This window comes from Nocardia sp. KT25-26 (assembly GCF_056627695.1).
On record NZ_CM152813.1, the window covers coordinates 1839173 to 1896107 of the forward strand.

Annotated in this window: 53 protein-coding genes and 2 tRNA genes (1 of these 55 only partly in view); 38 read left to right on the top strand and 17 right to left on the bottom strand. The window is 67.5% G+C overall.

Annotated features, from left to right (window positions below):
* The first annotated feature begins 136 nt into the window (after positions 1-136).
* From AC1HFH_RS08405 to AC1HFH_RS08435, 7 genes are all read left to right on the top strand, one after another.
* Positions 137-2122, top strand: a complete 1986-nt coding sequence (locus tag AC1HFH_RS08405; RefSeq protein WP_480246865.1) for an acetolactate synthase large subunit — start codon at positions 137-139, stop codon at positions 2120-2122.
* On the top strand, positions 2119-2619 hold the full coding sequence (gene ilvN, locus AC1HFH_RS08410) for an acetolactate synthase small subunit (RefSeq protein WP_480246866.1): 501 nt from the start codon (positions 2119-2121) through the stop codon (positions 2617-2619). Before AC1HFH_RS08405 ends, ilvN begins: the two co-directional genes overlap by 4 nt.
* 167 nt (positions 2620-2786) lie before the next feature.
* A complete protein-coding gene (gene ilvC / locus AC1HFH_RS08415) occupies positions 2787-3788 on the top strand; it encodes a ketol-acid reductoisomerase (RefSeq protein ID WP_480247775.1) in 1002 nt (333 codons plus the stop codon).
* A 353-nt stretch (positions 3789-4141) separates the two neighbouring features.
* Entirely contained in the window at positions 4142-4858 is a 717-nt protein-coding gene (locus AC1HFH_RS08420; RefSeq protein WP_480246867.1) for a hypothetical protein, read from the top strand.
* Positions 4855-5262, top strand: coding sequence for a hypothetical protein (locus AC1HFH_RS08425; protein WP_480246868.1), 408 nt, complete (start codon positions 4855-4857; stop codon positions 5260-5262). Before AC1HFH_RS08420 ends, AC1HFH_RS08425 begins: the two co-directional genes overlap by 4 nt.
* Positions 5243-5803 (top strand): hypothetical protein, encoded by a 561-nt coding sequence (locus AC1HFH_RS08430; RefSeq protein WP_480246869.1) that lies wholly within the window; start codon positions 5243-5245, stop codon positions 5801-5803. The genes AC1HFH_RS08425 and AC1HFH_RS08430 overlap by 20 nt, the downstream gene beginning before the upstream one ends.
* Positions 5800-6774, top strand: a complete 975-nt coding sequence (locus AC1HFH_RS08435) for a hypothetical protein (RefSeq protein ID WP_480246870.1) — start codon at positions 5800-5802, stop codon at positions 6772-6774. The genes AC1HFH_RS08430 and AC1HFH_RS08435 overlap by 4 nt, the downstream gene beginning before the upstream one ends.
* On the opposite strand, the gene AC1HFH_RS08440 is transcribed toward AC1HFH_RS08435, so the two are convergent.
* Complete coding sequence (locus tag AC1HFH_RS08440; protein ID WP_480246871.1) at positions 6729-7568, bottom strand: class I SAM-dependent methyltransferase; 840 nt, start codon at positions 7566-7568, stop codon at positions 6729-6731. The genes AC1HFH_RS08435 and AC1HFH_RS08440 overlap by 46 nt on opposite strands.
* A 107-nt stretch (positions 7569-7675) precedes the next feature.
* Here AC1HFH_RS08440 and AC1HFH_RS08445 point away from each other — a divergent pair, with 107 nt between their 5' ends.
* Both AC1HFH_RS08445 and AC1HFH_RS08450 read left to right on the top strand, forming a co-directional pair.
* Positions 7676-8350: an MBL fold metallo-hydrolase gene (locus AC1HFH_RS08445; RefSeq protein WP_480246872.1), complete on the top strand. Its 675-nt coding sequence runs from the start codon at positions 7676-7678 to the stop codon at positions 8348-8350.
* Positions 8351-8408: 58 nt separating this feature from the next.
* A complete protein-coding gene (locus AC1HFH_RS08450) occupies positions 8409-9788 on the top strand; it encodes a DUF2252 domain-containing protein (protein ID WP_480246873.1) in 1380 nt (459 codons plus the stop codon).
* Between the two features lie 73 nt (positions 9789-9861).
* Here the strand turns inward: AC1HFH_RS08450 and AC1HFH_RS08455 are convergent, their stop codons facing one another.
* Positions 9862-10200 carry a hypothetical protein gene (locus AC1HFH_RS08455; RefSeq protein WP_480246874.1) on the bottom strand — a complete coding sequence of 113 codons (339 nt, stop codon included), beginning with the start codon at positions 10198-10200 and terminating at the stop codon, positions 9862-9864.
* 184 nt (positions 10201-10384) lie between these two features.
* Here AC1HFH_RS08455 and AC1HFH_RS08460 point away from each other — a divergent pair, with 184 nt between their 5' ends.
* Together AC1HFH_RS08460 and AC1HFH_RS08465 are read left to right on the top strand one after the other, a co-directional pair.
* Positions 10385-11266: an AAA family ATPase gene (locus AC1HFH_RS08460; protein ID WP_480246875.1), complete on the top strand. Its 882-nt coding sequence runs from the start codon at positions 10385-10387 to the stop codon at positions 11264-11266.
* A gap of 52 nt (positions 11267-11318) precedes the next feature.
* The gene (locus tag AC1HFH_RS08465) at positions 11319-12743 is read left to right on the top strand and encodes a vWA domain-containing protein (protein ID WP_480246876.1); all 1425 of its coding nucleotides are present in this window, start codon (positions 11319-11321) and stop codon (positions 12741-12743) included.
* Between the two features lie 12 nt (positions 12744-12755).
* Here the strand turns inward: AC1HFH_RS08465 and AC1HFH_RS08470 are convergent, their stop codons facing one another.
* On the bottom strand, positions 12756-14411 hold the full coding sequence (locus AC1HFH_RS08470) for a TIGR02391 family protein (RefSeq protein ID WP_480246877.1): 1656 nt from the start codon (positions 14409-14411) through the stop codon (positions 12756-12758).
* Between the two features lie 310 nt (positions 14412-14721).
* Here AC1HFH_RS08470 and AC1HFH_RS08475 point away from each other — a divergent pair, with 310 nt between their 5' ends.
* From AC1HFH_RS08475 to AC1HFH_RS08500, 6 genes are all read left to right on the top strand, one after another.
* Complete coding sequence (locus AC1HFH_RS08475) at positions 14722-15849, top strand: DNA cytosine methyltransferase (protein WP_480246878.1); 1128 nt, start codon at positions 14722-14724, stop codon at positions 15847-15849.
* Positions 15850-16017: 168 nt separating this feature from the next.
* On the top strand, positions 16018-18573 hold the full coding sequence (locus AC1HFH_RS08480) for a Z1 domain-containing protein (protein WP_480246879.1): 2556 nt from the start codon (positions 16018-16020) through the stop codon (positions 18571-18573).
* A gap of 158 nt (positions 18574-18731) precedes the next feature.
* Positions 18732-19580 carry a PD-(D/E)XK motif protein gene (locus AC1HFH_RS08485; protein WP_480246880.1) on the top strand — a complete coding sequence of 283 codons (849 nt, stop codon included), beginning with the start codon at positions 18732-18734 and terminating at the stop codon, positions 19578-19580.
* A 95-nt stretch (positions 19581-19675) separates the two neighbouring features.
* The gene (locus tag AC1HFH_RS08490; protein WP_480246881.1) at positions 19676-21499 is read left to right on the top strand and encodes a hypothetical protein; all 1824 of its coding nucleotides are present in this window, start codon (positions 19676-19678) and stop codon (positions 21497-21499) included.
* Positions 21499-22395, top strand: coding sequence for a hypothetical protein (locus tag AC1HFH_RS08495; protein WP_480246882.1), 897 nt, complete (start codon positions 21499-21501; stop codon positions 22393-22395). The genes AC1HFH_RS08490 and AC1HFH_RS08495 overlap by 1 nt, the downstream gene beginning before the upstream one ends.
* Positions 22392-23237 carry a DUF6339 family protein gene (locus tag AC1HFH_RS08500; protein ID WP_480246883.1) on the top strand — a complete coding sequence of 282 codons (846 nt, stop codon included), beginning with the start codon at positions 22392-22394 and terminating at the stop codon, positions 23235-23237. The genes AC1HFH_RS08495 and AC1HFH_RS08500 overlap by 4 nt, the downstream gene beginning before the upstream one ends.
* A 296-nt stretch (positions 23238-23533) precedes the next feature.
* On the opposite strand, the gene AC1HFH_RS08505 is transcribed toward AC1HFH_RS08500, so the two are convergent.
* On the bottom strand, positions 23534-25054 hold the full coding sequence (locus tag AC1HFH_RS08505; protein WP_480246884.1) for an HNH endonuclease signature motif containing protein: 1521 nt from the start codon (positions 25052-25054) through the stop codon (positions 23534-23536).
* Between the two features lie 229 nt (positions 25055-25283).
* On the opposite strand from AC1HFH_RS08505, the gene AC1HFH_RS08510 reads away from it, so the two are divergent.
* Both AC1HFH_RS08510 and AC1HFH_RS08515 read left to right on the top strand, forming a co-directional pair.
* A complete protein-coding gene (locus tag AC1HFH_RS08510; RefSeq protein ID WP_480246885.1) occupies positions 25284-25850 on the top strand; it encodes a hypothetical protein in 567 nt (188 codons plus the stop codon).
* A gap of 33 nt (positions 25851-25883) precedes the next feature.
* Positions 25884-27029 carry a TfoX/Sxy family DNA transformation protein gene (locus AC1HFH_RS08515; protein ID WP_480246886.1) on the top strand — a complete coding sequence of 382 codons (1146 nt, stop codon included), beginning with the start codon at positions 25884-25886 and terminating at the stop codon, positions 27027-27029.
* A gap of 76 nt (positions 27030-27105) precedes the next feature.
* On the opposite strand, the gene AC1HFH_RS08520 is transcribed toward AC1HFH_RS08515, so the two are convergent.
* On the bottom strand, positions 27106-27732 hold the full coding sequence (locus AC1HFH_RS08520) for an MBL fold metallo-hydrolase (protein ID WP_480246887.1): 627 nt from the start codon (positions 27730-27732) through the stop codon (positions 27106-27108).
* Positions 27729-28814 carry an S-(hydroxymethyl)mycothiol dehydrogenase gene (locus tag AC1HFH_RS08525; RefSeq protein WP_480246888.1) on the bottom strand — a complete coding sequence of 362 codons (1086 nt, stop codon included), beginning with the start codon at positions 28812-28814 and terminating at the stop codon, positions 27729-27731. Before AC1HFH_RS08525 ends, AC1HFH_RS08520 begins: the two co-directional genes overlap by 4 nt.
* 159 nt (positions 28815-28973) lie before the next feature.
* On the opposite strand from AC1HFH_RS08525, the gene AC1HFH_RS08530 reads away from it, so the two are divergent.
* Complete coding sequence (locus tag AC1HFH_RS08530; RefSeq protein WP_480246889.1) at positions 28974-29177, top strand: cold-shock protein; 204 nt, start codon at positions 28974-28976, stop codon at positions 29175-29177.
* Positions 29178-29183: 6 nt separating this feature from the next.
* Here the strand turns inward: AC1HFH_RS08530 and AC1HFH_RS08535 are convergent, their stop codons facing one another.
* Positions 29184-29963, bottom strand: coding sequence for an MHYT domain-containing protein (locus tag AC1HFH_RS08535; protein WP_480246890.1), 780 nt, complete (start codon positions 29961-29963; stop codon positions 29184-29186).
* Positions 29964-30369: 406 nt separating this feature from the next.
* Here AC1HFH_RS08535 and AC1HFH_RS08540 point away from each other — a divergent pair, with 406 nt between their 5' ends.
* From AC1HFH_RS08540 to serA, 3 genes are all read left to right on the top strand, one after another.
* Complete coding sequence (locus AC1HFH_RS08540) at positions 30370-30573, top strand: cold-shock protein (protein ID WP_480246891.1); 204 nt, start codon at positions 30370-30372, stop codon at positions 30571-30573.
* A gap of 751 nt (positions 30574-31324) precedes the next feature.
* On the top strand, positions 31325-31456 hold the full coding sequence (locus AC1HFH_RS08545) for a hypothetical protein (RefSeq protein ID WP_480246892.1): 132 nt from the start codon (positions 31325-31327) through the stop codon (positions 31454-31456).
* A gap of 204 nt (positions 31457-31660) precedes the next feature.
* Positions 31661-33259 (top strand): phosphoglycerate dehydrogenase, encoded by a 1599-nt coding sequence (serA, locus tag AC1HFH_RS08550; protein ID WP_480246893.1) that lies wholly within the window; start codon positions 31661-31663, stop codon positions 33257-33259.
* A 126-nt stretch (positions 33260-33385) separates the two neighbouring features.
* Here the strand turns inward: serA and AC1HFH_RS08555 are convergent, their stop codons facing one another.
* Positions 33386-33520 carry a hypothetical protein gene (locus tag AC1HFH_RS08555; protein WP_480246894.1) on the bottom strand — a complete coding sequence of 45 codons (135 nt, stop codon included), beginning with the start codon at positions 33518-33520 and terminating at the stop codon, positions 33386-33388.
* A 119-nt stretch (positions 33521-33639) separates the two neighbouring features.
* On the opposite strand from AC1HFH_RS08555, the gene AC1HFH_RS08560 reads away from it, so the two are divergent.
* Positions 33640-34647, top strand: a complete 1008-nt coding sequence (locus AC1HFH_RS08560; protein WP_480246895.1) for a 3-isopropylmalate dehydrogenase — start codon at positions 33640-33642, stop codon at positions 34645-34647.
* Positions 34648-34746: 99 nt separating this feature from the next.
* Here AC1HFH_RS08560 and AC1HFH_RS08565 read toward each other — a convergent pair whose 3' ends face one another.
* A complete protein-coding gene (locus AC1HFH_RS08565; RefSeq protein WP_480246896.1) occupies positions 34747-36006 on the bottom strand; it encodes an MFS transporter in 1260 nt (419 codons plus the stop codon).
* A 310-nt stretch (positions 36007-36316) separates the two neighbouring features.
* Here AC1HFH_RS08565 and AC1HFH_RS08570 point away from each other — a divergent pair, with 310 nt between their 5' ends.
* The 4 genes from AC1HFH_RS08570 (at position 36317) to AC1HFH_RS08585 (ending at position 38908) form a co-directional block, all read left to right on the top strand.
* Complete coding sequence (locus AC1HFH_RS08570) at positions 36317-37090, top strand: fumarylacetoacetate hydrolase family protein (protein WP_480246897.1); 774 nt, start codon at positions 36317-36319, stop codon at positions 37088-37090.
* A gap of 13 nt (positions 37091-37103) precedes the next feature.
* On the top strand, positions 37104-38579 hold the full coding sequence (gltX, locus tag AC1HFH_RS08575; protein WP_480246898.1) for a glutamate--tRNA ligase: 1476 nt from the start codon (positions 37104-37106) through the stop codon (positions 38577-38579).
* Between the two features lie 152 nt (positions 38580-38731).
* Positions 38732-38803, top strand: a tRNA-Gln gene (locus tag AC1HFH_RS08580).
* A 29-nt stretch (positions 38804-38832) separates the two neighbouring features.
* Positions 38833-38908 (top strand) — tRNA-Glu (locus AC1HFH_RS08585).
* 52 nt (positions 38909-38960) lie between these two features.
* Here AC1HFH_RS08585 and AC1HFH_RS08590 read toward each other — a convergent pair.
* Positions 38961-39662: an IclR family transcriptional regulator gene (locus AC1HFH_RS08590; protein WP_480246899.1), complete on the bottom strand. Its 702-nt coding sequence runs from the start codon at positions 39660-39662 to the stop codon at positions 38961-38963.
* Between the two features lie 119 nt (positions 39663-39781).
* Between AC1HFH_RS08590 and leuC the strand changes: the two genes are divergently transcribed.
* From leuC to AC1HFH_RS08605, 3 genes are all read left to right on the top strand, one after another.
* On the top strand, positions 39782-41206 hold the full coding sequence (leuC, locus tag AC1HFH_RS08595) for a 3-isopropylmalate dehydratase large subunit (RefSeq protein ID WP_480246900.1): 1425 nt from the start codon (positions 39782-39784) through the stop codon (positions 41204-41206).
* Between the two features lie 45 nt (positions 41207-41251).
* Positions 41252-41860: a 3-isopropylmalate dehydratase small subunit gene (gene leuD / locus AC1HFH_RS08600; RefSeq protein WP_480246901.1), complete on the top strand. Its 609-nt coding sequence runs from the start codon at positions 41252-41254 to the stop codon at positions 41858-41860.
* Between the two features lie 156 nt (positions 41861-42016).
* The gene (locus tag AC1HFH_RS08605) at positions 42017-42712 is read left to right on the top strand and encodes an HU family DNA-binding protein (RefSeq protein WP_480246902.1); all 696 of its coding nucleotides are present in this window, start codon (positions 42017-42019) and stop codon (positions 42710-42712) included.
* A gap of 93 nt (positions 42713-42805) precedes the next feature.
* On the opposite strand, the gene AC1HFH_RS08610 is transcribed toward AC1HFH_RS08605, so the two are convergent.
* From AC1HFH_RS08610 to cofC, 3 genes are all read right to left on the bottom strand, one after another.
* Positions 42806-43780 carry an NUDIX domain-containing protein gene (locus tag AC1HFH_RS08610; protein WP_480247776.1) on the bottom strand — a complete coding sequence of 325 codons (975 nt, stop codon included), beginning with the start codon at positions 43778-43780 and terminating at the stop codon, positions 42806-42808.
* The gene (locus tag AC1HFH_RS08615) at positions 43774-45939 is read right to left on the bottom strand and encodes an RNA degradosome polyphosphate kinase (protein WP_480246903.1); all 2166 of its coding nucleotides are present in this window, start codon (positions 45937-45939) and stop codon (positions 43774-43776) included. Before AC1HFH_RS08615 ends, AC1HFH_RS08610 begins: the two co-directional genes overlap by 7 nt.
* Positions 45940-46011: 72 nt before the next feature.
* Positions 46012-46710 (bottom strand): 2-phospho-L-lactate guanylyltransferase, encoded by a 699-nt coding sequence (gene cofC / locus AC1HFH_RS08620; protein WP_480246904.1) that lies wholly within the window; start codon positions 46708-46710, stop codon positions 46012-46014.
* Positions 46711-46742: 32 nt separating this feature from the next.
* Between cofC and AC1HFH_RS08625 the strand changes: the two genes are divergently transcribed.
* Positions 46743-47738 carry an NAD(P)H-dependent glycerol-3-phosphate dehydrogenase gene (locus AC1HFH_RS08625; protein WP_480246905.1) on the top strand — a complete coding sequence of 332 codons (996 nt, stop codon included), beginning with the start codon at positions 46743-46745 and terminating at the stop codon, positions 47736-47738.
* 53 nt (positions 47739-47791) lie between these two features.
* Positions 47792-48889: a D-alanine--D-alanine ligase family protein gene (locus AC1HFH_RS08630; protein WP_480246906.1), complete on the top strand. Its 1098-nt coding sequence runs from the start codon at positions 47792-47794 to the stop codon at positions 48887-48889.
* A 29-nt stretch (positions 48890-48918) separates the two neighbouring features.
* On the opposite strand, the gene AC1HFH_RS08635 is transcribed toward AC1HFH_RS08630, so the two are convergent.
* Positions 48919-49527, bottom strand: a complete 609-nt coding sequence (locus AC1HFH_RS08635) for a DUF3515 domain-containing protein (RefSeq protein WP_480246907.1) — start codon at positions 49525-49527, stop codon at positions 48919-48921.
* Between the two features lie 143 nt (positions 49528-49670).
* Here AC1HFH_RS08635 and AC1HFH_RS08640 point away from each other — a divergent pair, with 143 nt between their 5' ends.
* From AC1HFH_RS08640 to AC1HFH_RS08650, 3 genes are read left to right on the top strand one after another with little or no spacing between them, the layout of a single operon-like run.
* On the top strand, positions 49671-50636 hold the full coding sequence (locus tag AC1HFH_RS08640) for a thiamine-phosphate kinase (RefSeq protein WP_480246908.1): 966 nt from the start codon (positions 49671-49673) through the stop codon (positions 50634-50636).
* A gap of 11 nt (positions 50637-50647) precedes the next feature.
* A complete protein-coding gene (locus tag AC1HFH_RS08645) occupies positions 50648-51331 on the top strand; it encodes a uracil-DNA glycosylase (RefSeq protein WP_480246909.1) in 684 nt (227 codons plus the stop codon).
* Positions 51332-51366: 35 nt separating this feature from the next.
* On the top strand, positions 51367-51618 hold the full coding sequence (locus AC1HFH_RS08650; protein ID WP_480246910.1) for a hypothetical protein: 252 nt from the start codon (positions 51367-51369) through the stop codon (positions 51616-51618).
* Positions 51619-51646: 28 nt separating this feature from the next.
* On the opposite strand, the gene AC1HFH_RS08655 is transcribed toward AC1HFH_RS08650, so the two are convergent.
* The 3 genes from AC1HFH_RS08655 to rpmB all read right to left on the bottom strand — a co-directional run bounded on the left by AC1HFH_RS08655 (position 51647) and on the right by rpmB (position 53208).
* The gene (locus AC1HFH_RS08655) at positions 51647-52429 is read right to left on the bottom strand and encodes an enoyl-CoA hydratase-related protein (RefSeq protein ID WP_480246911.1); all 783 of its coding nucleotides are present in this window, start codon (positions 52427-52429) and stop codon (positions 51647-51649) included.
* Complete coding sequence (locus AC1HFH_RS08660; protein WP_480246912.1) at positions 52426-52947, bottom strand: N-acetyltransferase family protein; 522 nt, start codon at positions 52945-52947, stop codon at positions 52426-52428. Before AC1HFH_RS08660 ends, AC1HFH_RS08655 begins: the two co-directional genes overlap by 4 nt.
* A gap of 69 nt (positions 52948-53016) precedes the next feature.
* The gene (gene rpmB, locus AC1HFH_RS08665; RefSeq protein WP_011210730.1) at positions 53017-53208 is read right to left on the bottom strand and encodes a 50S ribosomal protein L28; all 192 of its coding nucleotides are present in this window, start codon (positions 53206-53208) and stop codon (positions 53017-53019) included.
* Positions 53209-53523: 315 nt separating this feature from the next.
* Between rpmB and AC1HFH_RS08670 the strand changes: the two genes are divergently transcribed.
* Both AC1HFH_RS08670 and recG read left to right on the top strand, forming a co-directional pair.
* Positions 53524-55437: a DAK2 domain-containing protein gene (locus AC1HFH_RS08670; RefSeq protein WP_480246913.1), complete on the top strand. Its 1914-nt coding sequence runs from the start codon at positions 53524-53526 to the stop codon at positions 55435-55437.
* A gap of 3 nt (positions 55438-55440) precedes the next feature.
* On the top strand, positions 55441-56935 hold the 5' portion of the coding sequence (gene recG / locus AC1HFH_RS08675) for an ATP-dependent DNA helicase RecG (RefSeq protein WP_480246914.1). Its footprint extends 758 nt past the window's final position; 1495 of the gene's 2253 nt are visible here — the first part of the coding sequence; its start codon is at positions 55441-55443; its stop codon lies beyond the right edge, outside the window.

Sequence of the window (56935 nt, forward strand, 5' to 3'; positions counted from 1 at the left end):
AACACCGGAACCGGGTGAGTCGGACGACACCGCGTATCGAGAGAACAAGTGTTGACTGTGCCCGTCGGCCCGCCGGCCGAGGTCCTCGGCCGAGGCATCGGCCGAGGTCGGAACGACAAGAGAAGGAACGAAGACGGTGAGTGCACCAACCGCACGGCCCGGGCCCTCGGCCCGCAGGCCCGCGCCTTCGGCGAATCAGCAGGCCGGTAGCCCGGCCGCCGGCACCCAGCGCCAGGTTGCGCCCGAGCGCATGACCGGCGCCCAGTCGGTCGTCCGCTCCCTCGAGGAGCTCGGCGCCGACACCGTATTCGGCATTCCCGGCGGCGCGATTCTTCCGGTGTACGACCCGCTGTTCGATTCGCCGAAGGTCCGGCACGTGCTGGTGCGGCACGAGCAGGGCGCCGGACACGCCGCCACCGGCTACGCCCAGGCCACCGGCAAGGTCGGCGTGTGCATGGCGACCTCCGGCCCCGGCGCCACCAACCTGGTGACCCCGATCGCCGACGCGCAGATGGACTCGGTCCCGTTGGTGGCGATCACCGGTCAGGTGATGGCCTCGCTGGTCGGCACCGACGCCTTCCAGGAAGCCGACATCTCCGGCATCACCATGCCGATCACCAAGCACAACTTCCTGGTCAGCGACCCGATCGATATCCCGCGCATCCTGGCCGAGGCATTCCACCTGGCGGCCTCCGGCCGGCCCGGCGCCGTGCTCGTCGACATCACCAAGGACGCGCTGCAGGCCGACACCACCTTCAGTTGGCCGCCGGAGATGCGGCTGCCCGGTTACCGGCCGGTGACCAAGCCGCACGGCAAGCAGGTGCGCGAGGCCGCCCGGATGATCATGGAGGCCGAGGCCCCGGTCCTCTACGTCGGCGGCGGCGTGATCAAGGCGGAGGCCTCCGCCGCCCTGCTGGCGCTTGCCGAGCTCACCGGGATCCCGGTCGTCACCACGCTGATGGCCCGGGGTGCCTTCCCGGACAGCCACCCGCTGAACATGGGCATGCCCGGTATGCACGGCACCGTCGGCGCGGTCGCCGCCCTGCAGAAGTCCGATCTGCTGATCACCCTGGGCGCCCGGTTCGACGACCGGGTGACCGGCAAGCTGGATTCGTTCGCCCCGGACGCAAAGGTGATCCACGCCGATATCGACCCCGCCGAGATCGGCAAGAACCGGCATGCCGACGTCCCGATCGTCGGGGACGCCCGCGAGGTCATCGAGGAACTGATCGAGACGCTGCGGGCGGATCCGGCGGCGGCCGGCCGACCGGCGGCCACCCCGCTGCTGTCGCTGGACGAGTGGTGGAGCTACTTGGACGGGATCCGCAAGGCCTACCCGCTGGGCTGGACGCCGCCCAGCGACGGTTCGCTCTCGCCGGAGTTCGTCATCGAGGCGCTCGGCCGGCTCGCCGGACCGGACGCCATCTACTGCGCCGGCGTCGGCCAGCACCAGATGTGGGCCGCGCAGTTCATCCACTACGAGAAGCCGCGCACCTGGCTGAACTCGGGTGGTCTCGGCACCATGGGCTACGCCGTGCCGGCGGCCATGGGCGCCAAGATGGGTGCGCCCGACAAGGAGGTCTGGGCGGTCGACGGCGACGGCTGCTTCCAGATGACCAACCAGGAGCTGGCCACCTGCGCCGTCGAGGGTGTGCCGATCAAGGTCGCCCTGATCAACAACGGCAACCTCGGCATGGTCCGGCAGTGGCAGACGCTGTTCTACGAGGAGCGCTACTCCAACACCGACCTCGGTACGCACACCCTGCGGATCCCCGATTTCGTCCAGCTGGCCGAGGCGCTGGGCTGCGTCGGCATCCGGGTGGAGTCCGAGGAAGAGGTCGAACCGGCCATCCGCCGGGCCCAGGAGATCACCGACCGCCCGGTCGTGATCGACTTCATCGTCGGCAAGGATGCCCAGGTGTGGCCGATGGTCGCAGCCGGCACCGGTAACGACGAGATCATGTTCGCCCGCGGGATCCGGCCGCTGTTCGACGAGGACGAGCAGGTGTCCGAGCCGGCCGTGATCCACGAGGCGATGACGCATGTCGACGCGGCCGCGCCGCAGTCGGACACAGCGGCCGCGCCGCAGGCCGACGAGCAGAACGAGGGAACCGAGGCATGAGCACCCACACACTCAGCGTGCTGGTGGAGGACAAGCCGGGCGTGCTGGCCCGGGTCGCCAGCCTGTTCTCCCGGCGCGGGTTCAATATCGAATCCCTGGCCGTGGGCGGCACCGAGGTGCCGGAGATCTCCCGGATGACGATCGTCGTCACCGTCGACGATCTTCCCCTCGAACAGGTCACCAAGCAGCTCAACAAGCTGGTGAACGTCATCAAGATCGTCGAGCAGGACGCCGAGGCGTCGGTGGCCCGCGAGCTGATCCTGGTGAAGGTGCGCGCCGACGCCAGTGTGCGCACCCAGGTGATCGAGGCGGTGCAGTTGTTCCGCGCCAAGGTGATCGACGTGTCCCCGGATGCGCTGACCGTCGAGGCCACCGGGACCCGTTCCAAGCTCGATGCGCTGCTGCGGATGCTCGAGCCGTACGGGGTCCGCGAGATCGTGCAGTCGGGTGTGGTCGCCGTCGGCCGCGGCCCGAAGTCGATCACCGCGACGCGCTGACATCGCGCCGGTCGCGGTCGGATATCCTGGCCGCGATCGGCGGTCGGCCCGCTCGAGCCCCGTCCGCGCGGGGGAAGACCGAATTTTCTACAGAAACCGCATGCGAGAGCATGCGTCCCCGGGTCCGCCGGGGATGAGCCGAAGGGACCAACCAAGTGGCAGTCGAGATGTTCTACGACGACGACGCCGACCTGTCGATCATCCAGGGTCGCAAGGTCGCCGTGATCGGCTACGGCAGCCAGGGCCACGCGCACTCGCTGAGCCTGCGTGACTCCGGCGTCGACGTGCGCGTCGGCCTCGCCGAGGGCTCCAAGTCGCGGCCGAAGGCCGAGGAGGCCGGGCTGACCGTCGGCACCCCCGCCGAGGTCGCCGAGTGGGCCGACGTGATCATGGTGCTGGCCCCCGACACCGCGCAGGCGTCGATCTTCACCAATGACATCGAGCCGAACCTGAAGGACGGCGATGCGCTGTTCTTCGGCCACGGCCTCAACATCCACTTCGGCCTGATCAAGCCGCCGGCGAATGTCACCGTCGCGATGGTCGCGCCGAAGGGCCCCGGCCACTTGGTGCGCCGGCAGTTCTCCGACGGCAAGGGCGTGCCCGCCCTGATCGCGGTCGAGCAGGATCCGAAGGGTGAGGGCCAGGCGCTGGCGCTGTCCTACGCCAAGGGCATCGGCGGCACCCGTGCCGGCGTCATCAAGACCACCTTCAAGGAAGAGACCGAGACCGACCTGTTCGGTGAGCAGGCCGTGCTCTGCGGTGGCACCGAAGAGCTGGTCAAGACCGGTTTCGAGGTCATGGTCGAGGCCGGCTACGCCCCGGAGATGGCCTACTTCGAGGTGCTGCACGAGCTGAAGCTGATCGTCGACCTCATGTACGAGGGCGGCATCGCCCGGATGAACTACTCCGTCTCCGACACCGCCGAGTTCGGTGGCTACCTGTCCGGTCCGCGCGTCATCGACGCCGGTACCAAGGAGCGGATGAAGGCCATCCTCGCCGACATCCAGGACGGCACCTTCGTGAAGCGCCTGGTCGCCAATGTCGAGGGCGGTAACAAGGAGCTCGAGGGTCTGCGCAAGCAGAACGCCGAGCACCCGATCGAGGTCACCGGCGCCAAGCTGCGCGGCCTGATGAGCTGGGTCGATCGCCCGATCACCGAGACCGCCTGAGTCGTTCGTCTGTTCGAAACCCTGTGGCCCGCCGATGCGCATCAGCGGGCCACAGGTGTGTCCGGGGCACGAGGAGATCGGCAGTGCTGGCCGGGTACGCCGATCCGCCCCCTCACGATCGGATCGGTGCACCGGCGGCACTGTTCGTCCGGTGGGCAGCACCGTGAGTTCCAGGGGGATGCCATCCGGAGATCATGAAACTATCATGAGACTCACATGATATCGAGATGTGATGATGGTGGCGGCATGATCTGCTGGATCGATGTTCATGATTGGTCTGTGAGTTGTCCTCGGCGGCGAAACTTCCGGACGAACGGACCGGATCGGGCGCCCGGTGGAATAGGGTTCCGATCGTGGTGACGTGGGATCAGCAGAAGCGCTTCGGCGCGATCGTCGCCGAACGGCGGGACCGGCTGGGCCTGACCAGGAAACAGGTCCACTCCGCGGGCGGGCCGTCGGTCGCCACCCTGGCCCGCATCGAGAACCCGGCCTCGGATACCGCGCCGCCCAGCCACCGCACCCAGCAGTTGCTGGACGTCGGGTTGCGCTGGACACCGGGCAGTTCGGGTACGGCGCTGCGCGGCGGTGCACCCACGGCCGCTGTCGTCGAGCCGGCCGGCGCCCAGGCGCCGGGGCCGCTGCCCGACCCGCTGGGCTTCCGGCGGATCGAGGTCGATATCGATGTGGTGGACAGTCTGATCGCTGCGGCCGACCGATGTTTCCAGCTGTGTGAACGCACCGACCTTCCCGAACCGGTCGCGGTGGCGGCCCGAGAGGTCCGCGAACAACTCGGTACCGCAGTGGGCCGGCTGGCCGCGGCACAGGCCACCGAGGTGCTCGAGCGGGCGGGCGGCCCCGGGAACCGGTTGCCGGACCGGATCGAACGACTGATCGGCGCACTGCTGGCGGCCGAACCGGCAGCGGACGGCAGCGAGCGGGAGGAGCAGCTGTACCGGCGCTGGCTCGCGGGCCGGGCGGGCGACCTCGAACCCGGCCGGGTGGACCGGTTCAGCCGGCGCCGCCGGGCTAAGGTGGAACGGATCCGCTTGTCCGAGGGAGAAGATCGTTGAGCACCACCGGCCGCATCGTCCCGCTGGAGGATCGGGTGAACCTGCTGTTCGCCACCATGATCGACCCGGACGGTGCCGAAATCACCACTGCCGCCGTGGCCGCAGCGCTCTCCGAGACGCTCGGCAGCCCGGTGACCACCGAGGAGATCTCGGTGTTGCGCAGTAGCGGGGCCGGCCCGGTGCGGGACCCGCTGCTCGCCGCACTCGCCCGGTTCTTCGATATGCCGGCGGGCTTCCTCGCCGACGACCCGGCGGCCTACTACAGCACCTACCTGCAGCTGCGGTTGCTGCTCGTCCAGCGCGACCGCCGGATACCCTTCCTGGCACTGCGCCCGAGTTCGGATTCGCTCGACGACGGCGCGGTGCGGGAATTGACGGAATACCTTGAAGCTCTCGACCGGTGACGACGATCCGGACCGGGCCGTAGCGCAACGGGCCGTCGCCGGTATGCCACTGCGCCGCCCCTGGTCGATGGCGGATTTCGTGGCCGAGCTGAGCCTGCGCCGGGACCGGCCGATCGAAATCGTCGCCGGGCTGGGTGAATACGAGGGCAACGACTTCTCCGGAATCTGGATTCCGTTGCCGGAGAAGGATCTCGTCCGATACCGGGCCGGGGTGCCACCGATTCAGCGCGACGGGATCGTCGCACACGAGATCGGGCATATCGTGCTGGGCCACGAGATCGCACCCGAGGAGCGGCTCGGGTACTACTCGCGCACGGCACCGGACATTCCGGTGGCCGTCGTCGAGCGGCTGCTCCGGCAGCAGGCCTGCCTGCGCAGCAATTTCGACACACCGGTCGAACGGCAGGCCGAATGGTTCGCCACCTTGCTGATGGAGGCGGCGGCCGAACTGGACAAGCCGCTGCTTCCGGACCGGCCGATCGATCCCCGCCGTCGCCGGATGCTGGAACGGGCCGCCGGGGTCTTCGGGTGGTCGGTGTGAGTGTCGCCGTCACCGCCGTGGTGCCCGTGCTGCTGCTGGTCCTGGCCGGGCAGCGGATCCGCACCGCCACGACGCCCCGGGGCCGCTCGACCGGGCTCGACAATCCGCTCACCCAACTGCTGTTGCTGCTGGGGCTCGCGAAACTGTGCCGGATCCGGGTGGTGACCGACGAGATGATCAATCCGGTGCTGGCTCGCTGGACCGGCGTCACCAACATCATGTCGCTGGCCGGGATGACGTTCGGAGCGCTGGCCGCGCTGCCGATTCTGGGTCTGTGCGCCTACATCACCGGCCGCGACATCCGAGTCAGGACACAACTGGCTGCGGGCGCCGTCATCGTCGCAGCGATGCTCGGCACGTTCCTGCGGACACCGATGGCCGAGATCCCGACCTCGTATATGAGCAACCAGTTCGCGGTGACCGGACCGGTGCTCGGTTACTGGGCGACCTATCTGACGCCGCTGGCCGTCGCCACCGGCGTCGGTGCCGGATATGTGCTGCGCGAACTCTGCTGGGTCCGGCGCGGTCCCTTCGCCTGGGCGCTGGGCGGTATCGCCGGCGCCGCCGTCCTCGGCCTGCTGTACTGCGCGTTCAAGGTGACCAATCTGGTCCTGCAGTACCGCGGAATCGACAACTACTGGCACCGCAATGCGGAGGTGATCTCGCTGGCGCTCGGGCTCTGTGCGGTCGCCTCGGCCGGTGTTTCCGCCGCGATCTACGCCTGGCATGTGCTGGGGGACCGGGTCCGCCGATATCGGCTGCTGCGCCGGTACGGGGAGACCTGGAACCGGGCTCGGGCCCAGCATCCGGATGTGGTGCTGGATCGCAGCTTCGAATTCCGTCCGACCCGGCGGGTCTGCTGGGCGGCGTCCCGTTCCTCGGCCGCCGCCTATCGGCTGCGGATCGAACTCGCCGACCACGCGCACTACACGGGAGTTCGTTCCCCCGCGATCAGCCAGGCGATCTCCTGACCGGGCTGTTCGGCATAGGGCAGTTCCCGGCCGAGCGTGCCGCCGTGCGCCTTGATCGTCGTGGCGTCGACCGACCACCCCCACGGCGCCAGCCAGGCGGCCGGGTCCGCGATATGCGATCGGAAACCGTAACCGGCGGAGGTGGTTCGCTCGGTCATCTCCCGGGTCTGTGCCTCGGTCAGGGCGCCGGTGCCGAAGTGCCCGCACAGGAACCGACTGCCCGGCGCCGACAGTTGGGTGAGTGCCGTGATCAGCCGGTCGTTGGTCGGCGCATCGAAATAGATCAGCAGCCCCTCGGCCACCCAGACCGTCGGCGCGGTGCGATCGAAGCCCGCGGCCAGGAGCCGATCCGACCAGCCGGGATCGGTGAGGTCGGCGGGCACGTCGGTGCAGTTCCCGGTGCCTGCCGGCACCTGATCCGCGAGGACTGTGCGTTTGAAGGACAGCACCTTCGGCAGATCGACTTCGAAGAAACGGGTATCGGGCGGCACGTCGAGCCGCAGAGCACGGGTGTCGAGGCCCGCCCCGAGCAACACCACCTGCCGGCATCCGGCCGAGACCGCATCCAGTACCGCGGTATCCAGCCAGTGCGTGCGCACCGCCACCGATTCGTATACTCGCCCGGCGGTCACCTCCGTCAGGCCGATACTGCCCAGCGGCAGACCGGAGGCCGCTACGAACGATGCGGCGTACCGGTCCTCGAACAGTGCGTCGTCGCGGCTGCTCTCCAAGGCTCGGAAATGGGCGACCGCGACCGCGGTCGCGCTGATCTCGGTGTCGGTGAACGACGTCATGCGGCGGAAATCCTCTGAGCCATCGGCTGTGCGGGGCACCGGCGAGACTACCGGACACCCCGGACGGTCCGGTGGGACCGCGAATACCGGCTGGCTACGATCGGCGCGTGATCACGATCGACCAGCCCTACACCGGCCACGTATCCGCGGGACAGGCCGCCCAGCAGCGTGATGTGCCGGGTGCCCGGATCATCAAGATGTCGGTCGGCGGCGTCGACAACAACTGCTACCTCGTACAGGACACCGGCACCGGCGCGGCCCTGCTCATCGATGCCGCCAACGATGCGCCGCGGCTGCGCGAGCTGATCGCCCAGGAAGCACCCGGGCAGGTGCAGCTCATCGTCACGACCCATCAGCACATCGACCACTGGTGGGCGCTGCCGGAGGTGGCGGGGCTCGGCATCGCCACGGCCGCGCACGAACTCGATGCCGAACCACTGCCGGTCACCCCCGACCGGTTGCTGGCCCATGGCGACACCATCGCGATCGGCGCCCTGTCGTTCGCGGTGATCCACCTGCGCGGCCACACCCCGGGATCGGTGGCGCTCGCCCTGACCGATGCCGCCGGGCGCACCCATCTGTTCACCGGAGACAGCCTGTTCCCGGGCGGTGTCGGCAAGACGGCGACCGCCGCCGATTTCGACTCGCTCTACCACGATGTCACGACCGAATTGTTCGACCGCTATCCCGACGACACCGCCGTATACCCGGGCCACGGCGACGACACCACCCTCGGCACCGAACGCCCGGCGCTGCCGGAATGGCGTCGCCGCGGTTGGTGACCCGGTATCCGGCGCGCCGTTCCTTGCCGGTCGGCTCCGGCGGCGCGACACTTGCTCGATGAACAGAGCCACCACGTCCCGGGTGCGCGCCGCCGATATCGTCCGGGACGCCCGCGCCGAGGGCAAGGCCGCGCGCAACCGCGTCTCCCGCAGCGAACTCGGGACGTGGGCGGCCGGCCCGGACCGTACCGACCCGGTAGCGATCCTGGAACGGCAGGCGCAGACGCGGGTGTCGTCGCTGATCCCGATCCGGTATGCCCGGATGCTGCACAACCCGTTCTCCTTCCTGCGCGGCGCCCCGGCGATCATGGCCGCCGATCTCGCCGCCGGCCCGAACACCGGGCTGGAGGTGCAACTGTGCGGCGATGCGCACCTGTCGAACTTCGGCCTGTACGCCTCACCCGAACGCAATCTGGTGTTCGACCTGAACGACTTCGACGAAACCCTGCCCGGCCCGTTCGAATGGGACGTCAAACGCCTCACCGCCAGCGTCGCCGTCGCGGCCCGCGACAACGGGTGCCCGCACGACCGGGTGGTGGACGCCGCCCGATCCGCGGCCCGCGCCTACCGCGAGACCATGGCGCAGATGGCCGGAACCGACAGCCTCACCGTCTGGTACATGCACGTCGACGCGGACCGGGTGGCCGAGCTGGTCAAGAAGCCGAAACACCGCAAACAGGTCGAGAAGAGCATCGAAGGTGCCCGCAAACGCACCAGCCTGCAGGCGTTGCGCAAGCTCACCGAACCCGATGCCGACGGCGTACCGCGGATCAAGAGCCAGCCGCCCCTGCTGGTGCCGATCGAGAATGCCGACCAGACCGATACCGAGCACGTGTTCGCCGACTACCGGCGCAGCCTGCCGGACGAGCGCCGGGTGTTGCTGAACCGCTATCGGCTCGTCGACATGGCGATGAAGGTGGTCGGTGTCGGCAGCGTCGGAACCCGCTGCTTCATCGTGCTGATGATGGACGAGGAATCGGGCGCACCACTGTTCCTCCAGGTCAAGGAGGCGCAGGAATCGGTGCTGGCCGAGCATCTCAAACCCAGCCGGTACCACCATCAGGGGCATCGCGTCGTCGTCGGGCAGCGGCTGATGCAAACTACCAGCGATATCTTTCTCGGTTGGGCGACCGGCCCCGCCGGGCACTACTTCCACTGGCGTCAGCTGCGGGATATGAAGGGTTCGGCCGACGTCGACGCGATGACGCACAGCGAACTTGCCGAGTACGCCGCATTGTGCGGTGGGGTGCTGGCCGAGGCGCACGCCCGTTCCGGCGACCGGGTCGCCATCAGCGCATACCTCGGCAAGAAGGACGTGTTCGATCGGGCGATGGGGGAGTGGGCGGTGGCCTACGCGGACCAGACCCTGGCGGATCGGCAGGCCCTGGCGGCGGCTGCCGAGGCGGGCCGGATCCAGGTCGCCGAGCATCCGTACTGAGCCCAGGGTCGGTAGTGAACCGGCGCCCGGCCGGAGAGCCGGTTCACTGAATCGGATGAGGCGGTCCGGCAGATCAGAAGCTGCCGAATCCGTGCGGGAACCATGGGCTCCACCAGTAGTGGTGGTGGCCGTGCCCGTGGCCGCGGTCGTGGCCCGGCCGGCAGTCGTTGCGGTGATCGTTCCACCGGTCGTGGTAGCCGCCGCGGTGGTCGTAGCGATCGCAGCGATCGCGATGATCGTAACCGTGGCCGTGCCCGTGGCCGTGTCGGACGTCCACCACGGCAGCGCCCGGAGACACCGCATCCGCTGTCGCCGGTGCCGTGACTGCGGCGAGGGGGACGACGGTGAGCGTGCCTGCCACAGCGAGACGAGCCAGTTTCCGCCGGCTCGCAGTGGAGGTGGGGGAGAACATTGTGAATCCTTTCCCTGGTAGGGACTGACACCATCCACTCTCTCTCCGATGTGGCGAAAAATACACACCGGACCGGGGATGTGCGGGTTTTTTCGACCCTGGGTACGAGTTTTCCCTCCGGGACGACCCCGAGTCCGTTCTCGGGGAAGATGGGTGGTTCGAATGCCGCCTACAATGGCTACCGATGAGTAACTTCTATTCGTCGGTGGACGCGGTGACCCGGCAGTTGACCGATGCCGGGTATCTGCCGTCGACCGACGTCGCCACCGCGGTGTTCCTCGCCGACCGGCTCGGTAAACCGCTGCTGATCGAGGGGCCCGCCGGCGTCGGAAAGACCGAGCTCGCGAAGGCGGTGGCCGCCACCGCCACGGCCGAACTGATTCGCCTGCAGTGCTACGAGGGCATCGACGAAGCTCGTGCGCTCTACGAGTGGAACCATGCCAAACAGCTGCTGCGCATCACCGCGGCCACCGAGTCCGACTGGGCCGGCACCCGCGACCACGTCTTCACCGAGGAGTTCCTGCTCGCTCGGCCGCTGCTCGCCGCGATCCGCAGCACCGGTCCTGCCGTCCTGCTCATCGACGAGCTCGACAAAGCCGATGTCGAACTCGAGGGCCTGCTGCTGGAGGTGCTCGGCGACTTCCAGGTCAGCATTCCCGAACTGGGCACCGTCGCCGCCGTCCGCCGCCCCTTCGTCGTGCTGACCTCCAACGCGAACCGCGACCTGTCCGAGGCACTGAAACGGCGCTGCCTCTACCTGCACATCGACTATCCGAGCCGGGAACTCGAAACCGCGATCCTGCGGATGCAGGTGCCCGAGTTGGCCGCCGAACTCACCGAATCGGTGGTCGGCACCGTCGGCGCACTCCGGCAGTTGCCGTTGCGCAAGGCCCCGTCGGTCGCGGAGACCGTCGACTGGGCTCGCACCCTGGTCGCGCTGGGCACTCGGCGCCTGACCGGCACCGTGGTGCGGTCCACGCTGGGCGTGCTGTTGAAATACCAGTCGGATCATCGGATCGCGAGCGAGCGGCTGGCCCTCGACGACGAATCGGTGGAAGCGCGATGACCACCGACTACCGTCGGCCCCGCGGCGGCCACCCGCTCGAAGGGGTACGGCAATGAGCGCCGAAGCCACGACCGGCACTACCGCTGACCGCCTGGTCGGCTTCGTCACTCTGCTGCGTGAGCACGGCATCCATGCCGGCCCCAGTGAAACCGTCGATGCCGGTCGGGCACTGGTACTCCTCGGCGGTGTCGACTTCTACCGGGCGCCCCGGGCCGAGCGTGCTCGGTTGCCCGCCGCCCGCGCCGAGCAGCTCCGCAGCGGGCTCGCCGCCTGCCTGCTGCGACGCAACGGCCAGCGCACTGTCTTCGACCAGCTCTTCGACCTGTACTTCCTGGGCGTCACCACCCCGCCGGCCGGACCCGCCGCCGACACCGCAGCCCTTCAGGAACGGTTGACTGCCGCCCTCGTCCAAGGCACCGACACCGCCGAACTCGCCCGCGAGGCCCTCGACACCTTCGGCGCCTACGGTGGCGCCGGCGAGAGCGCCGGCCGGGTCACCACTGCCTCCGGTGCCGGTTGGTCCTCCTACCTCACGATGAAATCGATACGCCCGGACGAAATCTCCGAGCAGGTCGCCCAGACCATGGGCGGCACCGGACAATTCGACACCGCAGTGCACACCCTCGAGGCCCGCCGCCGCGTCGATCGCTTCCGCTCTCAGGTGCAGACCGAGGCCCGCCTGCGCTCCGCCGATCTCCGCGGCACCGACTACATCGCCCGCCGTGGCGTCGAAACCAGCAGCGACGCAGTCGACTTCCTCGGAGCCCGGGAACAGGACCTCGCCGAGATGCGCCGCCTCGTCCACCCCCTGGCCCGCAAACTCGCCACCCGCCTCGCCGTGCGCCGCCGCAAGGCCGTCCGCGGCCGGATCGACCTGCGCCGCACCCTCCGCCGCTCCATGGCCACCGGCGGCGTTCCCGTCGACCCGGTCCTGCGTGCCCGCCGCCACGGCCGCCCCGACCTCGTAGTCCTGGCTGACCTCTCCGGATCCGTCAGCGGTTTCGCCGAATTCACCCTGCAACTGGTCCAGGCCCTGCAGGACCAGTTCAGCCGCGTCCGCAGCTTCGGATTCGTCGACAACTGCGCCGAAATCACCGACTTCTTCACCCCGGGGGAACCGCCGACCGGCGGGCTCGCCGCCCGCATCGTCCGCGAATCCACGGTGGCCCGCTTCGGCAGCAGCAACTACGGCGAAGTACTCCAAGGCTTCGTGGACTCGTACCTGGATGCCCTCGGCCCACGCACCTCCCTGCTGATCCTCGGCGACGCCCGCACCAACCGCACCGACCCCAACCTCGCCGCCCTGGAAACGATGCTCGAGCGCGTCAAACAGGGCTACTGGCTGAACCCGGAACCGGCCCGCTCCTGGGCGACCGGGGATTCGGCGGCGGAGGTGTACGCGGAGGTTGTCGACATGCACGAGTGCCGGAACGTGCGGCAGTTGGGGGAGGTTGTGGGGCGGTTGTTGCCGGTGTGAGGTCGGTAAGTCCTATTGGGTTTCTTGCGCCCGCAGCTGAGCATCATCGAGGCGCCTGGTGAGGTGGGAAACGAGACTCAAAGCATCGAGGCAGTCTTGAAACGTGAATGCGCCGCATTTCTGGAGTGCTTCAACCTCTTCGTGTGCCAGTGGGTTTCTAAAGGCTTGAACTATCCCTATTGAAAGCTCTTTCTGTCCATTCTCGATGTTGTTGATCGATTTCTTGGTGAACATTCCGAGTTTGGCGTACCGGGCGAAAACCGATAGTCGACCTTTTGTCGCACCGAATGCACCGTTGACAACGTCCCATGCTTCATCGGAATTTACGCCAGATTTCTCTCTTGATATGCTGATGTATCTCTTTATGGCTTCTTGAAGTACCTGGAAGTAGGCGCCTCGCCTGTACGCATCCTCGGTGGCATCGCGAATCTCTGGGTGGATGTTTCGCCAGACGTATTCGGCATTCTCTGGGGCCAGCTTATTTAGATCCTTCAGTAGTTCGAACTGCTGTGCTGCAGTTAAGTCCAACTGGTCGGAGGTGATGTCATCAACCATCCTACGTAGGTTCTCTCGATCGCGTTTCGGCTTGACGGAATCCACCCAGGAGTCTGTTGACATTCCGAGCTTGCTCTCGCGTTCTGATCGGTTGGCCTCCGAGCGTTTGCTTCGCCAATCCTGTACGAGCCTGCTAAGTAGGTTTCGAAGAGCGTGCCGCAGTGACGTAGCAACCTCGGTTTCCCAGTCGAGGGACCTGCGGTCCGTGGCTATGACGTCTTCGTTCGAGGCGTCGATAAAGTCGACGACGATGCTTCCAGTCAAATACGAGTATGCGTAGCTCGATTCGGAATTTCCGAAGAATTCTGGCTCATTCACCATCCGGCCATTGGCGTAGAGGGTGACTCCTCGCATCGTTGAAGTCAAAGGCTTTCTTGCAGACACAATTCGGCCCGTGATCCCTTTTTTTAGGAGGAGATCATCATCGTCGGACAGGAATTCGGGGAGGCTCCAGGAGAACTCTTGGTCTATTGAATTGAGCCGCAATTCGGGGCTCACTAAAACGGGATCTCCGACGGCAGGGATGACGGTTATGCGGAAGTCGGAGTCGGCATAGTTGAATAGCCGCGCCAAACTGGACGCCAGGCTCCTGGCGTCGATTGCGGTCTTTCTCTTAAGTTCGGTTAGTTCGACGGTCGTTCCATGGCTTGCTTTGGTTACTGACAGCGTGCTCTCCTTGGGAGAGTATGTACCGCTCGCGTTCATCATGTCGTCGTAGGACATCTCTATCCGTACGGCGGATGTCGAGTTGGCTCGAGTTGTGGTCAGGCATATATTCTTCCCTATTCCAAACAGGGCAAGTTTGCCGAGCCCCTTTTTTCCGGAGACTCGTCTACGGCCGCTCTCAGTGAAATTCGATGCCTCGGTTCTCCTACGGTTTCGTCCTATGTGTAGATACTTTTCCGACACGTCTGTCCGGGTCATGCCATGGCCATTGTCCTTGACGCGCACGGATGTCGATCCATCGATGAATACTTCTATTTCGGTTGCATCTGCATCGTACGCGTTTGCGATAAGTTCTGCGAGTGCATTCGGAAGGTGGGAATACATCCGAGCGCCGAGGTGGTCAACTGTTTGAGGGTCGAATGTCAGTATGAGATCGTCTGTGGTCAATGGTGTATGCACTCGTCTTCCGTGGGATTTCTGGGGTCGGGAGCTGCGGGGCTGGAAGCCATGCAGCTGGGTCGGATGTCGTGTGGCTCGATCACAGGTGTGCCCACGATCTGGGGCGACGACGTATGCCGGGCTGCAGGCTGGTCGGGCTGTGTCGAGTTCGAATGGTGCTGTAGACCACAGTAATTCACTGTAGCAGGCAGGTGTGTGCACTCCAGCATGCGACACTGTCGGACCGTTGCCCTGACTCGGAGACCGGAGGTCAAGGGAACCGCCGACGTTCGATCCGACAGGCCGTAGTATTCACAACATGCCAGTTGATTCTGCCGTCGACATGCCGTACGAGATAGTCGACCTGTTTGCCGGGCCTGGTGGGCTGGATGTGGCGGCAAGGTGGTTGGGCGTCCCCGCAACCGGGATCGAGTTGGACGACGAGGCTGTGGCAACAAGGGATGCGGCTGGTCTCAAGACCGAGCACGCCAGCGTTACAGACCGCGGTCCCGAACACTTCCCGACTGCGAATGTGCTGGTAGGAGGACCGCCATGCCAGACGTTCTCGGTGGCTGGTGCTGGAGCAGGTAGGGAGGCCCTAGACCGGGTCCGTGACATGGTTAAGCGGATGGGTGCGCGAGATGCGACAGTAGCCGCCGACTTGCAGGAGCTCGACGACGAGCGAACCGGCCTGGTGGTGGAGCCTCTGAAGTGGGTTCTGGAGGCGGTGAGGCTGGGAAGACCGTATCGGGCAGTTGTGCTGGAACAGGTCCCCGCAGTTCGACCGGTCTGGGATGCTGTAAAAGAAGTGCTGGAAGCCGAGGGGTATCAGGCGAAGGTGACAGTACTTCGTGCCGAAGAGTTCGGCGTTCCGCAAACCCGCCGACGCGCAATCTTGATCGCGAGGCTGGGAGGCTCAGTTGACCTGCCGGAGCCCACGCACAAGGCATTCCGGCATACGTCAACCCGCCAACGGGATCATGCCCTATCGATGATTGGCGATGAACGCCGAGACTACGTGTCCATGGGGGACGCGCTCCAACTGAGTCGTCCGTTCACGGTGGTGTCGAACTATGGCACGGGCGGGGACCCCAAAGCCCGTGGCCGTCGTCAGCACCATGAGCCGGCCTATACAGTGACGGGAAAGGTATCGCGCAACCGGCTCGTCGAAGCTGACCGGGACGAGACCTATATTCGCCACTTGAATGAGCGCGATGCGGGTATTCTGCAAACCTTTCCGCATGATTTTCCCTGGTCAGGAAGAGACGTCGCACAACAGATCGGTAACGCTATTCCGCCGAGGTTGGGTGTGCATGTGCTGGCGCAAGCCCTGTTCGGATCTCGACCGGATGTCGAGGAGCTGAATCGAGTGGTGCGTAGCTCGTGGGCTGATGCCGACAATTTCGCCGAGCGATTGATTCAACGGCAGGGTTCTGTACCGGCCTGAGAATCGCTGCCCAGTGGCGGCGCATGGGATTGAAGGACCGCGATCAGAGACGTTCCCCGTAACCACATCGATAGCGGGCGGTTCCGTCTACTGTTGGTGATGTACGTGGGGGGGTGGCCTCCAACAACGATGCGAGTATCGGCAGACAGCGGGAGAGACGCAGTGAGCGTGGATCTGATCGACCAGCAGTACGAGGCGTTCAAGACCTACCTGGACGTGGATGTGCCATCCGAGGCGATCAAGAAGCTGTCACTGTTCGCCCCGCCCGACGTGGTCAAACGGATCCTGGAGCGATTCGAGCAGGAGAAGCTGCAGATCACCGAGATGCGGGATCCGCAGTCGGTGGTCCTGGACAACTTCGAGACCTGGTACGCAGGCCCGCATCCGGGCGACAAGCTGTGGCCTTCACTCGTGGATGACCTGGGAAAACGGGGTTGGGAGGATGGTGCGGTGAGCAGTTTGGACGACTCGTCCACGCGCATCGTTTCGTTGCTCCGGCATCCACGCGAGACCGAGTTCTCGACTCGCGGGTTGGTGGTCGGCTACGTGCAGTCGGGGAAGACCACCAACTTCACGGCCGTGATGGCGAAGGCTGCTGACCGTGGGTACAAGCTGTTCATCGTGCTGGCCGGTATCCACAACGGGCTGCGCCGGCAGACGCAGGCACGCCTGATCCAGCAGTTGGTCGAGCCGAACCCGAGCATGTGGTCGCAGATCACCGACCTGGACCAGGACTTCAATCCGACTGCGAACCCTGCCGGGTTCTTCGGTAAGGCGAACAAGACCCACGTGCTGTGCGTGGTCAAGAAGAACGCCACTGTCCTGCGCAAATTGGTGAAGTGGCTGGGTGACGCGTCGGACTACCTCGCAGACTGCCCTGCGTTGATCATCGACGACGAAGCCGACCAGGCGACTGTGGCTACGAAGTCGATCAATCCGCTGATCCGGGGCGTGCTGGGCTCGCTGCCCAAGTCGGCCTACGTCGGATACACGGCATCGCCGTTCGCGAACCTGCTGATCGACCCTGCTGCTGACGACCTGTATCCGGAGAACTTCGTCGTCAACCTGCCCAAACCTGACGGGCACTTCGGAACTGAGGTCCTGTTCGGCCGCTACGCGCTGGATGGCGAGGATCCCACAGAGGTGGATGACGGCTACGACATGATCCGCACTGTCCCGGACGACGACGTGGCGATGGTGCGGCCGGCCGGTAAGGAGGACGCCGAAGACTTCCTTCCGAAGATCACCGACACGATGCGCCGGTCGGTGCTGTACTTCTGGTTGAGTACGGCGGCGCGTCGGGTGCGGGGCACCGGCAACCCCCACAGCACGATGCTGATTCATACCAGTGTTCGGACCGCGGTCCACAACAGCTTCTACCAGCCGCTCACAGCGCTCAAACAGAAGACTCTGGCCGGTTCGGATGATCGGTTACTGCGCTCGGAGCTTCGTGAGATCTGGGAGAGCGAAACCGCCCGGGTGCCTGCCGGCGAGTTCGGGGAAGTACCGGTTGAGTTCGATCAACTGCTGGGGGAGTTGCCCGGTGTGCTTCGGGATTGTCGGGTGATCATGGACAACTCGGAGAGTGTGGACCGACTGGACTACGAGAACGGCCCGGTGGTTGCGATTGCAGTCGGTGGTAACACGCTGTCGAGGGGACTCACGCTGGAGGGGTTGGCCGTCAGCTACTTTGTGCGATCGGTCTCCACGTACGACACGTTGTTGCAGATGGGGCGGTGGTTCGGTTACCGGCACGGGTATGCAGATCTGCCGCGGATCTGGATGACTGCCGAACTGGAGGAGTGGTTCCGGCACCTTGCGACCGTCGAGACGGAGATGCGCCGGGACATCGACGTGTACATGACCGAGGGGAAGACCCCGCTCGAGTTCGCCGTTCGATTGCGCACCCACCCCGCATTGCGGGTGACAGCTGCGGCCAAAATGAAGGACGCGGTCACTGCCGCGGCAGCGTACGGCGGGCTGCGGGTGCAGACGCGGTACTTTCGGACCGACGGTGAATGGCTTCGGAACAACCAGACGGCCGCTTGCAAGCTGGTGGCGCAAGCCGTTGCCCAGGGCAATGTGGATGAGCGTGCCGCTGCAGGACGGTACGTCATCCGCGACGTTGCCGCCTCTGACGTCGTCGAGTTCCTTCGCAACTACCAGTTCCACGAAAAGTCGCAGGAGTGTGACGGCGGGCTGATGGCGGCCTATATCGAGAAGCGGATCCGGAACTCGGGGACGCTCCGTCGCTGGAACGTCGCGATCGTCGGCAACCCAGTCGGATCCGATGTCGGAGATTTCACGTTCGCTCCAGGCGTGACAGTCGGCCGGGTCGTCCGCTCCCGGCTGAACACCACCGACCCCGGTTTCGTCGACATCAAGACGCTGATGAGCCGGCGTGACGCCGCCGTAGATCTCACCGGTGACACGGGGGCGTGGACAGAGGACGAGATCAAGCAGGCTCGGAAATCTCAGATGCCCGACGCGGGCCTGCTCGTGCTGTATCCGATCGACCGAGTATCGGAGCCCGTCCAGGGACAGAAATCCAAGCGCCTGAAACTGGATGCGCCTGAACACGTGATCGGTGTCGGTCTGGTGTTCCCAGCACCGCAGGACACCGACACGCAGGTGGTGTGGGAAACCGGGTACGTGTCGGCCGATTTGTCCGGCATCGATATCGAGGAGGAGGACCTCACCGCGCTCGAGGCGGACGACGCGTGACGCTCTCTCGGATATTCGTCGAGCAGTGGACGGCCCTGGCCACCCGCCCACCACGCAGTGAATCGGCCCTTGCCGTTGCACCACTGCCGGTACACACTGCCCTGGGGCCGCTGCTGACAGGGATCGATTGCGATGGCAACCGCCGACTCTTGGTCCCCATGACGAACAGCCAGCTCGTCCGGAGTGGACTGGACGGTCCGGTTCTTCGTCTACGGAAACGTCCGCTGGAGGGCGATTCCGGGCAGCGAATGTATGCGGACCTGGTGTGCCTGCGCCGAGACCTCGACGACATCTTCGCCCACCTCTGCGCAGACGTGCTGCATACCGTCGAACAACTCCGAGATATCCCGCTGAAGGTGCTCAACTCGGTGCTTGATCGCTGGCGGGCTCTGTGTCTGAACCCTGGGCCACCGTTGGGTCCTGCCCGTCAGGCGGGGCTGTTCGGTGAATTGCTCGTGCTGCGCAGGCTACTTGAACGCGACAGCAGTGCCTATCGGCTGTGGACCGGACCCAGTGGGCACCGGCATGACTTCGCCAACGAGTGCGTGGCCATCGAGGTGAAGGCGTCCACTGCCACCGAGGGCCGCAAGGTGCGGATACATGGTCTCGACCAGTTGGAGGCTCCACTGGACGGCCGGCTCGAGCTGGTGTGGCTGCGGCTGACGAGCAGAGAACGGAACGGAATCGGGCTGCTGGATCTGGTCGGTGCTGTGCTTTCCTTGGCCGACGACGAGAGTGCGGTATTGGATCGCCTGGCCGCGGCCGGTTTCCGGATGGCGGACCGGGACAACTATCAAGCATCCTCGTTCGCTGTGGTGGAGGAACGGTGGTATTCGGTCGACGTTGCGTTCCCGCGGTTGACGACCATCGATCTTGCGGCAGCCGGCATCGCTACGAACGTCGCCGAGGTCGACTACACGATCGATCTCGGTGGTAACAGTCCTAGTCCGATCACCGACATCGACGTGGAGGAACGGCTGCGAGAACTCATCGAGGAGGCGGTGTGACGGGTCCGGCGTGGGTGTCTCAACCCTTTCCCCCGGAAGGTGCGAGTGCCGCGGAGGGCATCCGCAACCAGCTCGGAAAGCCTGCTCTGGACCATATGACGATTCTCGTTCGCGAAGCGGCCCAGAATAGTTGGGACGCTCGCATATCGGACGGCACCACAGTCGACTTCCGTCTCGACTTGACGACGGTGAGTGCTGCCGATGCGCCTGCGTGGCGTGATCACGTGCTCCGCAAGGCGCCCACCCGACAACAGTTGCCGTTGCGCGAGACGCTGCAGCGGTCAACGATTCGGGTTCTTGCTGTCTCCGATCGAAACACTCGCGGCCTCGGCGGACCTACGAGGGCCGATGTGGTCACCGACCGGGGACGCGACTTCGTGGCCTTCCTTCGCAACATCGGTGAACCTCGAGACCAGAAACTCGGCGGCGGTACCTACGGATTCGGCAAGGGGATCCTCTACCTCATGTCGAAGGCCGGAACGATCCTCGTCCACACTCGATGCCGGTTCGAGGGACGCTTCGAGACCCGTTTGATGGGGGCAGCGCTCTGGAACAGCTATGACGCCCCTGGCCCGGACGGGATGCAGAGGTTCACCGGACGCCACTGGTGGGGTGACAATTCTGGGACGGTGATCGAACCGTTGGTGGGCGTGGCAGCAGATGCGATGGCGGCCCGGTTGGGGCTGCGCCCTTTCGGCGCGGAGGAGACCGGAACGACTGTCGTGATCGTGGATCCTGATCTGGGTGACTGGGAGCCGGCTGCAGCAGCGGAGTACCTGGCCGAGACGATGACCTACCAACTGTGGCCGAAGATGATTCCGGACGCGAGTGGTTCACTCCCGATGAAGTTCGCGGTGACGTGTGACGGAATAAGCTATCCGGTTCCGGAGCCTATCGAGATCAAACCCTTGGCACTGTTCGTATCCGCCTATGAGCAGATGGTCGGTGATGACGCGAAGGAACTCCGCTACGGTCGAGAGAAGAAGCTGCTCGGTAGGTTGGGATTCACCAGCACGGTGGCGAGCCCGTTCGCGCCGAGTCATGCGGCAGAGATGGCCGGCTTCGATGGCGGCATGGCGCACCACATCTGCCTGATGCGGCCTGCGGAGCTGGTAGTCACCTATTGGGCCGGCCGCCGGCCGCCCAGCGAGATCATGTCGTATGCGGGCGTTTTTCGTGCCGACGCATCGATGGACGAGACCTACGCCGGTGCCGAACCTCCGACACACGACAGCTGGAACCCGGAGTCACTCGACCACCCGGCCAGTTCGCATGTGCGGGTCACCTTCACTCGCATGAAGGAGGTCGTCGACCAGGCACTCGAATTGCGTGGACGTGGGAACGCGGAAGTTGCGAACGTCTCTCTCGGCGCAGCCAGCGATCGACTCTCTCCGCTGGTCGGCGGCGCCTGGGGGATCGGGTCGGCCACCGAATACGGTCGTCCCGGCGATACCGCCGCTCCTAAACGTGGTCGGCCGAAGCGACGTCCCAGTGGTAGGAGAATCGCTTCCGAGGAAGCTACCAAGACGGGCGATTCCGGCGCTGTGGGCGGTTCGAACGGTAGTGCGCCACAACCCCGCAAACCGAGGCCCAGGGTCGACTATGTAGGCAATCCCGAGCCCGAGGACCTTTGGGGCAATGCTGTCGTAGTGCAGCGGTTCACGTTGCCTGCCGGAATTCCTCAACGAGTGAGCGCTGATGTGGCGGTGGCGCTGGCCTCGGACGGCGGTCTGGAAATGGATCCACCATCCGGCGCCGATGTGCCGGGTTTGGTCGGATGGCAGGCACCGGACGGCACTCTCCATCAAGCGCCGACCTTCGTCATCGAAGGTGGCGACGGGAAGGTGTGGCGGGCAGTGGTCAAACCTGCCGCCGACACTATGACCGACATCGTGCTGTTCACTGAGGCGGTGGGGTGATGGCGCACCGCGTACTCCCGTACAAGCAGCCGTCTGCAGAGGCGATCCGAGCCGGCGAGTGGAAGCTCGTGATCGGTGACGATGAGCTACCTCTACCGGAGGCATACCCACACTGGGATTATCAGACAGATGTCAGGCTGCGGCGGGAATTCGACATCGATCTCGTGCGGGTACGCAGCGAAGCGACTCTCGCTGACAATACCGATCTCACCCTTGCTGCCGTGTGGACGTCGACCGGGTCGAATCTACGGGGCGCGGCCGCACGGGTGGTGGTACCACCGGACGGAAGAGTCAGGGTCGATGTCGAACTGTCGGGAGCAGATCTCGGCGGCACCCTCCTGCTCGACACCTCGCTCGTACTGACCCGCCGTCGGCGAGGAACCGACCGTCCTGTTGCGGCACGTCGCGGCGGCTCCGTGCTGTGGAGTGATCGAGACAGCATCCGGCTCCAGGGCGATGCCCCTCAGTTCCCGATTGCCGTGGTCGATTTCGCCAACACCGTAATCCCCGAAGCAGCCGCATGGCACCTCGAGATCGGAACCAATTTGGATGCTGCCACGATGGGGTCGATGCTGCTGCTCGTGAATGAGAAGAAGCCAGCTGTCGCGGATGCGTTACAGCGTGCCGGCCGGCCGCTTCCGCAGGACCATCTGGTGCTCTCGGTGCTGTATGCAGATGTGGCACGTATCATGGTCGATCATGCACTGCGCATAGACGAGTTCGCCGACGATGCGATCTTCATCGATGAGTCGTTGGGGTCCACGCTTCAGGAGCTGTTCGAACGGTTGTTTCCCGGACGATCGATCCAGGATGTTCGACTTCGAGCGGCGGAATCTCCTGCGGTGTTCGCCTCCGAACTGCAGGCGGCGGTGAAGATCTTCGAGGGGGTCCTGTGAGCCTGCTCTATCCGAGGTTGTTGGCCGGGCGAGCAAAAACTCTCGCAGCCGAGTATCGGCCGCTGGGCGCGGAGGACCTACTCCGCAACTGGGCCGCAACCGATGACGCAGCAGTGTTCTCGGCTACCGGTGGAACTCGAATCGGTGCGGATCGTTTACAGGTGTTGCGTGAATCGGTCCTGGATCTCGCCACCGAATACGGGTTTCCGAGTCCGCCTGCAGTAGCGGACAAGACCGCGTTCGACCTGCGTCTGGCGGTGCTCTTGCATCGCGATATGCGGATCACCCCGGCCGAGGCTGCGTCAGGAGACGTGTGGGCGTTTCTGGCCCTGGTATTGATGCCCGACATCGCCAACTGGCGGTATCCGGACCCGCCGGGAGACCGAGTGCTCGGCACCGACCTCACCCGCCACGTATTCGGCAGGATGTGGTGGCGAGCCCAGCTCGTGTGTTCGGTGGGAGACCCGGACCCGTACGCGGCGCTGCACATCCTCGGCGAGGCTGCGTTCGACCAGATCTATGCCCGTCGTGTCGCCCTGGGCGGTAGTCCGCACCTCATCAAGGCGATCCTGCGGGTGTGGAACGGGATGGACCTTACGGGCCTGCCGCAGCGCCATGTTCTTCGGGATTTCCTCAAGCGGCTGCTGCGTCTTGCGCCCTTCGTGGTGTTCGAGGCACTCGATGAAGACTCCCTCGACGAGGAATTGAGTGAGGTTGCGCGGGAGGCGGTCGTGGGTGTGCTGACCGCTGAGCCCGGCGCGACAGGTGGGGATACCGATGTCACTGCACAGGTGGACAGGGTGTTCGCCCGGACGGCTATCGGTCCGTTTGCGGCTACCTGATCGGACCGTAGCCTACGTAGCGATTGGGACCGGGAACCACAGATGAACCGGGTGGTACATCGAACCGACTACCACCGGCCCGGATCCACCGGGCAGTGGAAGGCCACGCAATCAGCGTCGCTGTGACTATCGGTGGCCCGGCTACGGCGGTCCCCGGATCGGGTTGTCGGGGCACGGGTGCGCCCGGCTCACGGGGTGGTAGCGGTCCGTTGAACCCCCCCGGTTGCCCTGATAGCCCATCCTGATCCCCCTTCTCATACCCGATCTCGGGCAACTGTAGCGGTCGAGCCGGACAACTACGGGACGGTTGGGTGACCGTCCGTATCGGGCCTCGTGGACTCCCCATGACTTCTGCCTCGGCGCACGATTCGGCGCTGGGCCTCCCCTTCATCCCCGGCCCGGATCCGCGAGATGGCCTGCGTCAGCAGCTCGCCGGCGTGATGCCGGTGGTTGACCCTGGGCGTCCGGGTGGGGTCGATGTGTGCTGGAGGAATCCAGGCGGTGCGGCCGGGGTGTTTCGAACGGGGTCGAGTCGGTGTGGTGCGCCAGCCGGTGGTGCTGTCGTTGATCAGGCTGTGGCAGTGGTCGCAGGCCAGGGTGAGGTTGTTCAGGTCGGTGGGGCCGCCGGTAGCCCAGTCGGATACGTGGTGGACGGCGCAGCGGGACGCCGGGGTGTCGCAACCGGGGCGGGAGCAGCCGTGTAGCCAGGCGGTGAGGGCGAGACGTTGGGCGGGCGTGGCCAGGCGGCGGGTACGGCCGAGGTGCAGCGGTAGGCCGTGCTGGTCGAACACTGCCAGGTAGGGGCGCGAGCGTTCGGCCAGTTTCAAGGCTTCGGGCAGCGGGACGGTGCCGCCGGTGGCCGTGGTTGCGACGCCGGCCGAGTGTTCGACCTGTTCGACGTTCATGGTGAGGATCGTGGTGACCGGAAGTCCTCGCGAGCTGCCGAGCCGGGCCGGGTTCACGCCGTGCTCGAGAAGTGCCTGGAGCGCGTCGTGGTTGCGCTGGGTTGCGGTGCGGGTGTCGCGTGCGGCGGCAGCCGACAAGGATGCCGGATCTGTTCGGTCTGCTGTTCCGGTGATCGAATCCGGGTCGTCGGGATTGTTGGTGCCCGGGCGGCCGAATTTGTCGAGAACCGGGTCGATGAGGGCACGGAGGGTGGGTGTGAGCTCACCACGGACCGGCGTCATTCCGTCGGCACGTTGGGCGCCGATCCACAGGCCGCGCATGCGCTTGCGATCGTTGTCGTCGGTGTTGCGGCCGTCGGGGTTCACATGGGCGAGGATCGCCTCGCCGACCTTCTTCACGCCTTCGGGTGTTCCTTCGCGGGCGTAGTCGGCGAGAATCTGTTCGGCGGCTTCGAATTCCGGGTTCTGTGTGGAGCCGGGGACGCGCTTCAGTACTGCGGCGACCTCCCGGGCATGTTCCGCCGAGATCTCTCCTGCTGCCTGTGCGGCGGCGGTGTGTGGATGCCGGGGCAGCGTCGGTTCGCCGGCCATATCGTGCCAGGACCCGAGTTGGTGTGCTGCGGCGATCCGGCGGCCGGCCTCGGCAGCCGACAGGCGCAGCGTTTCGACCAACAGCCGTTTGACGGTGCCGGTCCCGGTGCGAGCCGAGGAATGCAGCGCTCGATCGCCGGCCTCGATGATCAGCCGGTGGCCCACGGCAGTGAGGATTCGGGTGGACTGTTCGATATCGCGCAGCAGGCACAGAATTTCGTCATCGGACAACGGGGTGAGCGGACGTTCGAGCCACTCCGATGCCGCGGTCAGCAACTGACCGGCGACCTCGGGTCGGGTGAAGGACGGGCTCGAACTCATGTTCCCATCGTACTTCGGAGGTGCGACACAAAGAAGAGGTAACCCGCTGCGGCCCAAAGACTTGTGAGCTCATCGCGGGCACCGGCGTGTCGGGAGAATCCATCCGCCCGAGTGTCGATCGGCAAACAGACGGTCAGTCACGTGAACCAGTAGCAATCGTATTCATGGTCCGATCGGTCGCCGCCCAGCCTTCGCATTCTCATGAAACCCCGGGTGTTACCCTCCCCGGATGAACGTCCGGTTCGGCAACGGGTGGATCGAGTTCGCCGACTATGACATTCCTTTCGCGAGCGTTCACCCATCAGGTCGGGTCCCGGTCGCCGATGTGCGGGATGTCGACTGGCGGTGTTTGCCGCCCGAGGTGCGACTGACATCCGGTGAGACGTTGTTCGTACCTGCCGGTGCTGCCGAGGAGCTCCGTGAGTTCTGTCTCCGGGAGGAGATCCTCCGAGTCGAGCGCCCGGACGTGTGGGGAGATCTGCTGGAGCCCTTCCTCGACACCGAGATCACACCGCAGGACCGGGTGGCAACGATCGATCGGCTGCGCATACAGGCCGGCCTCTCCCCGGACGAGGTCGAGGAGATCCGGTTCCGGATCGACCGTTTGATGACCGCGTACAACTTCGACAGCATGCTGTGGGAGTGGGCTTATCTCGGGTCGTACGACGTCCTGAAGGCAGCGTTCGGCAGGCTCGTTCGGCAGGAGGTCCGTGACGCGCTGGGGCCGGGTGATGAGATGTACCGGTGGGTGATGCGGCTCGCCGATCGGCGCCCCAGTGACCCGAAAATCGGTTGAACTCAGGTGGACCGGTGTGGCGTCATCATCGGGATGAAACAGCAGCGCCCGGCTACCGCCCGCACCGTCGCCGACGGGCTCAAACTGCATCGGCACCGGGTCCGCTCGGGTCCGGTGGATACCGTGCTCACGTTGCGTCCCGGCACGCGTGCCCGGTTCAGCACGAACAGATTCCACGACACCTGGCATGTGCTGTCGGACGAGCACGGCGCCCGGTTGCTGGCCCGGCTGCTGTGGGGGTTGTCCTACCAGGCTCGCCCGGGCACGGTTGTGGTCATCGACCGGCGATTTCTCACACCTACGCCGTTCGACGCCGATCCGGCCGATCCCATCGTCCTGGCACCCGGTTGGTGCACTCCGGTCACCGACCGGGTGGCCGGAACACTCGGCAAGGGCCTACGTCGAGCCCGGTTGTGCGGCACCGTGCGATGGCGCACGTTCGGATTGGATCGGCTCCTCGAATCCGGGGCATCGGAGAGTCGGTGGGAGAACTACCGGCACCGACCGGAGTCGGGCAGCATCGCGCGTCGCCGCGGCCTGCTGGTGCTGGCTCCGGGCTCACCCGACGAGGCTCGGGCCTGGGCGCTGTCCGCCGCCGAGCTCCGGACGACGGGCAACTGCGGCAGCGACTACGCCTATCTCGGCCCGTACGAGCACGGATACGACGGCGAGATCCAGATATTCGAGCGCTTCCGGTCCATGGTGGGTGTGGCGGAACAGGCCCGTACCCGGGTCATGGCCCGCGCCGCCGTGCCGGAGGACCCCCAGATGTTGCGGTGTGCCGTCTGGGCGGAATCCGAACAGGTCAGGGGCGATGCGCATCTGAAGGTTCGGGTTCGGCACGGATTCCGGTGGGAACTCGGCGCCGCTGCGGCGGCCATGTTGGCCGGTGCCGAGGTGGCCACGCTCGATGATCTGGCCCGAGTGGGGCCGGCGGAGGCGTACCGGCGGATGCAGGCGGCCGGGGTGCGGGGTCTCGACCCGGAGATGCTGTGGGCGATGGAGGGCGCCCTCAGGTTTCGCGAACCGTGCTGTGTAGGCACGGCCCGCCGTCGTGAACTCCTGGCCGAAGCGGGCCTAACGCCGGCCGCACGGCAGCACGGCATGCGTGCTCCCCGCCGCGCCGTGCGTCAGCGCCACCGCACTCGGCAGGCGAATCCACCGAGGCCGCGCAGATGACTCACCTCCCGGCGCCGCTCGTTTCCTCGGACCCGGTGGCCGCGGCCCGACGGTCCGCCCTCGGTGCGCGGATTCCTCAGTACCCCCGCGCCACCCACTCCTCCAGATGCGGCGCTTCGGCCCCGATCGACGTCGCGTCACCGTGCCCGGTGTACACGTTCGTCTCGCCCGGCAGGCCGAACAGCCGATCTCGCAACGACCCGATGATGGTGGGGAAGTCGGAGTAGGAACGGCCGGTGGCGCCGGGGCCACCGGAGAACAGGGTGTCCCCGGAGAACAGGGCGCCCGCTTCCGGGAGATACAGGCAGGACGAGCCGGGGGAGTGGCCCGGGGTGTTGATCAGCTCGAGTTCGGTGCCGGCCACCAGGATGCGCTGGTGGTCCTCGAGTGGCCGGTACGGGACACCGGGGTGGGTCTGCTGCCACAGCATGTCGTCGCCGGGATGCATCATGATCGGGGCATCGAGCGTGCGGGACAGCTCGGGTGCCACGGTGATGTGATCGTTGTGTCCGTGGGTGCAGACGACCGTCACCACATGTCGCCCGGCGACGGCGTCGACGATCGGCGCGGCCCGGTGCGCGGCGTCGATCACCACGACCTCGTGGTCGTCGCCGACGAGCCAGATGTTGTTGTCCACGTCCCAGGTGCCGCCGTCGAGGGCGAAGGTGCCCGAGGTGACGACCCGGTCGATGCGCAGGGTCACAGGATCACCACCGAACGCAGCACCTCGCCGCGGTGCATGGTCTCGAAGGCGCCTTCGACGTCGTCGATGCCAATCCGCTCGGTCACGAATTTCTCCAGCGGCAGCCGCCCCTGCCGATACAGATCGATCAACACCGGGAAGTCGCGTTCGGGCAGGCAGTCGCCGTACCAGGACGACTTCAGAGCGCCGCCGTGCGAGAAGAAGTCCAGCAGCGGCATCTCCAGGCGCATGTCCGGTGTCGGTACGCCGACCAGGACGACCGTTCCGGCGAGGTCGCGGGCGTAGAAGGCCTGCTTCCAGGTCTCGGGCCGGCCGACGGCATCGATCACGACGTCGGCACCGAAGCCGTCGGTGAGATCCTGCACGGCGGCGACGGGATCGGTGCCCGAGGCATCGATCGTATGGGTGGCGCCGAGCTCGGTGGCCCAGGCGAGTTTCCGTTCGTCGCGGTCGATCGCGATGATTCGGCGGGCGCCGACCAGCCGGGCACCGGCGACTGCGGCCGCCCCGACACCGCCGCAACCGATGACGGCGACCGAATCGTCGCGGGTGACGTTGCCGGTGTTGACGGCGGCACCGAGCCCGGCCATCACACCGCAGCCGAGCAGCCCGGCGACCGCGGGATCGGCGTCCGGGTCGACTTTCGTGCACTGGCCGGCATGGACCAGGGTCTTATCGGCGAAGGCGCCGATCCCGAGCGCCGGAGTGAGTTCGGTGCCGTCGGGCAGGGTCATCGGCTGCGCGGCGTTGAAGGTGTCGAAGCAGTACTGCGGCCGCCCCCGGCGGCAGGCGCGGCACTGCCCGCACACCGCCCGCCAGTTCAGGATCACGAAATCGCCCGGGGCGACCGATTCCACCCCGGGGCCGACGGATTCGACGGTGCCGGCGGCCTCGTGGCCGAGCAGGAACGGGAACTCGTCGTTGATGCCGCCCTCCCGGTAGGTGAGATCGGTGTGGCAGACGCCGCAGGCGGCGACCGAGACGACGACCTCACCGGGGCCGGGTTCGGGGATCACGATGTCGGTGACCTCGACGGGTGCCCCCTTCGACCGGGCGATGACGCCCCGTACGCGCTGCGGCATGTGCTGACCTCCCGTGAACGGATGGCGATGGATGGATGTGACGATACGGCTCCGCCGTTCACCGTAGCGCCGTCGTCACCTGTCCGGTGCGGGCTGCGCCGTGGCACCATGAACTGAGCGGGCATCGGCTCGTGGTGGTGTGAAAGAGGTGGGTGCGCAATGGCTTGCGGTGCGGTCCGCTGGTTCGACAGCGAGAAGGGGTTCGGCTTCATCGCTCCCGATGAGGGCGGTCCGGATGTTTTCGTCGAGTACACCGAAGTCGAAGGGGAGGGTTTCCGCTCGCTGGACACCGGTCAGCGGGTCGAATTCGATGTCGCCGACACCCGGCGCGGTCCCGAAGCGCTCGACGTCCGGCGCCGGTAGTCCCGGTCAGGACGGGCGGCCGGGCCAGTAGCGGCTGGCCCGCTGGCCGGTGAGCGGGCGGGCCTGATTGGTGTCGTCCGGATCGGTGATGCCGACCTGCATCAGCAGGATCAAGGTCACCATGCTGATCCCGATCAGCAGCGGAGTGAGCAGCTGGCTCGCGGAGGCGCCGTGCGCTTCCAGATGGGTCCCGCCGTGCGCGCTCATGCTGAACATTCCCACGTAGTGCATGCTGCAGACGGCCGCGCCCATCGCGAGGGCGGCGAGGAAGGTGCGCAGCAGGCTGCGGACATTCTGTGCGAACCAGAGCGCCGCGATGGCCGCTATCACGGCGATGGCCACCGATACGGCGACCAGTAAGGGGTCGTAGCTCATGGCGACGTCGGTCTTCATCGCATACATGCCCGCGTAGTGCATGGCTGCCACACCAAGCCCGGTGATCCCGCCGCCGACCGGCAGCGCTGCGGCGTCCCAGCCGCTGCGCGCGACGATGGACAGGCCGAGCCAGACCACGCCCATCGCGATCAGGGCGCTGAGCACGGTCACGGGGACGTCGTAGCGGACCGTCACCCCGGGCACGGAGAAGCCGAGCATTGCTATGAAATGCATGACCCAGATACCGGTGCCGCCGAGTGCGATGGCGGCCGCCGCGATCCAGCCGCCGTGCCCGGCACTGCTGCGCGAGCGAACCATGAAACGTAGTGCCAGCATCGACCCCATCACGGACATCACGTAGGCGACGGCCGGGGTGATCCAGCCATAGGTGAAGTGGTTGATCTCCAGCACGGTGTGGCTCCTAGCAGACGACTCCGCGGGTGTGTTCCCCCGCACAGTCACGGAAATTACGCTGGTAGATAATTTGCCGCAGATGAATCCGGCAAAATGTATAGCCGACCTGACGCGGTCGCTCGCCACCGGTGTCCGGGCGTCGTCGCGATGCGGTGGAAGCCGGTGTGCCGCTGGGTATCTGCGGGCCCGGCAGCCGATGGGCAACCGGACGGGCATCCTCCCGGCACACCTCCCGGTGAGCGGGATATTCGGCAGGGTGACCGGTTCGGCCGGCCGGAAGCGGGGTCGGATGCCTCACAGTGGCCGGGAATCGATGTGGAGGAATTCCCGAAGACGTGGCATCGTTGAACAACGAGACCGGGACCGGACTATTAGGACCTGGCTCGTCTACAGAAGGTTTGAGATGGCTCAAGGCATTGTGAAGTGGTTCAACAGCGAGAAGGGCTTCGGCTTCATCGCCCAGGACGGCGGCGGCCCCGACGTCTTCGTGCACTACTCGGCTGTGAACGGCAGCGGCTTCCGCTCCCTCGATGAGGGTCAGCGCGTGGAGTTCGAGATCGGTCAGGGACAGAAGGGCCCGCAGGCCCAGGATGTCACCGTGCTCTGATCTCGGCTGACTCCCTCGGGGCCCCGCACCATACGGTGCGGGGCCCCGAGTGGTTTCCGGGGTGGGGCGAGTCGGCCGGTGTTCCAGCGGTACCCGAAAAGGGGTGTCGTTGTGTAACACGCACATCGATATCGGCATAGCGCACGAATGCTCCGTGTAACCCCCATCACGAAATGATGCTTTTCTGTAACCCCGGCGAATCCCGAACGATATTCCGGACGTCCGACCAGTTACCACTGGACAAGATCGACGAAAAGGATGTACCCCATGCTTCCCATCATCATCGACGCCGGCAGTGCCTCCATCGGGGTTGCTCTCGACACCCTTTCGGCCGCGCTGCACGGCATCGCGAACACCCTGTGGACCGGCTCCTTCGGCGCCTGATTCACCACGGGCTACGCCCACGGCTGCGCGCGGTAGCCGTCGGGGTCCCACAGCCCGCAGGGTGTGGGACCCAGGGCGTGTCCGGTGTTGCTGATGTGACTGATGTTGAGTTCATAGCAAATTATCAGTAATTGTTGCCTGCGGGTGACCATGGTTGACGTATCGAACCGTTCTGACCAGTGGCATCCCAGCTAGATGCAGCATTTCTTGCAACCTCTTGCGGTGTGTTCGACGGTGTTATATGGCAGGCGTGGCAATCTGTCTGAGAATGCCGAATCAGGCTATGTCAAGTCTTTTCCGGAATTGACTCGGCGGCTAACGTCCCCAACGGCCCTGACCGAAGACACCGGAAGAATGAGGTAGCGATATGTCAAGTGACCTTCTCGAACTGCTACTCGGTACCGGAAGCTCTTTCCTGGATGTGGGGAGTGCAGCTTTCGACACCGGAATCGGCGCCGTGGACGCCCTTATCGAGCTGTTCACCGGGTCGGCCGGCTGAGTTCATCTACCCCAGGTACAACAGGCTCTGTGCCCGATTCGGGTGCCGGGCCTGTTGTGTTGTTCCGGTCCCGGACCGCACGCCGGTCCCGACGTCGTTTCGCCGCCGGAGCGGGGTGTCTACCGGCCGGTCACCACAGCGCAGGCAGGCCCGACTAAGCTGTCTGCCGAAACGTCGAACCTTCTCTTTCCAGGAGTCCCCACAGTGAGCCAAGCAGGCCGTCCCGTTGTCCTGATCGCCGACAAGCTCGCCCAGTCGACCGTCGATGCGCTCGGTGACGGCGTCGAGGTTCGCTGGGTCGACGGCCCCGACCGCCCGGCCCTGCTCGCCGCCGTGCCCGAGGCCGACGCGCTGCTGGTGCGTTCGGCGACCACCGTCGACGCCGAGGTGCTCGACGCGGGCAAGAAGCTGAAGATCATCGGCCGGGCCGGCGTCGGCCTCGACAACGTCGACGTACCCGCCGCCACCGAGCGTGGCGTGATGGTCGTGAACGCGCCGACCTCCAACATCCACAGTGCTGCCGAGCACGCGGTGTCGCTGCTGCTGTCGACCGCCCGGCAGATCCCGGCCGCCGACGCCACGCTGCGGGAGCACACCTGGCAGCGCAGCAAGTTCAAGGGCGTCGAGATCTTCGACAAGACCGTCGGTGTGATCGGCCTCGGCCGCATCGGCCAGCTGTTCGCCGCCCGCCTGGCCGCATTCGAGACCAAGATCGTCGCCTACGACCCCTACGTCTCGCCGGCCCGCGCCGCCCAGCTGGGCATCGAGCTGATGAGCCTGGACGAGGTACTCGAGCGCGCCGACTTCATCTCCGTGCACCTGCCCAAGACGCCGGAGACCAAGGGCCTGCTGTCGGCCGAGAAGCTGAAGCTGACCAAGAAGGGCGTCGTGATCGTCAACGCCGCCCGCGGTGGCCTGATCGACGAGCAGGCCCTCGCCGACGCCATCACCTCCGGTCACGTCGCCGGCGCCGGTTTCGACGTGTTCGAGACCGAGCCGTGCACCGACAGCCCGCTGTTCGAGCTGCCGCAGGTCGTCGTCACCCCGCACCTGGGTGCTTCCACCGGTGAGGCACAGGACCGGGCCGGCACCGATGTCGCCGAGTCGGTGCTGCTGGCCCTGGCCGGTGAGTTCGTCCCGTCCGCGGTGAACGTGGCCGGTGGCCCGGTGAACGACGACGTCGCTCCGTGGCTCGAGGTCGTCCGCAAGCAGGGTGCGCTGCTCGGCGCGGTGGCCGATGAGCTGCCGGTCAGCCTGGACGTGCAGGTGCGTGGCGAGTTGGCGGCCCAGGACGTGTCGGTGCTGAAGCTGTCGGCGCTGCGCGGCATCTTCTCCGCGCTGGTCGAGGACCAGGTCACCTTCGTGAACGCGCCGGCGCTGGCCGAGGAGCGCGGGATCACCGCCGACGTGAGCACCGCCACCGAGAGCCCGAACCACCGCAGCATGGTGGACCTGCGGGCGGTGTTCGGCGACGGCCGCACCCTGAACGTGGCCGGCACCCTCACCGAGCCGCAGCTGGTGGAGAAGATCGTCAACGTCAACGGCCGCAACTACGATATGCGCGCCGAGGGCTTGAACCTGGCCGTGCTCAACTACGGCGACAAGCCGGGCGCACTGGGCAAGATCGGCACCGCGCTCGGTACCGCCGAGATCGACATCCTGGCCGCACAGCTGAGCCAGGACGTCGACACCGAAGGTGCCACCGTGATCCTGCGGGTCAACAAGCCGGTGCCCGCCGAGGTGCAGTCCGCCATCGCCGAGGCGGTCGGTGCCGGCAAGGTTGCGCTGGTCGATCTGAGCTGATCGGCTCCGCCGTACTCGAAAACGCCGATCCCCCGGCTCCCGACATCGGGACCGGGGGATCGGTCTGTGTGGGCGGTTGTGCCGGGCAGTATGAGCACGGCCGGGGCACTGCGACCGGCCGACCGGTCAGCCGATGCGGTCTTCCCGAGCGTCGACCGCGCTCTTGGCTTCGGCGAGACCGGTTCCCGGGTTCAGTTGCCGATAGCGCTTGATCGCCTGGATCGTCCGTCCCCGGCGCAGTAGTTCGTCGATCCCGAGCATGCGTAAGCTTGCGGTTCCCACTGCGCGGGACGAGTTCGCCCTGGTTGAGGCCCTGATTCCGGCACCCGCTATCGTTGCCGTGTTCCCGCGCGCTTCTATCCGATCGGAGCATTGCTTTCATGAAACTCGCTGTCATCCCGGGCGACGGCATCGGTCCCGAGGTCATCGCCGAGGCACTCAAGGTGCTCGATGTGGTGGTTCCGGGCGTCGAGACCACCGAATACGACCTGGGTGCGAAGCGGTACCACCGCACCGGCGAGATCCTGCCCGAATCGGTGCTGCCGGAGCTGAAGCAGCACGACGCCATCCTGCTCGGCGCGATCGGTGACCCGTCGGTGCCCAGTGGCGTGCTGGAGCGCGGCCTGCTGCTGAAGACCCGGTTCGCGCTGGATCACCACGTGAACCTGCGCCCCTCCAAGCTGTTCCCGGGTGTCACCAGCCCACTCGCCGGCGACCCGGAGATCGACTTCGTCGTGGTCCGCGAAGGTACCGAAGGGCCCTACACCGGAACCGGCGGCGCGATCCGGGTGCAGACCCCGCATGAGGTCGCCACCGAGGTGTCCACCAACACCCGGTTCGGTATCGAACGCGTCGTGCGTTATGCCTTCGCGGCCGCCCAGGCCCGGCGCAAAAACCTGACCCTGGTGCACAAGACCAACGTGCTCACCTTCGCCGGCTCGCTGTGGCAGCGCACCGTCGACGAGGTCGGTGCGGAGTTCCCCGAGGTCACCACGAGCTACCAGCACATCGATGCGGCCACCATCCACATGGTCAACGACCCGGGCCGTTTCGACGTGATCGTCACCGACAACCTGTTCGGCGACATCATCACGGATCTGGCCGCCGCCGTCAGCGGTGGTATCGGCCTGGCCGCCTCCGGGAACATCGACGCCTCGGGCACCAATCCGAGCATGTTCGAGCCGGTGCACGGCAGCGCCCCCGATATCGCCGGACAGTCCAAGGCCGATCCGACGGCTGCCATCCTGTCGCTGTCGCTGCTGTTGAACCACCTCGGCAACACCGAAGCCGCCGCCCGGGTGGAGTCGGCGGTGGCCAAGGACCTCGCCGCCCGCACCGGTGCGGCGTCCACGGTGGAGGTCGGCGACCGGATCGCCGCCATCGTCTGATTCCGGTCTGCGCGACCGGTGACACCGGGCCGCGTACCGATGAGGCCCGCCCGGATTTCCGGGCGGGCCTTCGCCGTATCCACTGGGTGGTACCGGTGTCTATCGCTCGGTACTCGTCTGCGCTTTCCTGGTCCGGGCGGGATGCCGGGCGTCCGGCCGGTCGAGCCCACCGCCGGTTTCGCTGCGTCCCGCAGCCGGGGCAGGGACCAGCGGGACCGCCGCGAGCGCGGCCAACGCTGCCAGCGCGTAGGCAGGTGGGAAACCGGCACCCTCGATCAGTGCGCCGAACACCGGGGGAATCGCCGCCAACACCAGGTTCTGCCCGGTGTTCTGGATTCCGAGTCCGCGGCCGCTCCAGAACGGCCCGGCGATCTCGGCGACGGCGGTGAATGCCAGGCCGTTGTCGGAGACGCTGATCACCGAGACGGCGATGAGCAGCGGCACGGCCAGCCACCACCAGTGCGTCCAGGCGGTGACGGACAGAGCGGCCGTGCTGATCACCGCGGCGATTGCGACGGTGCGTAGCGGGCCCAGCCGGCTGCCCACCCGGTCCGACCAGGCTCCGGCCCCGATCCGCCCGGCCGCGCCGAGCAATTGGGTTCCGGTGACCAATGCTGCGGCAGCCGCCAGCGACCAGCCCAGGTCCTGATGCAGCCACAGCAGTGCGAAGGTCCACACCACCCCTTGCGGCACCACCAGCAGCACCGACACGGCGTGAATGCGCCACAGGGTCGAATGAGTGCGGTACGGATTGATCCGGTCGGCGGACAGCGTCTTCGGCCGCGGCGGATCGACGATTCCGAACAGGCATCCCAGTGCGGCGACTCCGGCCATGATCGCCGGCACCAGCAGGGCGGCCCCGACGCCGAACCGATCGGCGATCTGCGGGACGGCCAGTGCGCCGACCGCTACGCCCAGTGGCTGTGCCGTCTGCCGGATCCCCATTGCCAGGCCGCGCCGATCCGGCGGGAACCAGCCGACGATCACTCGTCCGCTGGCGCCGTTGGAACTTGCGGCGCCGATTCCACCGAGGAACAACAGAACGCCGAACAACACCCGGTCGGTCGCTACTGCGGCGCCGCAGCCGGCGACGAACATCAATGCCGGTCCCGCGACCAGCGCAGCCCGCTCACCGACTCGGTCGACCAGATACCCCCAGGCGATCAGTGTGCACACCAGGCCGACCGTGGGCAGGGCGACCAGTGCGCCCGCCGTCGGCAGTGGCAGGTTCTGGGCGAGCAGGGCGGGCAACAGGAACGGGGTGCCATGGATGAAGGTGGAGCTGGAGGTCTGGGCGAATACCCCGAGCGCGAGCATTGTCCAGCGTCGACTGTCGGGCACCGTGGCTACGGCTTTCATCACCCATCCCATCTCAAATAATGAGAATTGTGTCTCAAAAAATGAACTGCGGTGCCAACCGTACACCGTCTCGGTGCGCCCGCTGCGGTCCACCGGCTGTCCGATGGCTCACACCGGGATCCGGTCGCGCACGTGTCTACCGCGGTGCCCAGGGGTGGGATGATCAGCCGGTGGCCGTCGAAGGTCGAGAAGTGTTCCGATAGGTGCGGGGGTCGATGTCGCCGACCGGCACGCCGCACGCCGCACGCAGTGTGGACGCGGGCGTGCGGCGGTGCAGGGGAGCCCGCCGGTGGTCGATAGACTTCTGCGCATGCGCCTAGGTCGAGTAGCCAGTCCCGAAGGAGTCGCGTTCGTCGCTGTCGAGGGGGACGGCGACGCCGCCGTCGCCAAGGAGATCGCCGAGCACCCGTTCGGCACGCCGACGTTCACCGGCCGGAGCTGGTCGCTGGCCGATGTCCGGTTGCTGGCCCCGATCCTGGCCAGCAAGGTCGTCTGCGTCGGCAAGAACTATGCCGCGCATGCGGCCGAGATGGGTGGCGAGGCGCCGGCCGACCCGGTGATCTTCATGAAGCCGAACACTGCCATCGTCGGGCCGAACCTGCCGATCGTGCTGCCGCCGAACTCCGAGCGCGTCGACTACGAGGGCGAGTTGGCGGTGGTGATCGGCCGGCCCTGTAAGGACGTGCCCGCCGCTCGCGCCGCCGATGTGATCCTCGGCTACACGGTGGCCAACGATGTCACGGCTCGCGATCAGCAGCAGATCGACGGTCAGTGGACCCGCGCCAAGGGCTACGACACCTTCTGCCCGCTGGGCCCCTGGATCGAGACGAACCTCGACCCGGCCGATGTCGAGCTCGTGACCGAGGTCGACGGCGAGGTACGGCAGCGCAGCCGCACATCGCTGCTGCTGCACGATATTCCGGAGTTGATCGAATGGGTCAGTAAGGTGATGACCCTGCTGCCCGGTGACGTGATTCTGACCGGCACCCCCGAAGGGGTCGGTGCGGTCCGGGACGGCCAGCAGGTGTCCGTCACCGTCGAGGGGATCGGCACCCTCACCAATCCTGTTGCCGCCAAACGCTGATCGAGAGAGAGTCATGACTGAAGTACGGGTCCGATTCTGCCCGTCGCCGACCGGTACGCCGCATGTCGGCTTGATCCGCACGGCCCTGTTCAACTGGGCCTTCGCCCGTCACCACGGGGGCACTTTCGTCTTCCGAATCGAAGATACCGATGCGGCAAGGGATTCCGAGGATTCCTACCGTGCCATTCTGGATTCGCTGCGCTGGCTCGGGCTGACCTGGGACGAGGGACCGGAGGTGGGCGGGCCCTACGAACCGTACCGGCAGTCGCAGCGCCGGGAACTGCATCTCGACGTGGTCCGGCGTTTGCTGGCGGCCGGTGAGGCCTATGAATCGTTTTCCACACCGGCCGAGGTCGAGGAGCGGCATCGGGCGGCGGGCCGGGATCCGAAGCTCGGGTACGACAATTTCGATCGGGACCTGACCCCCGAGCAGATCGCGGCGTACAAGGCCGAGGGCCGGCCCGCGGTGGTCCGGCTGCGGATGCCCGATTCGGATCTGTCGTGGCACGATCTGGTGCGCGGTGAGACCACCTTCAAGGCCGGCACGGTGCCGGACTTCGCGCTCACCCGCGGTTCGGGTGACCCGCTCTACACCCTGGTGAATCCGGTCGACGACGCCACCATGCGGATCACCCACGTACTGCGTGGTGAGGATTTGCTGTCCTCGACGCCGCGGCAGCTCGCGCTGTATGCCGCATTGCAGCGGATCGGCGTGGCCGATTTCACTCCGGAGTTCGGTCACCTGCCGTTCGTGATGGGGCAGGGGAACAAGAAACTCTCCAAGCGTGACCCGGAGTCGAATCTGTTCGTCCACCGGGACCGCGGGTTCATTCCTGAGGGTTTGCTGAATTATCTGGCGCTGCTCGGCTGGAGCATCTCCGAGGACCGGGATGTGTTCTCGATGGCGGAGATGGTGACGGCGTTCGATATCACCAAGGTGAATTCGAATCCGGCCCGTTTCGACCAGAAGAAGGCCGACGCGATCAACGCCGAGCAGATCCGGCTGCTGGAGCCGGGTGATTTCGGTCATCGGCTGCGGGAGTTCCTGACCGAACACGGGCATATCGGCGCCGAAGTGGACGAGAAGACTTTCCTGGCGGCTGCCGAATTGGTGCAGACCCGGATCGTGGTGCTGTCGGACGCGTGGGATCTGCTGCGTTTCCTGTTCGTCGCCCCCGCGGAGTTCACCATCGACGCGGCCGCCGGCCGGAAGAACCTCGGCGAGGCGGCCGAACCGGTGCTCGATGCCGCTCTGGCGGCCGTGGAGCCGCTGCCGGAGTGGTCGGCGACGGCGCTCGAGGAGGCGCTGAAGAAGGCGCTCATCGACGATCTCGGGCTGAAACCGCGCAAGGCGTTCGCACCGGTCCGGGTGGCGCTGACCGGATCGCACATCAGCCCGCCGCTGTACGAGTCGATGGAACTGCTGGGCCGGGAGCTCTCGCTCGCCCGGTTGCGGGCCGCGCAGGGCTGGCAGCCACCGGCCCAATGATCGTCCGACCGTGGGTCACGGGCGGTAAAACATGCTCTGACCTGCCGATTTGTAGTTTACCCCATGGTGTTTGGTAATCTTCTTCTCGGCGCGGAACACGGAGCCCGGCACCGAAGGCCATTCGGTGCAGTAGGCGCGTGATCCTCGGTCATTGGGGTATGGTGTAATTGGCAACACGGCTGATTCTGGTTCAGTTGTTCTAGGTTCGAGTCCTGGTACCCCAGCAAGATCCCACCTCTGGTGAGATCGTCCTGGTCCCGTCGTCTAGCGGCCTAGGACGCCGCCCTCTCAAGGCGGTAGCGCGGGTTCAAATCCCGTCGGGACTACCACGTACGAAACCCCGGTCGACCTTCGACCGGGGTTTCGTCGTCTCCGGCGGTGTCACAGCCGCTTGTGCAAGGCCTCGGCCGCCGCCACCAGATCCGCCGCCCACCGGGCACCGGGACGGCGGCCCATCCGGTCGATGGGGCCGGATACCGAGATGGCGGCCACTACGCCGCCCGAACCGTCCCGGACCGGTGCCGATACGCTGGCGACACCGGAGGCTCGTTCGGCCGCACTCTGTGCCCAGCCGCGCCGCCGGGTCTCGGCGAGGGCCCGTTCCCCGAACACGGCCTCGGCCAGTACCGAACGCTGCAGCTCCGGCTCGGCCCAGGCGAGCAGTACCTTTGCCGCGGAGCCCGCGGTCATCGGCAGCCGGGAACCGATGGGCACGGTGTCGCGCAGGCCGGCCGGCGGTTCCAGGGCCGCCACACAGATCCGATGCTGCCCGTCCGGGCAGTACAGCTGCACGCTTTCCCCGGTGATCTCGCGCAGCCGGGGCAGCACGGCCGCCGCGGATTCGGTGAGCGGATCCGCGGCGCCGGCGGCCAGTTCGGCGAGGGCCGGCCCGGGGCGCCAGAGCCCGTTGCCGTCCCGGGCGAGCAACCGGTGTGTCTCCAGGCCGACGGCCAGGCGGTGGGCGGTCGCCCGGGGCAGGCCGGTGCGGGTGCACAGCTCGTTCAGTCCGCACGGCTCGTCGGCGACGGCGTACAGCACGACCATGGCTTTGTCGAGGACGCCGATACCGCTATGCTGTCTCATAGAACGATACTAACGTCTCAAATTATGAGATTCCAACAAGCACGATGCCGAGAAGGATTCCGGCGCGCGACGCACACAGCCCCGTCGATGCGCCGGACGTCGTCGAAAGGTGAGCCAAGATGGCCGAGCGCGCACGCACACTGGCCGAGAAGGTGTGGGAGGAGCATGTCGTCGCCCGTGGCGCGGGCGAAGGTGCCGCCCGCGAACCCGACCTGATCTACATCGACCTGCATCTGGTGCACGAGGTGACCAGTCCGCAGGCGTTCGACGGCCTCCGCGCGGCCGGCCGGCCGGTGCGCCGCCCCGACCTCACCATCGCGACCGAGGACCACAACGTTCCGACCGTCGACATCGACAAGCCGATCGCGGACCCCGTCTCGCGCACCCAGGTGGAGACCCTGCGGCGCAACTGCGCGGAATTCGGCGTGCGCCTGCACCCGATGGGTGATCTGGACCAGGGCATCGTGCACGTGGTGGGGCCGCAGTTGGGCCTGACTCAGCCGGGAACGACCGTGGTGTGCGGGGACAGTCACACCTCGACCCACGGCGCGTTCGGCGCGCTGGCAATGGGTATCGGCACCAGCGAGGTCGAGCATGTGCTGGCCACCCAGACCCTGTCGCTGCGCCCGTTCAAGACCATGGCGATCAATGTCGACGGGGCACTGCCGCCCGGCGTCACCAGCAAGGACCTGATCCTGGCGGTGATTGCCCAGATCGGCACCGGTGGCGGGCAGGGGTATGTCCTGGAATACCGGGGCTCGGCCATCGAGCAGTTGTCGATGGAAGCCCGGATGACCATCTGCAACATGTCCATCGAGGCCGGCGCCAGGGCCGGCATGATCGCGCCCGACGAGGTGACCTACGAGTTCCTGAAGGGGCGTCCGCATGCGCCGCAGGGCGCCGACTGGGATGCCGCGGTACAGGCCTGGAATGCGTTGAAGACCGACGAGGGTGCACAGTTCGACGCCGAGGTGCACATCGATGCGAGCACTCTGACCCCGTTCGTCACCTGGGGCACCAACCCGGGGCAGGGTGCGCCGCTGGGCGCGAATGTGCCGGATCCGGCGCAGATGAGCGACGAGACCGAGCGGGAGGCCGCCGCCAAGGCGCTGGACTACATGGGCCTGGAAGCGGGTATGCCGCTGCGGGACGTGGTGGTGGACACGGTGTTCGTGGGGTCCTGCACCAACGGCCGGATCGAGGATCTGCGGGCCGTCGCCGACGTGCTGTCCGGGCGCCGGGTCGCCGACGGCGTGCAGATGCTGATCGTGCCGGGCTCGATGCGGGTGCGGGCGCAGGCGGAAAAAGAGGGGCTCGGGGAGATTTTCACCGCGGCGGGCGCCCAGTGGCGGCAGGCGGGCTGTTCGATGTGCCTGGGGATGAATCCCGATCAGCTGTCCCCGGGGCAGCGCTGCGCATCGACATCGAACCGTAATTTCGAAGGCCGCCAGGGCAAGGGCGGGCGTACCCATCTGGTGTCCCCGGCCGTCGCCGCGGCCACTGCGGTGCGCGGCACGCTGTCCTCGCCCGCGGATCTGGCCTGATACCGGCCGCCGCCGGAGCCACGCACTTCATCGAAGGAGAATCAGATGGACGCCTTCACCGTTCACAAGGGCATCGGGGTACCGCTGCGCCGATCCAATGTCGATACCGATCAGATCATCCCGGCCGTGTACCTCAAGCGGGTTACCCGGACCGGATTCGAGGACGGGCTGTTCGCCGGCTGGCGTACCGATCCGGACTTCATTCTGAACACCGAGCCGTACAGCCGCGGTTCCGTCCTGGTCGCCGGACCGGATTTCGGCACCGGTTCCTCGCGGGAACACGCGGTGTGGGCGCTGTCGGACTACGGCTTTCGAGTGGTCATCTCCGCCCGTTTCGCCGACATCTTCCGGGGTAATGCCGGTAAGGGCGGGCTACTGGCCGCGCAGATGTCACAGAACGATGTCGAAATGTTGTGGAAGCTCCTGGAGGAACAGCCGGGTCTGGAATTGGTGGTCGACCTGACCGAGCGCACTGTGACGGCGGGAACCGTCGTGTTGCCGTTCGATATTGACGACTACACCCGGTGGCGTCTGCTGGAGGGTTTGGACGACATCGGGCTCACGCTGCGGCGTAGCGACACGATCGCCGAGTTCGAAAAGGCAAGGCCGGCATGGAAACCGGTCACGCTCCCGGAGTCTAATTCGCAAGCGTAATCACCGGATCCGGTTAGCTGGAGTCCTCCGCAGGCGGTAGCTGGTCGTGTGCTACACCACATGAATTTTGGCGTGGCACATAGACTCTTGCACAATCTGGGTTTACCGTGGTACCTAGTCGGTCCGACGACGGGCCATTAGTCTGCGGAGGATTCAATGAACAAGGCGGAACTGATCGACGTTCTGACCGAAAAGTTGGGTACGGACAGGCGTACGGCCACCGCGGCAGTCGAGCACGTGGTCGACACCATCGTCCGCGCCGTACACAAGGGTCAGAGCGTAACCATCACCGGATTCGGTGTCTTCGAGCAGCGTAAGCGCGCACCGCGCGTGGCACGCAACCCGCGTACGGGCGAAACGGTCAAGGTCAAAGCGACTTCGGTGCCGGCTTTCCGCCCGGGTGCGCAGTTCAAGGCCGTCATCGCGGGTAAGCAGAAGCTGGCCGCGACCGGCCCGGCAGTCAAACGCGGCGTCAACCCGCCGATCTCGGCGAAGAAGTCGACAGCCACCAAGACAGCGGCCAAGAAGGCGGCCGCCAAGAAGACCGCCGCGAAGAAGGCAGCGGCCAAGAAGAGCACGGCGACCAAGGCTCCGGCCAAGACCACCGCCAGGAAGGCCGCGACCAAGGCGCCCGCCAAGAAGACGGCGGCGAAGAAGACGACCGCGGCGAAGAAGACCACGGCGGCCAAGAAGACAGCCGCGAAGAAGACCACAGCGGTCAAGAAGACGGCCGCGAAGAAGGCTCCGGCCAAGAAGACAGCCGCGAAGAAGGCTCCGGCCAAGAAGACGGCTGCCAAGAAGGCTCCGGCCAAGAAGACCGCCGCCAAGAAGGCCACTCGGCGGAGCAGGTGACGCCGACGTGAGCAGCGGATCCGAGCACGGCCCCGGGGGTTGGCCTCCGGGGCCGTGTCGCTGCTCGGGCCGCCTTCGACGGCCGAGTCGTCTTCAAGGTTGGGTCGACCGCACGATGCCGGTCGAGAACGACCGGTCCAAATGATCTGCGGCGACCAATCGGTCGTCGGTGAACGACAACGCCCAGACACTGCCCTTACGGTTCCGCGCCGCGGGCAGGGACAGTCCGTCCCGATCCGCCCAGGCCGCCAGTAGGTCGGCGATCTCGCTGCCCCGCGCGCACATCACCGGAATCGCATTCTTGCGAACCAGCGATCTGATTCGTTCTCGCGCTTGCATTTTCGCGTTCGAATAGCTCGTTTCGGAAAACAACGGCTCGGGCTGGATTGCCGAACCGAGGTGTTCGGCGAGCGGGGTAACAGTCTGGATACAGCGCAGCGGATCCGCGGAATGCACCTCGGAGGCGCCGAATGCCAGCAGATTCGGGACGAGGGCGGCAGCTTGGCGGCGGCCCGCCGCGTCGAGCGGCCGATCGTCGGCACCGTCCGAATGCGGCCGCCGGCCCGCCTTACCGCACCGAACCAGCAGCAAGGTGTCGGTATCCGCGGGGAGCCTGCTGAAACTGCGCACGATCTGCCGGTCCATCGGATACGACAGCGCGTCCATCACCTCCTCCAGCGGGCACCAGATCAGCTCGTCGACCTCGGCGTTGGCGGTGAATTCACCATCGACCGAGCGGGCCGCCCAATAGTCCACCCGCTTCAGCTTGCGGTGCCCCGGAATCGGGTAGGTGACATGCCCCAGGTACCGCCCCAGCCGGCAGGCCACCCCGGTCTCCTCGCCGACCTCGCGCACCGCCGCGACCACGGGACTCTCCCCGGGGTCGAGCTTGCCCTTGGGCAGCGACCAATCCTGGTACTTCGGCCGGTGGATCACGGCGATCTCGATGCCGGAAGCGGAGCCGGGGGCGGGGCGCCACAGCACCGCACCCGCGGCATGGATATTCGGATGGACCCGGGGATCTCGCACTGTGCTGCCGCCTGCCTGCTCGCCGGGGGTGCTCACGATTCCTTCGGCCGGCGCAACCGCATCAGATACTGCTGGTGGTCGCGAACCTTGCCGGATTCGGAATTGCTGGGCCAGGCCTGCCAGCGGCCGTCCGCGCCGAGCACGAAGGACCGGGTCATCGGATCCAGCGCGGAATCGAAGACCACGTCCAGCTCGCGGCACAGCCGCGGGTCCCGGACCTGAGCCATCACCTCCACCCGGCGGTCCAGATTGCGGTGCATCATGTCGGCACTGCCGATCCAGTACTCGTCCTGCGCCCGGAAGTTCAGCACCCGGGAGTGTTCCAGGAACCGGCCGAGGATCGACCGCACCTCGATGTTGTCGCTCATCCCCGGCACGCCAGGGCGCAGACCGCAGATCCCGCGGACCACGATCTGCACCGGCACCCCGGCCCGGGAGGCGTGGTACAGCGCATCGATGATCTGCTCGTCGACGATGGCGTTGGCCTTCAGCCGGATCCGGGCGTCGTGGCCCTGCCGGGCCAGCTCGATCTCCCGATCGATCCGTTCGATGATGCCGTCCCGCACGCCCAGCGGCGCGACCAGCAGATTGCGGTAGCTCTCCTTGCGGGAGTAACCGGTGAGCGAGTTGAACAGATCGGTCAGGTCCGCGCCGATCTCCGGGGCCGCCGTCAACAGGCCGATGTCCTCGTACAACCGGGCCGTCTTCGGGTTGTAGTTGCCGGTGCCGATATGGCAGTACCGCCGGATCGTCGACCCCTCCCGCCGGACCACCAGGCAGGTCTTGCAGTGGGTCTTCAATCCGATCAGGCCGTACACCACATGCACGCCGGCCTGTTCCAGTGCCCGGGCCCATTTGATGTTGGCCTGCTCGTCGAAGCGGGCCTTGATCTCCACGAGCGCGACCACCTGCTTACCGGCTTCGGCGGCATCGATGAGCGCGTTGACGATCGGTGAATCACCGGAGGTGCGGTACAGCGTCTGCTTGATGGCCAGCACCTGCGGGTCGGCGGCGGCCTGTTCGATGAATCGCTGCACGGTGGTGGAGAACGAATCGTACGGGTGGTGCACCAGCACATCGCCCTCGCGTAGCGCGGCGAAGACATTGCGCGGGGTCTCCCGTTCCCCGAAGGCCGGCGGAGTGGCCGGAACGTAGGGCTCGTCCTTGAGATTGGGCCGGTCCACGCCGTACACCTGCCACAGACAGGACAGGTCCAGCAGGCCGGGTACCTGAATCACATCGGCCGGGTCGACCTCCAGTTCGCGCAGCAGCAGATCGAGCATGTGCTCGGTCATGTCGTCGGAGACTTCCAGCCGGACCGGCTTACCGAAGCGACGCCGGGCGAGTTCGCGCTCCATCGCCTGCAGCAGGTCCTCGTCGCGGTCCTCGTCGACCTCGAAATCCGCGTTCCGGGTGATGCGGAACGAATGGTGTTCCACCACGGTCATCCCGGGGAAGAGCAGATCCAGGTGCGCGGCGATCAATTCCTCCATCGGAACGAACGCCGCCAGCGTGGACGCGGAGTCGCTGCGCTTGAGCCGGACGAACCGGTCCACATTGTCGGGCACCTTCACCCGGGCGAAGTGCTCGGCGCCGGTGATGGTGTCCTGCACGGTGACGGCCAGATTCAGGCTCAGCCCGCTGATGTAGGGAAACGGGTGCGCGGGGTCCACCGCGAGCGGGGTCAGCACCGGGAACACCTGATCCTGGAAGTACCCGGACAGCCGCCGCTGTTCGGCATCGTCGAGATCGGACCATTCGATGATGTCGATGCCCTCGTCGGTCAGGGCGGGGCTCACCGAGTCGAGGAACACCCGGGCGTGCCGCTCGGCCAGTTCCTGGGCCCGGGCGGTGATCAGCTCCAGCTGTTCGGACGGGGACCGGCCATCAGCGGAGCGGACCGAGAGCCCGGTCTCGGCGCGGCGTTTCAACCCGGCCACCCGGACCATGTAGAACTCGTCGAGGTTGGAAGCGAAGATCGCCAGGAACTTGGCGCGCTCCAGCAGCGGCGCGGACTCGTCCTCGGCGAGCGCCAGCACCCGGGCGTTGAAGTCGAGCCAGCTCATTTCGCGGTTGAGGTAGCGATCCCGGGGCAACTTCGGGGTGCTGCCGTCTGCGGACGCCGGTTCCGCGGCAGCGGGCGGGGGTGGAAGCAACTGCTGCTTGACGGTCTCCGTATCGCTCACGACAACCATCATCCCTCACCGACCGGCCGGTGTGCATTGCGACGCGGCCCCGACGTGACGTGGGACTCGCCACGTCGGGGCCGGTCAGCACACGGTCCGGGCAGTGGGCGGCGGCGGCTCGGCGGTGCGGCCGGTCAACAGGGATTCGGTCAGGAGCACACGGGTGGCCGCGCCGGGACCGAGTTCCGCGACCGCGGCCAGATCGGCCGGGGTGTCGACGTCGTGCCGGAGCCCCGGCCACGGCCCGGCAACCGGCAGCGCGCCGTCGGCACGGTGGCTCCGGGCGGAATCGGCGCCGAAGCGCGGGCGCAGCTCGTCGTCCGGAGCACCGGACAGCAATGCGGTGGTGCCGATCCAGGTGTGGTCGGGCACCACGGCGCGGGTGCCGGACGGCACCGTGGTCAGCAGACCGGACAGCTCGGCGGGGCGCAGCGCGGGCAGATCTGCCTGCAGTGCCAGCAACCGGCACGGACCGTGCCGGTCCCGGACCGCCGTGGCTGCCGCGGTGAGCGCGGTGTTCAGCCCGTCGGTCCCGGCGTCGGAGAGGGGTTCGGGCAGGACCCGGGCGCCCAGTGCGCGGACCCGGGCCGCGGCCCGGGGATCCGGGGTGACAACGGTGACCGACGCCAGCTCCGCGGTGTCCAGTGCCGCCGTGACGGTATCGGTCAGCATGGCCAGGACCAGATCGGCCCGCTGCTGCTCGGACAGCGGACCGGCGAGCCGGCTCTTGGCCCGATCGAGGTGTTTCACCGCGATCACGGCGTGCACGGTGTGCGATCGCATACCTGTAGATCCTTCCATGGCATATTGGGCCCATGGCGAGGGCGGCAGTATTGGGCGCGGGGTCGTGGGGCACCGCGTTCGCGAAGGTGTTGGCAGAAGCGGGAACCGACGTCACCATCTGGGCTCGACGGGCCGAGGTGGCGCAGGCACTGGCCACCGGGCATCGCAACCCGGCGTATCTGCCCGACGTGCAGTTGCCACCGGTCGCCGCGACCACGGATCCCGCGGCCGCGCTGGCGGGGGCGGACATCGTGGTGCTGGCCGTGCCCGCGCAGTCGCTGCGCGCCAATCTCGAACGGTGGAGCGCCGATATCGACCCCGAGGCCACGCTGCTCAGCCTGGCGAAGGGGATCGAGACCGGCACGCTGCTGCGGATGAGCCAGGTGATCGCGGAGGTCACCGGCGCCGACCCGGCGCGGATCGCCGTGTTGTCCGGGCCGAATCTCGCGGGGGAGATCGCGGCCCGCCAGCCCGCCGCCACGGTCGTTGCCTGCCCGGACACCGCCCGTGCCGAGGCGGTCCAGCATGCCGTGGCCACCGGATACTTCCGGCCGTACACGAATACCGATGTGGTCGGCTGTGAAATCGGTGGAGCCTGTAAGAACGTGATCGCGCTGGCCTGCGGTATCGCGGCCGGGATGGGGCTGGGCGACAATTCGATCGCCAGCCTGATCACCCGCGGCCTGGCCGAGATCATCCGCCTCGGTGTGGCGCTGGGGGCACAGCCGGTGACCCTGGCCGGTCTGGCCGGTGTCGGTGACCTGGTCGCCACCTGCACCTCACCCCTGTCGCGCAACCGCAGTTTCGGCCAGGTCCTGGGCGCCGGCGGGTCCATGCAGGCCGCGCAGGAGGCCACCCATGGCCAGGTGGCCGAGGGTGTGAAGTCGTGCACATCGATCCGGGCGCTGGCGGCGGCACACGAGGTGGAGATGCCGCTGACCGATGCGGTGCACCGGGTCTGCCACGAGGGCCTGTCGGTGTCCGAGGCGGTGGGCAGCCTGCTCGGCCGGCGGATCAAACCGGAATAACTCGTCCAGGGCGGCAGGCATGGTCCGCCGCGCTGCCGGGTACGGTTCCGGACATGACGAACCGGATCAAGGTGGCTGTGGTGTTCGGCGGACGCAGCAACGAGCACGCCGTGTCGTGTGTCTCGGCGGCCAGCGTGCTGCGCAACCTGGATCCGCAGCGCTACGAAGTCGTGCCGATCGGAATCACCGAACAGGGCAGCTGGGTGCTGGCCGGAGACCGGGTCGCCGAACTCGAACTGGGCCACGGCGCCCGGCCGGCGGTGGACGGTACCGGTACGGCGCTCACCCTGGCCGCCGATCCCGGCCGCTCGGGAACGCTGGTCGCGCTGGACGAACCCGGCACCCCCCTCGGGCAGGTCGACGTGGTCTTCCCGATCCTGCACGGGCCGTTCGGGGAGGACGGCACCCTGCAGGGCATGCTCGAGCTGGCCGGAGTGCCCTACGTCGGGCCCGGTGTCCTGGCCAGTGCCGCCGGGATGGACAAGGAGTTCACCAAGAAGCTGCTGGCCGCGGAGGGGCTTCCGGTGGGCCGGCAGGTGGTGCTGCGTCCCGGCACGGCCGGCCTCACCGATGCCGAGCGGGACCGGATCGGACTGCCCGCGTTCGTGAAACCCGCACGCGGCGGCTCCTCGATCGGGATCACCAAGGTCACCGACTGGGCGGGCCTGGACGAGGCGATCGCCACCGCCCGGCGCCACGACCCGAAGGTGATCGTCGAGGCCGCGATCGTCGGCCGCGAAGTGGAATGCGGGGTGCTGGAATTCCCGGACGGCCGGGTGCAGGCGAGCGCGGTGTCGGAGATCCGGATGCCCGAAGCCGATACCAGCGCCCCCGAGTTCTACGACTTCGACACGAAGTATCTCGACGACGTCTGCGAATTCGACGTCCCCGCCAAGCTCGACGACGAGGTGGCCGACCGGCTGCGGGAGCTGTCCGTCGCCGCGTTCCGGGCGCTGGACTGCCAGGGGCTGGCGCGGGTCGATTTCTTCGTCACCGCCGATGGCCCGGTGATCAACGAGATCAACACCATGCCCGGGTTCACGCCGATCTCCCAGTATCCGCGGATGTGGGAGGCCACCGGCATCGATTACGCGACGTTGGTGGCCACCTTGATCGACACGGCGCTGGCCCGCGGCACCGGCCTGCGCTGACCGCCCGCCGGTCGGATCGGCCGGTGCTGTCAGTTCGGAATCGGCCCGGGCTCGGGCTCCTGCGCCGGCAGGGTCGCCGCGATGGCCGCGGACAGCTCCTGCATCGGGGTCGCCCCGGCGCCGTCCGGGACGGTGACGGCGATATAGGTCTCCCGGTCCACGGCGAACCAGGTCGAGGTCTTCGCGACGTCGTCGCGCACCTGGAACCACTGCACGTCGTCGACCACCTGCAGCGCCGCGGCCCGGTCGAACTCCAGGGGGCGGTCCAGGCCGCAGCGCAGCACGATCGGCTCGCCGGCATCGTCGGGCTGCCATGCCCGGGTGGCCGGCGGGGCCGGTTCCATCAGCTCGGCTTCGGTGTAGTCACCGAGTTCGGTGGGCAATTCGGGCAGCAACGCCGTGCAGGCCGGGCCGTCCGCCGCCGGCGCCGGGACCGGGCCGAGCGCCAAGGGCTCGTGTTCGACCGGTGCCCGGGCGATCAGCACTGCCGCGACCAGCACGCCGACCACGAGCACCACCGGCAGTGCGATCACGGTGGCGATCAGCGCCGGCGAATGCCCGGCCGGTGCGACCGGCTCCGGTGCCGGATCGGGTGTGCCCCCATCCGCGGTGTCCTGATCCGTCGAATCCGCCGCCATGACTACGTCGTCCTTTCCGCTTCGGTCGGCGCCGCTGCGTGCGCCCCGTCGAAAGGGTACCGTCGCAGGCATTTCATCCTGCCTGCCCGTCGCCGAGAGGAGCACCAGCCATCAGCGAGACCACGCCGGCCGCCGGGGCCACCGTGCGCGACCTCGGCGAGTTCGCCCTGATCGACCTCGTCACCGCCGGTCGCCCGACCGGACCGGAGGTGCTGCTCGGGCCCGGTGACGATGCCGCCGTCCTGGCCGCCCCGGACGGCCGGTTCACGGTGACCACCGACATGCTCGTCGAGGGCCGGCACTTCCGCCGGGACTGGTCGCCGCCGCGGGAGATCGGCCGCAAAGCGATCGCCCAGAACGCGGCCGATGTGGTCGCGATGGGTGCCCGCCCCACCGGTTTCGTGGTGGCCCTGGGTTGCCCGGCCGACACCCCGGTGAACTTCGTCACCGCCCTGTACGAGGGAATGCGGGACGAGGCGGACCGGGCGGGCGGTTCGATCGCCGGTGGCGACCTGGTGTCGGCGGACCGGATGGTGCTCTCGGTCTCCGCATTCGGCGATCTGGCCGGCCGGCCGCCGCGTACCCGCAGCGGTGCCCGGCCGGGCGAGATCGTGGCGGTCGCGGGCCGGCTCGGCTGGTCGGCCGCCGGCCTGGCCGTGCTGGCGGGCGGCGCCGATCCGGCGGACCCGCGGTTCGCCGCCGCGGTGGCCGCGCATCGGGCGCCACGGCCGCCGTATCGGGCAGTGCTGGATACCCTGTCGGATGCGCCGGGCGCCGGGCCGACGGCGCTCACCGACGTCTCCGACGGGCTGGTGGCCGATCTGGGACATCTGGCCCGCGCCTCGGCGGTCGGTATCGACATATCGGCGCGCAGTGTGGCCGATCCCGAACTGACCCGGCTGGCCGAGTGGTTGGATGGGGATGTGACGGAGTGGACGCTCACCGGCGGGGAGGATCATGCCTTCGCCGGCACCTGGCCCGCCGGCACTGCGCTGCCGACCGGATGGACCGCGGTCGGCACCGTCACCGACGGCGCCGGAGTCACCGTCGACGGACAGCTGCCGCCGGCAGCCGGGGGCTGGGAATCGTTCCGCAGCACAGCGCGATAGGTTGTCCGGTCATGGGCGCCAAACCACTGTCGGAGATCATCGATCCGGGCTGGGCCCGGGCACTGGAACCGGTGGCCGGCCGGATCAGCGAGATGGGCGAGTTCCTGCGGTCCGAGAATGCTGCGGGGCGTGGCTATCTCCCCGCCGGGGACAACGTGCTACGAGCCTTCCAGCGGCCGTTCGACGCCGTGCGCGTGCTGATCGTCGGCCAGGATCCCTATCCGACCCCCGGACATGCGATGGGGCTGAGTTTCTCGGTCGCGCCGGAGGTTTCGCCGGTGCCACGCAGCCTGTCCAACATCTTCGCCGAGTACAGCAAGGACCTCGGCCACGATACGCCGCGCTGCGGCGACCTCAGCCCCTGGTCGGACCAGGGCGTCCTGCTGCTGAACCGAGTGCTCACCGTCTCCCCGGGCAATCCTGCCTCGCATCGTGGCAAGGGCTGGGAAGCGGTCACCGAGCAGGCCATCCGGGCGCTGGTCGCCCGGGACGAGCCGCTCGTCGCGATCCTGTGGGGTCGTGACGCCGCCGGATTGAAACCGATGCTGCAGCAGGCCGAGGTGCCCAGCATCGAATCCGCGCACCCGTCGCCGCTGTCGGCCTCGCGCGGCTTCTTCGGGTCCCGCCCGTTCTCCCGGGCCAACGAACTGCTCGACGAGCTGGGCGCCGAGCCCGTCGACTGGCGTCTCCCCTGATCGGCGCCGAACCGGAAAGTAAAGGAGTACCCTGCATGAACCGCACCACCCTCCGGGTAGCAGTGGCCGGCGCGGCCGTCGCCGCCGGAATGACCGGAGCCGCCGCCACCGCGTCGGCCGCACCGCTGCCGCTGGAGCCGGCCGCCACCCCGGCGCCCGCCACCGCGGCGCCGATCGGTGAAGAATGGACCTCGACCGGCTCCTCCACCCTCTCGTCCGGCGTGAACGCCTCGGTGACCTGCCTGCTGCAGAACACCTTCAGCGCCCTCGGCGCCGACTGCATCTGATCGAGCAGCTTCTCGGCGAAGCGACGGATCAGACGAGCCCGCGATAGTCGGGCTTGCGCTTACCGAGGAAGGCGTCCACGCCTTCGACTCCGGTCGGGCTCGCGGCGGCAGCGCTGATGCCGTCGCGTTCCCGGTCGAGTTGTTCGTCGAGGGTGGCCGTGGGGGAGGCGGCCAGCAGGGTCCGCATCGCGGTGTAGGTGGCGCGGGGGCCGTCCACCAGTGCTGCGGCCACCCGCCGGGCCTCGGCGGCGACCTCGGCATCGGCGACGGTCCGGCTGAGCAGGCCGAGCCGGACCGCCTGCTCGGCATCGATGACCGCATCGGTGAGCAGGATTTCGCGGGCCCGGGACAGCCCGACGATACGCGGCAGCGTCCAGGACATGCCGCCGTCCGGGCTGAACCCGATGCCCGGGTAGGCCGGACGCAGTTTCGTCGACGTGCCGCCGATCGCGATATCGGCCGCACACACCAGGCTCATTCCGGCCCCGGCCGCCCAGCCGTGCACGGCGGCGACCACCGGCACCGGTGCCGCGGCCAGCGCCCGGACGAAGTCGTGCAGTTCGGTGGCCAGATCGTGCAGACAGGCGGCCCGGTCGGGGGCGTCGGCGAAGGCGCGGACATTGCCGCCCGCGCAGAAATTCGCCCCGGAGCCGGTGAGTAGCACCGCACCGACCTCGTCATCGGCCTCCCGCAGTGCTGCGGTCGCTGCGGCGACCCCGGCGAAATCCAGCGAGGTGCCGTGGGCCGCGGTGGCGATGGTGAGCTGCAGGACGCCGTCGGCGTGCGAAACATAGGGTGCGGTGTCGTTCATGGGCTGCACTCTAACGCCGGGTCGCGCTGCCACCGGACTTCGGTCAGCAAGGTGACCGGGTCGATGCGGTGGTCGTCGGTGGCCCGCAGGCCGTGCCGCCGATAGAAGGCCTGGGCCCGGGCGTTGTCGCGCATCACCCAGAGCGTGGCCGGCCGGTCCGGTGGCAGGACGGAGCGGAGCAGTGCATCGGCGAGACCGGTGCCGTACCAGGCGGCCCGGATATAGAGGGCCCGCAGCTCCACCCGGCCGGGCAGCGGATGGGCCGCGGTGAACCCGATCACCTCGGTGTCCAGCCGGCATACCCGGATCAGGTCCGCACCGGTGCGGCGGCGGTGTTCCCAGCGCCGGGTCAGCTGGGCATGGTCGAAGGCCGCCAGCACATGCTCGGGAACCAGTCCGGCATAGGCCTCACGCCAGCAGGCGATATGACAGGCGGCCAGCGCCGGTACCAGCTCCGCCGGCAACGGAATCGGGGGTGGCGGAGCCGGTGGTGGCCCGGTCACGGCCGGTCCGGACATACGACAACGACGGCATACCGGTGCACCGGGGAACGGTGCCGGAATGCCGTCGTCGAACGGATACCGGAATCAGCCGCGGACGACCTTGCCCGCCTTCAGGCAGGAGGTGCACACGTTCATCCGGCGGGTGTTGCCCGGGGCAACCTGCGCACGCACGGTCTGGATGTTCGGGTTCCAGCGACGGTTGGTACGCCGGTGCGAGTGCGAGACCGACTTCCCGAAACCGGGGCCCTTGGCGCAGACGTCGCAGACGGCAGCCATAGTCGCGAGCTCCTTCATGTCATATGCGGACCACACGGCCGGGCGCGTACGACGCGGCCGGTACCGGGGGATCCGGAAACTGATGTCGTCTATGCCTCGCCGACTGAGTCGGCCGGCGCATCCAGCGCGCAGCGCAATCCGGGGACCCGGCTGCCGAGGCAACCCTGCAAGAGTAACCGGCCGGGCCGCGTTGGTCCAAACCGGTGTCCCTACGGTGGCCGCGCCTCGCTCACGATACGCGTGTCGGCGCGGCCCGCTAACCTGGCGGGGACCGGTGACCAGCAGGAGATCCGGGGTCGACGGCCGAGGCGAACGGTGAGCGAGGTGACGGTGTCCGGGGTGCGTGCAGAGCTCGACGGCGCGGCATTGCTGAACTGGGCGCGAACCTGTCTGGCCGGGCTGGAGCGGCGGCGCGCCGAGATCGATGCGCTGAATGTGTTCCCGGTCGCCGATGCCGATACCGGCACCAACCTGGCCGCCACCATGCGGGCGGCGCTGGCCGCCGCCGAGCAGTCGGTGCACCGGGCGCCGGGCGCCACGGCGCACACCGTCGCCGAGGCACTGGTCCGGGGCGCGGTCGCGGGCGCCCGGGGCAATTCCGGGATCCTGCTCTCCCAGGTACTGCGCGGACTGGCGGAAGCGCTCACCGCCGCGGGACCGCACGGTGCGGAGGGCGGTCCGGCAGGGCGCGCCGGGGCCGGGGTGGCGCTCGTGGCGGGGGTGGGTGATGTCGTGACCGCGCCGGTGCTGCGGGACGGGTTGCGCCGGGCGGCCGAGCGGATGCGGACGGCATTGAGCACCCCGGTCGAGGGAACGATGCTCACGGTGCTCGACCGGGCGGCCGCCGCGGCGGCCGAGGTGTCCGGGGCCGACCTGCGCCCGGTGGCCGTCGCCGCCGCCGACGCTGCCGCCGCCGCGCTGGATGCCACCCGAACCCAGCTCGGCGCGCTCACCGAGGCCGGTGTGGTCGATGCCGGTGCCCGCGGCCTGCTGGTACTCCTCGATGCACTGGTGTCCGCCTGCGGTGGTATCGCCGCTACGCGGCCGCACTACCGCCCGGCCCGAACGGTGCTCGAGGCCCGGACACCGCACGCCGCGGCCCCGGCCGACCACTTCGAGGTGATGTACCGGCTGACCGGTGTCGAACCCGCTGCCGCGGCGGTCCTGCGCGACCGCCTCGCCGCACTCGGCGACTCCGTTGTCGTGGTGGCCGACGGCGCGGGCGGCTGGTCGGCCCATGTGCACTGTGCCGACGCCGGTGCCGCGATCGAGGCCGGGCTGGTCACCGGGACCGTCCGCGGCATCCGGATCGAACTGCTCGGCCCGGCCGCACCAGGTTGCGCCCCGGCCTCGCCGCCGGCCGGAGCGGCTTCCGGTGCCACCGGCGCACCGCCGAGTGCGTCGGGGTCGCACGGTCCGGGCCCGATCGGTGCCCCCATCGGGGCGGCGGACCGGGCGGTCGCCGGTGCCGGTGGACTCCCGGAACCGGACGGTGCGGCTGCCGTTCCCGCCGGCGGGCCGCCACCGGCGGATCCGTTGCGTACGGAGGCGCACCGGGCCGGGGGCCCGGACGGTGGTCGTGGGGTGCTGGCGGTCGCGGACGGCCCGGGTGCCGCGGAGTTGTTCGCGGCGGGTGGGGCCGAGGTGCTGCGGGTGGACGGCGCCGGTGACCCCGGGACGATGCTGGCCGCCATCCGGCGGATGCCGCACCGGGAGGTGCTGGTGCTGGCCAACGGAGCGCTGCCCGCACACGAACTGGTGGCGGTCGGGATGGCCGCGCGTGACGGTTCCCGCGATGTGCAGCTGCTGCCGAGCGGCTCCATGGTGCAGGGACTGGCCGCGCTGGCGGTGCACGATCGCGGCCGGGTGGCCGCCGACGATGTGTTCGCCATGTCGGAGGCGGCGGCCTCCACCCGATGGGGATCGCTGCGGGTGGCGCCGGAACGGGCCCTGACCATGGTCGGCACCTGCGAACCCGGCGAAGGACTCGGCCTGGTGGGCCACGATGTCGTGGTGATCGGCCCGGATGCGGCCGGCGCCGGCCGCACGCTGCTGGAGCGGATGCTCGGGCTCGGTGGCGAACTGGTGACGTTCCTGCTCGGCGCCGCGGCGCCGGACGAGCTGGGGGCAGCCCTGGCCGAGCATGTGGTGGCCGGGTTTCCCGGTGTCGAAGTGGTGGTGTATTCCGGTGGGCAGCAGGCGGATCTGGTCCAGATAGGGGTTGAGTAGAACATGGCGGCGCTCGGTGATCGGCTCGACCACCTGCTGGGAGCCAAGGCGGCCCGGCCGCTGGCCGATGCCTTCGACATGCACACCGTCGAAGATCTGTTGCGGCACTATCCGGCTCGGTACGCCACCCAGGGGCAGCCGCTCACCGAGGAGCTGCCCGAGGAGGGCGCGCACATCACGGTGATCGGGCGGGTCGCGAAGACCGAGCTGCGGCCGATGCGCAGCCGCCGCGGCAAGCTGCTGAAGGTGCAGCTCGACACCGGGGCCGACCGTCCCGTGGAGGCGACCTTCTTCCACGGGGAGAAGGTGAGCTATCTGGTGCGGACCGGATTCCGGGTGATGATGTCGGGGACCGTGCACTGGTGGCGCCCGGACCGGTGGAACCTGTCGCATCCGGACTATCTGATCCTGCCCGAGAACGCCGATGCGGGGGTGGACGAGCTGACCACGGTGCGCGGCAGCGGGGCTCTGCGCGGACTGGCCCGGAGCGCGAAGGACGGCGGGGGAGTGGACAGCTCGTTCTTCGAACGCGAATTCGTCCCGGTGTACCCCGCGACCGCCAAGGTGCAGAGCTGGGACCTGCTGGCCTGCATCCGGCAGGTGCTCGACCAGCTGGACCCGATCGAGGACCCGCTGCCGGAGGAGATCGGTGCGGACCGGGACCTGCTCGGCCTGTCCGATGCCCTGCGGTTGATCCATCTCCCGGAACATCGCAGCGATATCGAACGAGCCCGGGACCGGCTGCGATTCGACGAGGCCCTGGCCCTGCAGTTGGTACTCGCCGACCGCCGCAACGAGGCCCGGGGCCGTACCGCGAAGTCCTGTCCGCCCCGCACCGACGGAATCGCCGCCGCATTCGACAAACGGTTGCCGTTCGAGCTGACCGAGGGGCAGCAGGAAGTGATCGGGGAGATCTCCGCCGACCTGGCCCGCACCCACCCGATGCATCGGCTGCTGCAGGGCGAGGTCGGCTCCGGTAAGACCATCGTGGCACTGCACGCGATGCTGCAGGTGGTCGACGCGGGGCAGCAGTGTGCCCTGCTGGCGCCCACCGAAGTGCTCGCCGCCCAGCACTACCGGTCGTTGCGGGCGATGCTGGGTGATCTCGGTACGGCCGGTGAACTCGGCGCCGCCGAGGCCGCGACCGGGGTGGTGCTGGTCACCGGGTCGATGTCGGCCCGGGAGAAGAAAGCGGCGCTGCTGGAGGTGGTGACCGGCAATGCCGGCATCGTGATCGGCACCCATGCATTGATCCAGGATGCGGTCGACTTCTTCGACCTGGGCATGGTGATCGTCGACGAACAGCACCGGTTCGGGGTGGAGCAGCGGGATGCGCTGCGCGCCAAGGCAGCTGCCGGGAACAGCCCACATCTGCTGGTGATGACCGCGACACCGATTCCGCGCACCATCGCCATGACCACGCTGGGTGATCTGGAGACCTCCACGCTGACGCAGCTGCCCCGCGGCCGCTCGCCGATCGAATCTCGGGTGGTCCCGC

Excerpts from the sequence above, each read along its gene's own strand:
- ilvN (WP_480246866.1), top strand. The coding sequence starts at position 2,119 with ATGAGCACCCACACACTCAGCGTGCTGGTGGAGGACAAGCCGGGCGTG.
- ilvC (WP_480247775.1), top strand. The coding sequence starts at position 2,787 with ATGTTCTACGACGACGACGCCGACCTGTCGATCATCCAGGGTCGCAAG.
- AC1HFH_RS08440 (WP_480246871.1), bottom strand. The coding sequence starts at position 7,568 with ATGACGTCGTTCACCGACACCGAGATCAGCGCGACCGCGGTCGCGGTC.
- AC1HFH_RS08450 (WP_480246873.1), top strand. The coding sequence starts at position 8,409 with ATGAACAGAGCCACCACGTCCCGGGTGCGCGCCGCCGATATCGTCCGG.
- AC1HFH_RS08455 (WP_480246874.1), bottom strand. The coding sequence starts at position 10,200 with ATGTTCTCCCCCACCTCCACTGCGAGCCGGCGGAAACTGGCTCGTCTC.
- AC1HFH_RS08460 (WP_480246875.1), top strand. The coding sequence starts at position 10,385 with ATGAGTAACTTCTATTCGTCGGTGGACGCGGTGACCCGGCAGTTGACC.
- AC1HFH_RS08465 (WP_480246876.1), top strand. The coding sequence starts at position 11,319 with ATGAGCGCCGAAGCCACGACCGGCACTACCGCTGACCGCCTGGTCGGC.
- AC1HFH_RS08475 (WP_480246878.1), top strand. The coding sequence starts at position 14,722 with ATGCCAGTTGATTCTGCCGTCGACATGCCGTACGAGATAGTCGACCTG.
- AC1HFH_RS08485 (WP_480246880.1), top strand. The coding sequence starts at position 18,732 with ATGACGAACAGCCAGCTCGTCCGGAGTGGACTGGACGGTCCGGTTCTT.
- AC1HFH_RS08490 (WP_480246881.1), top strand. The coding sequence starts at position 19,676 with ATGACGATTCTCGTTCGCGAAGCGGCCCAGAATAGTTGGGACGCTCGC.
- AC1HFH_RS08495 (WP_480246882.1), top strand. The coding sequence starts at position 21,499 with ATGGCGCACCGCGTACTCCCGTACAAGCAGCCGTCTGCAGAGGCGATC.
- AC1HFH_RS08505 (WP_480246884.1), bottom strand. The coding sequence starts at position 25,054 with ATGAGTTCGAGCCCGTCCTTCACCCGACCCGAGGTCGCCGGTCAGTTG.
- AC1HFH_RS08510 (WP_480246885.1), top strand. The coding sequence starts at position 25,284 with ATGAACGTCCGGTTCGGCAACGGGTGGATCGAGTTCGCCGACTATGAC.
- AC1HFH_RS08515 (WP_480246886.1), top strand. The coding sequence starts at position 25,884 with ATGAAACAGCAGCGCCCGGCTACCGCCCGCACCGTCGCCGACGGGCTC.
- AC1HFH_RS08525 (WP_480246888.1), bottom strand. The coding sequence starts at position 28,814 with ATGCCGCAGCGCGTACGGGGCGTCATCGCCCGGTCGAAGGGGGCACCC.
- AC1HFH_RS08530 (WP_480246889.1), top strand. The coding sequence starts at position 28,974 with ATGGCTTGCGGTGCGGTCCGCTGGTTCGACAGCGAGAAGGGGTTCGGC.
- AC1HFH_RS08540 (WP_480246891.1), top strand. The coding sequence starts at position 30,370 with ATGGCTCAAGGCATTGTGAAGTGGTTCAACAGCGAGAAGGGCTTCGGC.
- AC1HFH_RS08545 (WP_480246892.1), top strand. The coding sequence starts at position 31,325 with ATGTCAAGTGACCTTCTCGAACTGCTACTCGGTACCGGAAGCTCTTTC.
- AC1HFH_RS08555 (WP_480246894.1), bottom strand. The coding sequence starts at position 33,520 with ATGCTCGGGATCGACGAACTACTGCGCCGGGGACGGACGATCCAGGCG.
- AC1HFH_RS08560 (WP_480246895.1), top strand. The coding sequence starts at position 33,640 with ATGAAACTCGCTGTCATCCCGGGCGACGGCATCGGTCCCGAGGTCATC.
- AC1HFH_RS08565 (WP_480246896.1), bottom strand. The coding sequence starts at position 36,006 with ATGAAAGCCGTAGCCACGGTGCCCGACAGTCGACGCTGGACAATGCTC.
- AC1HFH_RS08570 (WP_480246897.1), top strand. The coding sequence starts at position 36,317 with ATGCGCCTAGGTCGAGTAGCCAGTCCCGAAGGAGTCGCGTTCGTCGCT.
- gltX (WP_480246898.1), top strand. The coding sequence starts at position 37,104 with ATGACTGAAGTACGGGTCCGATTCTGCCCGTCGCCGACCGGTACGCCG.
- AC1HFH_RS08590 (WP_480246899.1), bottom strand. The coding sequence starts at position 39,662 with ATGAGACAGCATAGCGGTATCGGCGTCCTCGACAAAGCCATGGTCGTG.
- leuC (WP_480246900.1), top strand. The coding sequence starts at position 39,782 with ATGGCCGAGCGCGCACGCACACTGGCCGAGAAGGTGTGGGAGGAGCAT.
- leuD (WP_480246901.1), top strand. The coding sequence starts at position 41,252 with ATGGACGCCTTCACCGTTCACAAGGGCATCGGGGTACCGCTGCGCCGA.
- AC1HFH_RS08605 (WP_480246902.1), top strand. The coding sequence starts at position 42,017 with ATGAACAAGGCGGAACTGATCGACGTTCTGACCGAAAAGTTGGGTACG.
- AC1HFH_RS08615 (WP_480246903.1), bottom strand. The coding sequence starts at position 45,939 with ATGATGGTTGTCGTGAGCGATACGGAGACCGTCAAGCAGCAGTTGCTT.
- cofC (WP_480246904.1), bottom strand. The coding sequence starts at position 46,710 with ATGCGATCGCACACCGTGCACGCCGTGATCGCGGTGAAACACCTCGAT.
- AC1HFH_RS08625 (WP_480246905.1), top strand. The coding sequence starts at position 46,743 with ATGGCGAGGGCGGCAGTATTGGGCGCGGGGTCGTGGGGCACCGCGTTC.
- AC1HFH_RS08630 (WP_480246906.1), top strand. The coding sequence starts at position 47,792 with ATGACGAACCGGATCAAGGTGGCTGTGGTGTTCGGCGGACGCAGCAAC.
- AC1HFH_RS08635 (WP_480246907.1), bottom strand. The coding sequence starts at position 49,527 with ATGGCGGCGGATTCGACGGATCAGGACACCGCGGATGGGGGCACACCC.
- AC1HFH_RS08645 (WP_480246909.1), top strand. The coding sequence starts at position 50,648 with ATGGGCGCCAAACCACTGTCGGAGATCATCGATCCGGGCTGGGCCCGG.
- AC1HFH_RS08650 (WP_480246910.1), top strand. The coding sequence starts at position 51,367 with ATGAACCGCACCACCCTCCGGGTAGCAGTGGCCGGCGCGGCCGTCGCC.
- AC1HFH_RS08655 (WP_480246911.1), bottom strand. The coding sequence starts at position 52,429 with ATGAACGACACCGCACCCTATGTTTCGCACGCCGACGGCGTCCTGCAG.
- AC1HFH_RS08660 (WP_480246912.1), bottom strand. The coding sequence starts at position 52,947 with ATGTCCGGACCGGCCGTGACCGGGCCACCACCGGCTCCGCCACCCCCG.
- rpmB (WP_011210730.1), bottom strand. The coding sequence starts at position 53,208 with ATGGCTGCCGTCTGCGACGTCTGCGCCAAGGGCCCCGGTTTCGGGAAG.